45 protein-coding genes and 4 pseudogenes (1 of these 49 running past the window's edge) are annotated in these 57,671 nt (G+C 67.0%); 16 read left to right on the top strand and 33 right to left on the bottom strand.

Annotated features, from left to right (window positions below):
• From NS4_RS00730 to NS4_RS33075, 7 genes are all read right to left on the bottom strand, one after another.
• Nucleotides 1–153 carry the beginning of an FAD-binding oxidoreductase gene (locus NS4_RS00730; RefSeq protein ID WP_218020274.1) on the bottom strand. It extends 1,239 nt beyond the left edge of the window, so only the first 153 of its 1,392 coding nucleotides appear in the window; the start codon lies at nucleotides 151–153; its stop codon lies off the left edge, out of view.
• 439 nt (nucleotides 154–592) lie between these two features.
• Entirely contained in the window at nucleotides 593–1,771 is a 1,179-nt protein-coding gene (locus tag NS4_RS00725) for a cytochrome P450 (protein WP_157105820.1), read from the bottom strand.
• Between the two features lie 366 nt (nucleotides 1,772–2,137).
• The gene (locus tag NS4_RS00720) at nucleotides 2,138–2,722 is read right to left on the bottom strand and encodes a GNAT family N-acetyltransferase (protein WP_063057506.1); all 585 of its coding nucleotides are present in this window, start codon (nucleotides 2,720–2,722) and stop codon (nucleotides 2,138–2,140) included.
• 85 nt (nucleotides 2,723–2,807) lie between these two features.
• Nucleotides 2,808–3,035: a hypothetical protein gene (locus NS4_RS31945; RefSeq protein ID WP_157105819.1), complete on the bottom strand. Its 228-nt coding sequence runs from the start codon at nucleotides 3,033–3,035 to the stop codon at nucleotides 2,808–2,810.
• 126 nt (nucleotides 3,036–3,161) lie between these two features.
• Nucleotides 3,162–4,499, bottom strand: a complete 1,338-nt coding sequence (locus NS4_RS00710) for a family 1 glycosylhydrolase (protein ID WP_063057504.1) — start codon at nucleotides 4,497–4,499, stop codon at nucleotides 3,162–3,164.
• A 168-nt stretch (nucleotides 4,500–4,667) separates the two neighbouring features.
• On the bottom strand, nucleotides 4,668–5,630 hold the full coding sequence (locus NS4_RS00705; protein ID WP_245664927.1) for a PucR family transcriptional regulator: 963 nt from the start codon (nucleotides 5,628–5,630) through the stop codon (nucleotides 4,668–4,670).
• Nucleotides 5,631–5,726: 96 nt separating this feature from the next.
• Entirely contained in the window at nucleotides 5,727–5,951 is a 225-nt protein-coding gene (locus tag NS4_RS33075; protein ID WP_245664925.1) for a hypothetical protein, read from the bottom strand.
• Between the two features lie 373 nt (nucleotides 5,952–6,324).
• On the opposite strand from NS4_RS33075, the pseudogene NS4_RS33775 reads away from it, so the two are divergent.
• A pseudogene (locus tag NS4_RS33775) lies at nucleotides 6,325–6,636 on the top strand (YdcF family protein); the annotation flags it as partial.
• A gap of 101 nt (nucleotides 6,637–6,737) precedes the next feature.
• Here the strand turns inward: NS4_RS33775 and NS4_RS00700 are convergent.
• The 3 genes from NS4_RS00700 to NS4_RS00690 all read right to left on the bottom strand — a co-directional run bounded on the left by NS4_RS00700 (nucleotide 6,738) and on the right by NS4_RS00690 (nucleotide 10,625).
• Complete coding sequence (locus tag NS4_RS00700; protein WP_063057503.1) at nucleotides 6,738–7,955, bottom strand: cytochrome P450; 1,218 nt, start codon at nucleotides 7,953–7,955, stop codon at nucleotides 6,738–6,740.
• A 27-nt stretch (nucleotides 7,956–7,982) separates the two neighbouring features.
• Entirely contained in the window at nucleotides 7,983–9,008 is a 1,026-nt protein-coding gene (locus NS4_RS00695) for a radical SAM family protein (protein ID WP_063057502.1), read from the bottom strand.
• A gap of 492 nt (nucleotides 9,009–9,500) precedes the next feature.
• Nucleotides 9,501–10,625: a cytochrome P450 family protein gene (locus NS4_RS00690; protein WP_369690191.1), complete on the bottom strand. Its 1,125-nt coding sequence runs from the start codon at nucleotides 10,623–10,625 to the stop codon at nucleotides 9,501–9,503.
• A 930-nt stretch (nucleotides 10,626–11,555) separates the two neighbouring features.
• Here NS4_RS00690 and NS4_RS00685 point away from each other — a divergent pair.
• Together NS4_RS00685 and NS4_RS00680 are read left to right on the top strand one after the other, a co-directional pair.
• Nucleotides 11,556–12,995, top strand: coding sequence for an ABC1 kinase family protein (locus tag NS4_RS00685; RefSeq protein WP_084486426.1), 1,440 nt, complete (start codon nucleotides 11,556–11,558; stop codon nucleotides 12,993–12,995).
• 38 nt (nucleotides 12,996–13,033) lie between these two features.
• Nucleotides 13,034–13,693 (top strand): TetR/AcrR family transcriptional regulator, encoded by a 660-nt coding sequence (locus NS4_RS00680; protein WP_063057501.1) that lies wholly within the window; start codon nucleotides 13,034–13,036, stop codon nucleotides 13,691–13,693.
• Between the two features lie 44 nt (nucleotides 13,694–13,737).
• On the opposite strand, the pseudogene NS4_RS32875 reads toward NS4_RS00680, so the two are convergent.
• The 5 genes and pseudogenes from NS4_RS32875 to NS4_RS00660 all read right to left on the bottom strand — a co-directional run.
• Nucleotides 13,738–13,908: pseudogene (locus NS4_RS32875) on the bottom strand (pirin family protein); the annotation flags it as partial.
• Nucleotides 13,905–14,378 carry a carboxymuconolactone decarboxylase family protein gene (locus tag NS4_RS00675; RefSeq protein WP_063057500.1) on the bottom strand — a complete coding sequence of 158 codons (474 nt, stop codon included), beginning with the start codon at nucleotides 14,376–14,378 and terminating at the stop codon, nucleotides 13,905–13,907. The pseudogene NS4_RS32875 and the gene NS4_RS00675, both read right to left, overlap by 4 nt.
• 239 nt (nucleotides 14,379–14,617) lie before the next feature.
• Nucleotides 14,618–15,904: a glutaminase gene (locus tag NS4_RS00670; RefSeq protein ID WP_063057499.1), complete on the bottom strand. Its 1,287-nt coding sequence runs from the start codon at nucleotides 15,902–15,904 to the stop codon at nucleotides 14,618–14,620.
• Between the two features lie 119 nt (nucleotides 15,905–16,023).
• A complete protein-coding gene (locus NS4_RS00665; protein WP_063057498.1) occupies nucleotides 16,024–16,239 on the bottom strand; it encodes a hypothetical protein in 216 nt (71 codons plus the stop codon).
• 240 nt (nucleotides 16,240–16,479) lie between these two features.
• Nucleotides 16,480–17,115 (bottom strand): TetR/AcrR family transcriptional regulator C-terminal domain-containing protein, encoded by a 636-nt coding sequence (locus tag NS4_RS00660; protein ID WP_063057497.1) that lies wholly within the window; start codon nucleotides 17,113–17,115, stop codon nucleotides 16,480–16,482.
• 69 nt (nucleotides 17,116–17,184) lie between these two features.
• Here NS4_RS00660 and NS4_RS00655 point away from each other — a divergent pair, with 69 nt between their 5' ends.
• Nucleotides 17,185–18,144 (top strand): zinc-binding alcohol dehydrogenase family protein, encoded by a 960-nt coding sequence (locus tag NS4_RS00655; RefSeq protein WP_063057496.1) that lies wholly within the window; start codon nucleotides 17,185–17,187, stop codon nucleotides 18,142–18,144.
• A 530-nt stretch (nucleotides 18,145–18,674) separates the two neighbouring features.
• Here NS4_RS00655 and NS4_RS00650 read toward each other — a convergent pair.
• The 5 genes from NS4_RS00650 to NS4_RS00630 form a co-directional block, all read right to left on the bottom strand.
• Complete coding sequence (locus tag NS4_RS00650) at nucleotides 18,675–20,138, bottom strand: DUF4153 domain-containing protein (RefSeq protein WP_169811710.1); 1,464 nt, start codon at nucleotides 20,136–20,138, stop codon at nucleotides 18,675–18,677.
• Between the two features lie 586 nt (nucleotides 20,139–20,724).
• Nucleotides 20,725–21,672 carry a HAMP domain-containing sensor histidine kinase gene (locus NS4_RS00645; protein WP_439955749.1) on the bottom strand — a complete coding sequence of 316 codons (948 nt, stop codon included), beginning with the start codon at nucleotides 21,670–21,672 and terminating at the stop codon, nucleotides 20,725–20,727.
• A 137-nt stretch (nucleotides 21,673–21,809) separates the two neighbouring features.
• Nucleotides 21,810–22,511 carry a response regulator gene (locus tag NS4_RS00640; RefSeq protein ID WP_084486417.1) on the bottom strand — a complete coding sequence of 234 codons (702 nt, stop codon included), beginning with the start codon at nucleotides 22,509–22,511 and terminating at the stop codon, nucleotides 21,810–21,812.
• 239 nt (nucleotides 22,512–22,750) lie between these two features.
• On the bottom strand, nucleotides 22,751–23,680 hold the full coding sequence (locus tag NS4_RS00635; RefSeq protein WP_063057495.1) for a hypothetical protein: 930 nt from the start codon (nucleotides 23,678–23,680) through the stop codon (nucleotides 22,751–22,753).
• Entirely contained in the window at nucleotides 23,681–24,148 is a 468-nt protein-coding gene (locus NS4_RS00630) for a hypothetical protein (RefSeq protein ID WP_063057494.1), read from the bottom strand.
• A 67-nt stretch (nucleotides 24,149–24,215) separates the two neighbouring features.
• Here NS4_RS00630 and NS4_RS00625 point away from each other — a divergent pair, with 67 nt between their 5' ends.
• Nucleotides 24,216–27,749 (top strand): CHAT domain-containing protein, encoded by a 3,534-nt coding sequence (locus NS4_RS00625; protein ID WP_063057493.1) that lies wholly within the window; start codon nucleotides 24,216–24,218, stop codon nucleotides 27,747–27,749.
• Between the two features lie 160 nt (nucleotides 27,750–27,909).
• On the opposite strand, the gene NS4_RS33765 is transcribed toward NS4_RS00625, so the two are convergent.
• From NS4_RS33765 to NS4_RS00610, 4 genes and pseudogenes are all read right to left on the bottom strand, one after another.
• Nucleotides 27,910–28,200 carry a protease inhibitor I42 family protein gene (locus NS4_RS33765; RefSeq protein ID WP_084486414.1) on the bottom strand — a complete coding sequence of 97 codons (291 nt, stop codon included), beginning with the start codon at nucleotides 28,198–28,200 and terminating at the stop codon, nucleotides 27,910–27,912.
• A 39-nt stretch (nucleotides 28,201–28,239) separates the two neighbouring features.
• The gene (locus NS4_RS33065; RefSeq protein WP_063057575.1) at nucleotides 28,240–29,091 is read right to left on the bottom strand and encodes a DUF8189 domain-containing protein; all 852 of its coding nucleotides are present in this window, start codon (nucleotides 29,089–29,091) and stop codon (nucleotides 28,240–28,242) included.
• 57 nt (nucleotides 29,092–29,148) lie between these two features.
• Nucleotides 29,149–29,880, bottom strand: a pseudogene (locus NS4_RS33060) (C1 family peptidase); the annotation flags it as partial.
• A gap of 620 nt (nucleotides 29,881–30,500) precedes the next feature.
• Nucleotides 30,501–33,083: a helix-turn-helix transcriptional regulator gene (locus tag NS4_RS00610; protein ID WP_063057491.1), complete on the bottom strand. Its 2,583-nt coding sequence runs from the start codon at nucleotides 33,081–33,083 to the stop codon at nucleotides 30,501–30,503.
• A 345-nt stretch (nucleotides 33,084–33,428) separates the two neighbouring features.
• Here NS4_RS00610 and NS4_RS00605 point away from each other — a divergent pair, with 345 nt between their 5' ends.
• Nucleotides 33,429–33,632, top strand: coding sequence for a hypothetical protein (locus NS4_RS00605; protein WP_157105818.1), 204 nt, complete (start codon nucleotides 33,429–33,431; stop codon nucleotides 33,630–33,632).
• A 12-nt stretch (nucleotides 33,633–33,644) separates the two neighbouring features.
• On the opposite strand, the gene NS4_RS00600 is transcribed toward NS4_RS00605, so the two are convergent.
• The gene (locus NS4_RS00600) at nucleotides 33,645–36,488 is read right to left on the bottom strand and encodes a patatin-like phospholipase domain-containing protein (RefSeq protein ID WP_063057489.1); all 2,844 of its coding nucleotides are present in this window, start codon (nucleotides 36,486–36,488) and stop codon (nucleotides 33,645–33,647) included.
• Between the two features lie 427 nt (nucleotides 36,489–36,915).
• On the opposite strand from NS4_RS00600, the gene NS4_RS00595 reads away from it, so the two are divergent.
• Genes NS4_RS00595 through NS4_RS34015 form a run of 4 tightly spaced genes read left to right on the top strand, consistent with a single transcriptional unit; the run spans nucleotide 36,916 to nucleotide 39,484 of the window.
• Nucleotides 36,916–37,881 carry an intradiol ring-cleavage dioxygenase gene (locus NS4_RS00595; RefSeq protein ID WP_063057488.1) on the top strand — a complete coding sequence of 322 codons (966 nt, stop codon included), beginning with the start codon at nucleotides 36,916–36,918 and terminating at the stop codon, nucleotides 37,879–37,881.
• 34 nt (nucleotides 37,882–37,915) lie between these two features.
• Nucleotides 37,916–38,158 (top strand): Sec-independent protein translocase subunit TatA/TatB, encoded by a 243-nt coding sequence (locus NS4_RS00590; protein WP_063057487.1) that lies wholly within the window; start codon nucleotides 37,916–37,918, stop codon nucleotides 38,156–38,158.
• The gene (gene tatC, locus NS4_RS00585; RefSeq protein ID WP_245664923.1) at nucleotides 38,155–38,937 is read left to right on the top strand and encodes a twin-arginine translocase subunit TatC; all 783 of its coding nucleotides are present in this window, start codon (nucleotides 38,155–38,157) and stop codon (nucleotides 38,935–38,937) included. Before NS4_RS00590 ends, tatC begins: the two co-directional genes overlap by 4 nt.
• A 16-nt stretch (nucleotides 38,938–38,953) precedes the next feature.
• Nucleotides 38,954–39,484, top strand: a complete 531-nt coding sequence (locus NS4_RS34015; protein WP_501193438.1) for a twin-arginine translocase TatA/TatE family subunit — start codon at nucleotides 38,954–38,956, stop codon at nucleotides 39,482–39,484.
• A 78-nt stretch (nucleotides 39,485–39,562) separates the two neighbouring features.
• Here NS4_RS34015 and NS4_RS00575 read toward each other — a convergent pair.
• The 6 genes and pseudogenes from NS4_RS00575 to NS4_RS00550 form a co-directional block, all read right to left on the bottom strand.
• Nucleotides 39,563–40,648, bottom strand: a pseudogene (locus NS4_RS00575) (M3 family metallopeptidase); the annotation flags it as partial.
• A gap of 375 nt (nucleotides 40,649–41,023) precedes the next feature.
• Nucleotides 41,024–41,587: an MFS transporter gene (locus NS4_RS31925; RefSeq protein ID WP_157105816.1), complete on the bottom strand. Its 564-nt coding sequence runs from the start codon at nucleotides 41,585–41,587 to the stop codon at nucleotides 41,024–41,026.
• Nucleotides 41,588–41,661: 74 nt separating this feature from the next.
• Nucleotides 41,662–42,228 carry an MFS transporter gene (locus NS4_RS31920; protein ID WP_063057484.1) on the bottom strand — a complete coding sequence of 189 codons (567 nt, stop codon included), beginning with the start codon at nucleotides 42,226–42,228 and terminating at the stop codon, nucleotides 41,662–41,664.
• A gap of 42 nt (nucleotides 42,229–42,270) precedes the next feature.
• Nucleotides 42,271–42,765, bottom strand: a complete 495-nt coding sequence (locus NS4_RS00560) for a hypothetical protein (RefSeq protein ID WP_218020273.1) — start codon at nucleotides 42,763–42,765, stop codon at nucleotides 42,271–42,273.
• Nucleotides 42,766–43,164: 399 nt separating this feature from the next.
• A complete protein-coding gene (locus NS4_RS00555) occupies nucleotides 43,165–44,760 on the bottom strand; it encodes a GMC oxidoreductase (protein WP_063057482.1) in 1,596 nt (531 codons plus the stop codon).
• 187 nt (nucleotides 44,761–44,947) lie between these two features.
• Nucleotides 44,948–46,231, bottom strand: a complete 1,284-nt coding sequence (locus NS4_RS00550; protein ID WP_439955748.1) for a lipase family protein — start codon at nucleotides 46,229–46,231, stop codon at nucleotides 44,948–44,950.
• Between the two features lie 309 nt (nucleotides 46,232–46,540).
• Between NS4_RS00550 and NS4_RS00545 the strand changes: the two genes are divergently transcribed.
• A complete protein-coding gene (locus NS4_RS00545) occupies nucleotides 46,541–47,194 on the top strand; it encodes a TetR/AcrR family transcriptional regulator (RefSeq protein WP_063057480.1) in 654 nt (217 codons plus the stop codon).
• A gap of 310 nt (nucleotides 47,195–47,504) precedes the next feature.
• Here the strand turns inward: NS4_RS00545 and NS4_RS00540 are convergent, their stop codons facing one another.
• A complete protein-coding gene (locus NS4_RS00540; RefSeq protein ID WP_063057479.1) occupies nucleotides 47,505–47,924 on the bottom strand; it encodes a hypothetical protein in 420 nt (139 codons plus the stop codon).
• A 378-nt stretch (nucleotides 47,925–48,302) separates the two neighbouring features.
• On the opposite strand from NS4_RS00540, the gene NS4_RS00535 reads away from it, so the two are divergent.
• From NS4_RS00535 to NS4_RS00525, 3 genes are all read left to right on the top strand, one after another.
• Nucleotides 48,303–49,724, top strand: coding sequence for a cytochrome ubiquinol oxidase subunit I (locus NS4_RS00535; protein ID WP_063057478.1), 1,422 nt, complete (start codon nucleotides 48,303–48,305; stop codon nucleotides 49,722–49,724).
• A gap of 3 nt (nucleotides 49,725–49,727) precedes the next feature.
• A complete protein-coding gene (locus NS4_RS00530; protein WP_063057477.1) occupies nucleotides 49,728–50,762 on the top strand; it encodes a cytochrome d ubiquinol oxidase subunit II in 1,035 nt (344 codons plus the stop codon).
• Between the two features lie 434 nt (nucleotides 50,763–51,196).
• Nucleotides 51,197–52,849 (top strand): TlrC/CarA/OleB/SrmB family ABC-F type ribosomal protection protein, encoded by a 1,653-nt coding sequence (locus tag NS4_RS00525; protein WP_063057476.1) that lies wholly within the window; start codon nucleotides 51,197–51,199, stop codon nucleotides 52,847–52,849.
• A gap of 329 nt (nucleotides 52,850–53,178) precedes the next feature.
• Here the strand turns inward: NS4_RS00525 and NS4_RS00520 are convergent, their stop codons facing one another.
• Entirely contained in the window at nucleotides 53,179–53,994 is an 816-nt protein-coding gene (locus tag NS4_RS00520) for a flavin reductase family protein (protein ID WP_439955747.1), read from the bottom strand.
• Between the two features lie 306 nt (nucleotides 53,995–54,300).
• On the opposite strand from NS4_RS00520, the gene NS4_RS00510 reads away from it, so the two are divergent.
• Together NS4_RS00510 and NS4_RS00505 are read left to right on the top strand one after the other, a co-directional pair.
• Nucleotides 54,301–54,615: a hypothetical protein gene (locus NS4_RS00510; protein WP_063057474.1), complete on the top strand. Its 315-nt coding sequence runs from the start codon at nucleotides 54,301–54,303 to the stop codon at nucleotides 54,613–54,615.
• A gap of 599 nt (nucleotides 54,616–55,214) precedes the next feature.
• Nucleotides 55,215–57,671, top strand: a 2,457-nt coding sequence (locus NS4_RS00505; protein ID WP_157105813.1) for a helix-turn-helix transcriptional regulator, incomplete at its 3' end; no start/stop codon positions are given.

Genomic DNA, 57,671 nt, shown 5'->3' with positions numbered 1-57,671 from the left:
GGTTTCCTGCGCGAAGACGATGACCAGCGGATAGTGAGAGAAGAGCTGGTCCCAGCCGAGTCGCGCCTCGGTGTACGACGGGTCACCGGGGCGGACGATGTGGCCGGTCAGCGTCGCGGGCGGGCATCCCGGACTCTGACCAGGGGGGCCCACGGCCACAACTCCCGGGCCGCTCGTAGTCGCAGTGTCCGGTGTGTCGGCAGCCGTGAGGCCCGGAACTACGATCGCTCCGACGCCGGCGGCGGCCGACGTCCTGAGCAGGTCACGGCGAGAGAATACGCTCAAGTCCAGATCCTCTCGATCGGGCTACGCAGTGCCCGGCTGCCGAGGAAACCGCCGGGGACTGCCCCGGGGGCCTGGGCGCTCACCCTTACCTACTACGCCGGCCAGAAGTGTCGGCAATGGCGGTGCGCCAGGACCGGTGGCGTCAGATCGCAATGGATCACTGACCGGGTGGCTCTCATACCTTTGCTCGCGGTGTTCGAGCCATCCAGCCGGTGGCAGAATCATCCGTTCCCACCGGATCATCCGTATTCGGCGGGGTTCCAGGAACGGGTCGGCTTGTTGGTGAGGATGAACCGCAAGGCCTTGATCATGATGTCACCTCCTTCCTGGGGCTCGGTCGGGCGCGGACAGGGTTGGTGGCGGTACGCCGCAGGGTGAACGGCCTGGGGATCGCGGCATTGGTCACGATCGGGCGGGTGTCACCGCCGCCGATGACGCGCAGAGCGGTGTTCTCGGTGAGGGTGGTGGCCGCATCGGTGACCAGATCATGGGCGACCGCGGCGCCGGCGCAGGTGAAGGGGCCGGAACTGAAGGGCACATACGGGCCGTGACCGCTCGGTCGTGTCCAGCGGTCGGGCTCGAATGCCCCCGGTCTGGTCCAGTGTTCTTTGTCGTGATGGATCAGGTAGGGGCTGACGGACAGCATGTCGCCGGTCTGGAAGGCGATCCCACCGAACTCGGCGGGACAGGGGACGGGACGGCTGACCATCCAGGAGACCGGCCGGTGCCGCAGGGCCTCACGTACCACCCGGTCGACGGGCCAGGGCCAGGGTGAGCCGGGAGAGTGGAGACTGCCCAGTAGCAACGACCACGCGAGGGAGTAGCCCAGCGGTCCCACAATGGATCGGAACATCAGCACATACAGCTCCGCCACCGTTGCCTCGGCGACGCCGTCGGGACAGGCACCGAGCACGGCATCGAGCAGATCCCGTGGTTCGGCTCCCGCGGCGTGGCCGGCGGCACTGCGCCGTTCCCGGATCTCCTCGTCCAGAGCGGTCGACAGCTTGGCGCGTAGCAGCTGCGCCCGCGCCCGCTGCGCCATTCGGGCCGGGCGAAGCGCGCCCACGCGGGCATTTCGCTCCAGTAACCGCCGCAACTCGGGAGAGCCGTCGGGGTGCAGCAACACGTCCGCTGTGCACCGGTACACCAGCTCTACCCCGGCCGCAGGCCAGCGGGTGACCGAGGGCATTTCGAGCACCGCCGCCGCCAGGGACTCGCGAAACTCGGGCGTACGCGTCCGCAGAATCGCACGCGCCGCGCGGCCGAAGCCGACCTGAGCCGACCGCGAAGGCAACATAGAGCCGAAGAACCCGGACATTCCCGCATTGAAAGCGCGGTCACTCAATACCGTCAGCGCCAGACCCGTATCGCCGACACACCACCCGCCCCACGGCAGCCCGAACACCTCTACCGGGCTGGTCCGTCGCAGATTCTCGAGAAAATCCAACGGATCACTCCGGAACCGGCGCATCTCCGCAAAACCCATCGGATGGTCCTCTCAGAGAGAGGGTGAGCGATTCATCGGATGTTTTCGAGCCGGATCTATTCATCGGCTGCGCATGCAGACGCAGATCGACCATATTCTCGGCTATCTTACAATCGGGGCCCGTGCAGGTCGACCACGAGGCGAGTGCCCCGGTACCGCCGGGGCCTATCGGGCATCGTGCCGGGGGCCTCGCCGGCATTGTTGACCACGACGGTGGGCGCGCCGAGTTCTCCTGCCAGCCGCTCCACCGCGGCGTTTGTCGGACATCGTGCCGGCGGCGATAACGATTCACGATCGGCCGCGACCGCCGGCAACCGGTTCCGATGTGCCGTGGCACACGCACGAACGCCGAACATTCATCGCTGTCTAATCGCTACCAGGCCGATCCGCCTCGGCGGGGATTCCCGTCGCCAGGCGCGCGTACATGAACATGTCGCGGCGTCGATTGCCGACCTTCTGCCACGACCTGAGTAGCCCTTCGCATTCGAAACCGGCCCTCTCCGCGGTGCGCATCGAAGCGCGGTTCCAAGGTTCCACATAGAGCTCGAGCCGTGGAATATGCAGCTCTTCCAGCGCCCAGGTAGCCATTGCCGACAGCGCGTCCGCGGCGACGCCGTGGCCGCGGGCAGAGCGGACCACCCAGTAGCTCAGCGACGCGCGGCCTTCGTCGATGTCCTTCAACCACAGACCGATACTTCCCACTGGTGTGTTGTCTCGTCGTCGGACGATCACCATCGGGTATCCGGTGCGATCGGCTCCTCGTCGCCGCTGGCGTTCGACAAACCGTGTCGCAGCCTCGCGCGAGAAGGTCGCCGGCATCGTGTTCACAGGAATCAGCTCGTCGGCAGACGCTTCCTGAACGAGCTCGAGATCTGCCGCAGATAACGACCACGGGCGCAGTTCCAAGTCTGTGGTGGCTCTCAAATGCGGTATTCGCACAGGATTGTCCATGGTCGGCCTCTCCACAACATGCACAGAATATCGGCCCGATGTCACCATTACCACTTCCGATTCCGGACTGGGCACACTCACCGCGTCACAGCGAGCACTGGCCGATTTCCGGCGCCTCGATGGCGACCTGGTTGCGATCGCGGCGCGGCCCCCACCACTGGAACAGGCGACCGGCGACCCCGATGAACTCGTCGCCTGGACAACCCGCCTGCCGGTCACTCGGAAAGACTCGCTTCTCACCCGGGTCGCGGCGGGTCGGGCCATACGGGTGCGGATGGACCTGCAGCGTCGCTTCCGGTACCCGATCGAACATGCGCGGGCCGAACGTCTGGACGCCGGGCGGACGGTGATACTGCCCGCGCGGTTCGAACCGGGGCCTGATCGGCGATTCCGTCTCGGTCCGTATGCCGCCACCGAGATTACCTGCGACCGTAGCCCTTCAGGGTGCGGCGACGGGGCGTAGGCAGCTGGCCGGGGGGTCGATGTAAAAGCAGGGCGCCAGGCCGCGGCTGGGTCGATAGTCGCCGGGCACACCACCTTCGGCGATGGTCCGGGTGTACGTGGCGACAGCGTCGGTCGGGCGGCGAGTCAGGCTCGGGTCGGTGGTGGTGTCGACGGTGTAGAGGCCGAACCGGGGACGGAAGCTGCCCCATTCGTAGTTGTCGGTGATACTCCAGTAGTTGTAGCCCATCACGTTGATACCGTCGGCCTCGGCGCGCTGGATCCAGTAGACGGTGTCCTGGAGATGGGTACTGCGGGTGAAGCCGTCGGCGCGTGGATGCCCGTTGTCGGTGGCCATACCGTTTTCGACGATGTAGAGGGGTTTACCCGGGAAGCGGTCGGCGTAGTGCCGGAGGGCGAAGTAGATCCCTTCCGGACGGATCGGGAGCTCCCAGATCGGCGGCCCGGGCGGGGTCGCGGATCCGACAGCGCCGCCGAAATATTCGATGACCGTCCGCGCCGGGTCGTAAGCCCAGTAGTAGTCGATTCCGACGTAGTCGAGGCGGGCGGCGATACGGTCGACGAGGGCGCCGTTGATCCGGTCCTCCGCGCCGGCGACGTAGCCGACATTGCTGGTCACCTGAGCGTTCGGCCGGACGTGGTGGATATGGTCGTAGATACTGTTGTGCGCCTGTGCGATCCGGTCCAGCATCTGGGCGGCGTCGGCGTTGGCGCGGCCGGTCTCGTGGGCGATGTAGGCGACGGGTTCGTTCACGGTGACCCACAGCGGGTCGTGGGCGGCGTAACGGTCGACGACAGGGCGCATATTCGCCAGCCAGTCCTCGACGATGGTGGGGCTGCGCCAGCCGCCCCGGTCGGCGATCCAACCCGGATACACCCAGTGGTCGAGGGTGATCATGGGTCGCATACCGGCCCGGGCAATGCTCGCGATCACCGAGTCGTAGAAGCGGAAGGCCTGCTCGTCCCAGACCCCCGGCGCCGGCTGCAGGCGTGCCCATTCGACCCCGATCCGGAACACCCGGACGCCCAGGTCCGCAGCGAGGCGGATATCGGATTCGTAGCGGTTGTAGAAATCCACCGAATTCCCGAGTCGGTCATAGGCGGGGTTTTCCACGATATACCGAGTCCAGTTGCTATCGGGCGCATGGCCTTCGGCCTGGAACCCCGAGGATGCCACGCCCCAGAGAAACCCGCCGTCCAATCGCGGTAGCCCGGCGGTGGGTTGTGGTGCGGCAGCGGAGTGCGAGCAGAACAATACGGTCGAAACGAGAACCGCGAGCGAGACAACACAGTACCGACGGAGCCGTGGACGCATCGCCTCAGGGTAATGCCGGCGAGCACCGGCTCGGCATAGAAACGCCGATTCTGCGGCCCCCGGGCGGCGACCGGCCTCTCGATATGAGTGTGGCCGGCACACGCGGCGCACCGGGCCTGCGACTTCCGACACTCGATCACGGGGAAGTCGTGGACGCGGACAGGGGTGTCAGGCCGGGAGGGCGCGCCGGGGGATTGCTGGGTGCGGTCGGTGATTTCGCGGTGTCGGTAGGCCCCGGCGGGGTGCGTCGGCGGCGGCGCGCGTGAGCAGGGCTGCGTTGAGGTACCACCAGGTTCTGGTATCGGAGATGTCGAGGCCGATGAGTTCGCTGATGCGTTGCAATCGATAATCGATGGTGTTGGGGTGGACGGAAAGGCTCCGAGCCGTACGTTGACGGTTCAGTCCGGTATCGATGTAGATCCGCAGGGTGCGCAATAGTTCGGGGTGTTCGTCCAACGGACCGAGCCGCTGGACGAGTACCGTACGTCCGGTCCCGGGGCGGGTGATCTGATACTCCATGGCCAGGTCGGAGAGCCGGTGCAGGCCGGGGCCGCGCCCGAGTTGTTCGACGGTGTCGAGGAGTTCGTGGGCGTGTCGGGTCGCGGCCGGTATCTTCCCGGTTTCCGCGAAGATGACGGTCGCGGTGATCGGGACCTGCGCGGCGGTGGACAGGGCCGCCACGAGGTTCTCGATCTCGACGTCTGTACACAGGTGGGCAGGTACCAGGATTGTGCCTCCGTCGACCGAGAGCAGGGAGAGTACCTGGTTGCCGGAGAGGCCTGCCAGAGCCGATTGGAGCCGCCGCAGTTTGCGCCGGGCGACGACGCGGCGGTCGAGCTGTGGGTTGCGCTCGTCGGAATGGGCCGGGACAGCTACGGCGAGCACGTGATAGTGGGCGGCAACCCGAATTGCCGATTCCCGGGCTGTTGTGGAGGTGGTGTGACCGGCCAGCAGCGCCGACGTGAGCGTATGAACGCCGGTGTGGTGGTCGGCGGCGAGGCTTTTCAGCTCGCGGACATAGATTTTGCTGATTGTGGAGGTCATCAGGTTCAGCAGCTGCACCACTGTGGCGATCCCGACCACGATATCGAAGCCGGGACCGGGCTTCCCCTTCGGAAACAGCAGGTCCACTCCTATTTCCAGCCCTTGATGGACAGTGTGCAGTACGGTGCCGATCGGGACACCGTGGCGAGCCCAGGAGGCCGCGGCCGACTCCAGCCGGTCGATTCACTCGGGCACCATCTCGCCGTTCAGCCGCCGGACCGTCCAGCCCAGGCACGACCTCGCCACTACGGCAAGGTCGTTACCCAGCGTGTCCCCGGGCGATGCGGCGCATGGGGCGCCCGCCCGCGCGAGGTATGCCACGACTTCTCGCGCCATGCGGGCCAGGTCGGGGGTGGGCGGGCGATCCAGCATCTCGGATCCGCGAACAGCGAAATTCTCGATCATCACCTGTGACCTCCTTGTCACTCGCAGTGCCCGACACGGCCCGCGCAGCAGTGCCGCGGGGATCCGGGCGGTCACCGTGGTCACCCCGCGGTGCCGCCGGGCACTCGCTCATACACCCACGGTATTTTGAGCGGTGACTCAGCTTCTACTCCGCTTTCGGGACCGTCTCCCGGCCGGAGAGATCACCCTGAACTGCGCTGATGCCGACCTACCCGACCGGCGATCGCTGAACTCGGGCAGTGACCGGAAGGAGTGCTCACTTTTGTTCCGCGCTGTGCCGCGGGATGGGCAAGCGGGCAAGGAGGAGCTCGGTCGGGTTGGGTTGGTGGCGGTCTCGTGCCCGCGATCCAGGTACCGGTTGCTGCCGGACAGCAGCATGGGCTCCGAACTCGTGAACCGCCTCCAAGCGGGCTACCTCCAGGCGCTGGTCGCACCTCACTCCCCGGTGATCGTCGCCGGCGGCAACCCCCGCGACGGGATCACCGAGGCGGCGCCGATGACCGCTCGGCCGCTCCGGCGGGGGTTCCCATCACACCGCGTGTATCAGGAAACCACCGCGTTCGACACCGTCGGGAACGCCGAACGCAGCGCCACGCTCCTCCATTGCCTCGGCGCCCGCGACGCCGTGGTGGTGACTTCGCCGAACCATATCGCCCGCACGGTCCGCGGCTTCCTCACCGCAGCAGTGCCGGTGGCCGCACACTCCCCCGCAACAGATTCCGACCCGTGGGGATGGGTGGGCAACGGTGTGCGCCACGTCGGCTTTCCCGATCGAGCAACCCCTGACCGTCACGCGTCGAGCACGACGGGCAGCCGACGCAACCCATGGAGTGCGCGGGAACGCAGCGGCGCCACCTTCCCGGCGATGTGCGCGTTCGGATACCGTTCGAAGAAGCGTCGCACAGCGATAGCCGCTTCCGCACGAGCCAGCGCGGCGCCGATACAGAAGTGGATCCCCGCACCGAAGGTGAGGTGGCGATGAGGTTCTGGGCGTAGTGGATCGAATACGTGTGGGTCGGTGAAAACCTGCGGATCACGATTCGCCGCGGCCAGGAGCACGACGATCGGCGTTCCCGCGTCGATGGCACGACCGGCGAGCCGGGTATCGGTCTTGGCGACCCGGACCACGTACTGCACGGGGGTGTCGTAGCGCAGGGATTCTTCGATCACCGCCGTGTAATCGCCATCGGCCGGGCGCAGGTGCGGCTGCCGCAGCAGCGTGTGCAGGGTGTTTCCGAGAAGGTGCGTAGTGGTGCCGAAGCCGCCGACCAGCAGCATGCCGCACGTGGCGATGGCCTCGCGCAGGCTCAGATGCTCCGGACATTGCTGCGCCATACCGGCGATGAGCCCGGGACCCTCCGGGTCGGCGTGGCTCAGGCGATCCTTGAAGTACGCTGTCATCTCGCCGACGAGGGCCCGGGAACGCTGCCGTTCCTCTGCTGTTCTGGCGCCGTCCAGCAACGAGGCGAGCATATTTCCCCAGGCGGCGAAGCGCGGGGCCTCGGTATCGGGCAAGCCGAGGATATGCGAGATCATCGCCATGGGAACGGCTTCGGCATAGTTCGTGATCAGATCGGTGACCCCGTCACGAGGGAGCTCGTTCAGACAGTGCCCGACGATCTTTTCGATCCGGGGCCCGAGGTCGGTGAGTTCGCGTCGGTGGAACACGGGAGCGACCAGGGATCGCAGCTCCGTGTGCCGCGGCGGTTCCAGCTTCAGAAAGGAGTCGTCGACCGGATGCACCAGCGTCACATCACCGGTTGCGTTACGGCGCCGGGCCGACGCCCCGATGGGCGCCGGGCCGAAGTCGCTGCCGGTGAGTACCTGCTGGCCCGAGCCGTGGGATGCGGTGAACAGTAGACCGCGACGGCTGGTGGCCAGAACACCTCGGGCGCGGACCTTCTCGTAGTGTCGATGCCGGTCGGATCCAGGCCGGGCCCAGAGGATCCGGGCGCCCGGGTCACCACGGAGGACGTCCGAGAACAGCCGCGCCTTCTCCAGAGACATTGTCGCCATGGTCGGGTCGCGCCTTCCCTAGGCACCGACCGCCGATTCGGCGGCTGCCTGCCGGGCGGGGTGGTAGCTGGACCAGTAGTACTGGCGGTAGAAATTCTCCGCCAACGTCACCCAGGTGTTCAGCTGATCGCGATCGCCGAGGAAGCGGTGCATATTGACCAGCAGCCAACTCCACACGGCCTGACTGTCCCGGCAGTTGTCGCAGTCTCCGGTGGTGGCGCAGTACTGCACACTGTGGTCGGTCCGGTAGGCGTTGAAGCGGCCCACGATCGGGTGACCCTCGGTCAGTCGCCGGGCATGCGCCGGATGATCGTTGCTGATGCTGGGGCAGGTCTCCGCGCCGAAGGTACCCCAATGCGTGCGGCCGGTCACCAGTGTGCGGAAGTAGTAGGGATCACCGATAACGGTGTCGGGGTAGGTCTCGCGCATGCGAGTCATCTCTTCGATAGCCCGCTCTTCATTGCGCAGTCGCGCAGTGGGATCGGTGCCGTTGTCGCTGTAGTAACCGAAATTGATCTGATTGCCGTTGTCGGCGATCGCCTCGACGGTTCGTTCGAGATACGGCATCCCGGCCTCGCTGAGCGTGTAGACCCAGGTGGCCCGCGGGTCGCCGGCATAGGTGCGCAGCGCCTTGCCGAACAACCCGCTGATCCGCCGGCCGTTGGGCCCGTGACCACGTAACTCGTCGTCTACCGGACCACCGCCCCACAGGGAGACCGCGATGGCGAGATCTTCGAGCCCGTCGTAGGGTATCGGTCGCGTCCCGTTCGTCACCACGGTCACATTGCGAATCGTCTCCGCGAACACACGGACCCGATCCAGGACCAGCGCCGGCTCGCCGCCGATCAGTAGTGTGCTGGTGATCTTCTTGGTATCGCGCAGGTCTTCGGCGAACGCGCGGATCGTGCCCAGGTCACGAATCTCGACACTCTGCTTGTCCATATCGTGTTCGAAGAACCAGCACCCCTTGCAGCGCAGATTACAGGCGTCGGTAACCCAGACCTCCACCGTTCGAATACCCCGCGCCACTTCGTTCACGCGCATCAGACGCTCCGCCAACGCCGGATCATCTTGCGCGAGCTCGAATGCTCTGGTTACAATGCGTTCCTTACTTGGCCTGACATCCAAGAAAACGGGCTGAGACACGACATCCTCCTCGGTGCGATACGGCAAGGTTTGCGCACTGCTGAATGTCATCGGCAAGTCGTACCTGACGAAAGTCGACAGGGCTCCCGATGCGCGGCCGAACAGTGGATCGGCAGGTGGTTGGCGAGAATGCGGATACGGAGCGGGTTTACGGTTCTCTGGGCTCGTTAGCGCTACGAATGATTCTAGGACAAACCCTGATACAGCGTGGGCATTACCCGCCATCCCTGACACTCTTAGCGATCCGCAGATGCGTCGCCGGACTTCTTACGGCGCAATGGTTTTAGGAGCAGAGGATATACACGATCCGGCAGGGAGTCGGAGACACGGCAAGCCGGCGCCAGCTCGAATCGTCGCGGTGCAGCCGGGAGTGGCTGCACCGCGACGACATCACAGACCGAGCGGTGGAGCGGGGGGAAACTGCACGGGCATCGCGTAGAGTGCCCGATGGAAAGGTCCCGGCCGCCAGCGCAGTTCGTCGACCGAGCAGGCGAGCCGCATTTCGGGGAGCGCGTCGAGCAACTGATCGATCGCGTTCTGGGCGACCATATACGCGATCGACTTGGCGGGGCAGGCATGCGGGCCCGCGCCCCATGCCAGGTGAGCGTTGTTGTCGGTGTACTGGCCGGAGTGGATCGCCGGATCGTTGTTGCACGCCGACATGCCGATGACGACCGGCTGATCCGCGGGCAGCCAGACTCCGTCCCGCATCATCGGCTGCCTCGGATAGCTGAGGCAGTAGTTCGCCATCGGTGGATCGGTATACAGCAGCTCGTTCAGCGCGTCCCGGGTCGTAGGGGCCGTGCCCGGTGACGATGTGCCGGTGAACCGCGGGTCGGTGATCATGAGAAGCAGGGTGTTGACCGTCAGATTGGTCAGCGGCTCTATCCCGGCCCCGTAGAGCACGGCCAATTGGTGCACCATCTCCGCATCCCCGAGCCCTGCCGGGTGGCCGACCAGACGAGAGGTGACGTCGCGGCCGGGTTCGGCGCGCTTGAGTGCGACCAACTCCAGGAGTGCTTCGTTGATCCTCGCGTCCGCGTCGGTGGCGGCGGCGCCGCCTTCGAACATATCTGCCATCCCGGCGGCGATGCGCTGCCCCAGATCCAGGGGGCAACCCAGCATGGCGTTGAGTACCTGGAAGGTCAGCGGGAAGGCGTACTGACCGATCACCTCGGCTCGGCCGTCCATACAGAAGTCGTTGATCAGCGGCACGGCAACCTCTTCGACGTTCTGGTGCATGGAGAACAGATCGACCCCGTCCAGAGCGGCGGTGATCGCCTGCCGGTACCGGGCATGCTCCCGTCCAGTGCTGCGCATCACATTGGGACGCCATGCCATCATGGGCATGAGCGGGTGGTCAGGAGGGACGGTCTTCTCCCACGACCGCGCGTCGGCCGGAAAATGATCGGGGTCGTTGAAGATATCGATCGCGGTGTGGTATCCGAGCACCAACGTGGCCGGAATGCCAGGGGCCAGCTCCACCGGCGCGAGATTGCCGTACCGAGCACGCATCTGGGCGAAAACACGATGCGGATCGGCGGCATACTCCTCGGTATACAGAGCAACGCGGGGTGGCGCACTGGTCGGTTCTTGAACGGAGTACGGGCACCCGGCGGTACCGGTTTCGGACGACGGTAGAGACTTGGTCAATGCCGGGAACTCCAATGAAAGCAACAACAACAGATCCGAGGGATTGTCCCGTATAGGACATCTCCTGTGTCGGAACAGTATTGGTGTGCTGGACCGACCGCAAGCGAGAGGCCGGTGCGATCGGCCACTCCACCTCGCACCTGCATCCGGCCGGGGCGGTCGGGCAGCGGCCCAGGAGCCCTCGAAAGCGCAGGCCTGGCCCGTGCACTGTGGTGCGTTCCCAAATCCTTTCCAAATCAACATGTCCCGTGTTCGAGTGTCTGCGATGACGGAGATCCGGCACCATCCGCTCACTCGCCCGAGCGGTTCGACCTCGGGTACGCGAAGCAGTGGACCGTCGATGACGTCTTTTATATGTCACATTTCCGCCGAATTTCGCGGCCGAGAATTTCGGACAAGCGGTCATCGCGACCCGACGCCGACGAACACCCCTAGGCAGTGCCGAAGTATGCAGGGTCATGGTCTTGCAGACCCGTGTGGTGCAGCTGCCGCGTATCTCGTTCCAGTACGCAGCCCGCACCGGGGAGCAGTCGAGACTGCCCGGCGCGCGCCCATGGTTACAACGCGCGATGAACGGCCCGACAACCGTTGTGATGGGTGGTGTAGGCCAAGGAACCCGGCGAAAGATTGTGATAGCGAACGGGTCGGCCGATCACGGTGTGGCGACGAGGGGCCCGGCGCTATGTTCGGAGCACTGGACACCACAGCAGGTGCGCCTTCGACGTCACCGTGGTGGGTACCGCCGCACGAATCCCAGGGCGACGGCCGGTACGTAGCCGCGGCGAGGAAACGATGGAGACTGTGGGTCGTGTTCCCGAAGGCCGCCTGACACGGGGCGGCATGCTGGGGCGTCTCGGCGCCGGGCAGCTGGTACGAGGTGCGCGTACCCGGCTGTCGATGGTCGGCCGCACCGACGAAGCCCGGCGCATACTCGCCGAACGCTCCACCCTGCAAGCTGCTCAGCAACTCGTCGCGGTCCTCGGAAGTATGAAAGGCGCGGCGATGAAGATCGGCCAGATGCTTTCGGTGCTCGACCTCGACCTCGTTCCCGAGTCCCACCGCGAACTGTTCCGGAACACACTGTCCGAACTACAGGACAGGGCGCCGGAGGTGTCCTTCGCGCAGATGCGCGGTGTGGTCGAGGACGATCTCGGGCCCCTCGCCCGGGTGTTCTCGGATTTCGACGAAACACCGCTCGCTTCCGCGTCGATCGGTCAGGTCTATCGAGCCGAATTGCGCGACGGCCGTTCCGTCGCGGTGAAGGTCCAGTACCCGGGCGCCGGTGCGGCGGTCGAAGCGGACCTGCGTAACCTGGCGTTCTTCGCCTCCCTCTGGAAGTCGCTACTGCCCAGCGCCGCCGATTCCGCGGTCCTCGAGGAGATCACCACCACCATCGCGCGGGAACTGGACTACCCACGCGAAGCTCGCGCGCAGCACCGTGTCGCGCACCGTTACCGGCACCACCCGCTCATCGCGGTGCCGGACAGCATCGGCGAACTCTGCACACCTCACGTCCTGGTCACCGAACTCGTCGCCGGAGGCCCTTTCCAGCGCATGCGGGACCTGCCCCAGCAGGACCGTGATCGGATCGGGGAACTGATCTACCGCTTCTACATCACTTCCCTCTACCGCGACCACGAATTCTGCGGTGACCCCCACCCCGGCAACATCCTGCTCGCCACCGACGGCCGCGTGAGTTTCATCGACTTCGGCTTGTACAAGCAGATGAACCCGGCCGACACCGACTTCGAACGCGCCTGCCTGTGTGCCGCCGGGGAGCTACGTGCCGACGACCTGCACCGGGCATGGGCCGGCCGCGGCATCGTCGACCCGGACCGGGTAACAGCCGGTGAATGCCTGGAATACGTGTGGGCAGCCGCGGGCTGGCACCTGCTCGACGAGCCGATCACCGCCACCCCCGAGCTCGCCACCGGCGCGGTCGTGCACGCTGTCGACCCGCGCGACACCCGGTTCCGGACCGTGCGTGGCCAGAACCTTCCGGCCGAGCACGTGTTCTCCCGGCGCGCAGATTTGTTCGCCTTCGCCACCCTCGGACAGCTCGGGGCCGGGAACAACTGGCATCGCATCGCCCGCGAATGGCTGTACAACGAACCGGCCACCACCGAAATCGGCATGGTGGAGGCGCGATGGCGGGCGGAAACGCACCGCTGGAACCGAGCTCGCCCGATTGCCGCGCGCAGCCGGCCGTGGGACACACACGGACTACCATGAGTTCCCCGAACGCGGCGACCAGAAGTCAGGAGTGCGCGATGCCGTCGACAGCGGGCGGCCCCCGGCGGCGCCCGAGGCAGGAACGAGCCAAAGCGACCCGGGAGCACATACTCGACACCGCGGCACGGCTGTTCGGTGAACGCGGTATCGCCGATACCTCCACCAACCGTATCGCCGCGGAGGCCGGGCTGAGCATCGGCACCGTCTACCGCTATTTCGCCGACCGCTCCGTCATTGTCGACGAACTGCTCCAGCGGCTGCACGACACCATCGAACGGCGCCTTACGCAGCAGGTTTCCGACCTGAGCCACAAACAGATCCGGCCGCTGTTGGCCGAGATCCTGCACGCCGTCACCGACGAACTCGCCGCCCACGCCGATCTGGTCCGTGCACTCGTCGACGGCGTCCAGTTCTACAGCAGCGGACTGCCCGAGTTCGAGCCACGCCTGCGCCTGCTCATCAAGGTGATGCTCATCCAGATCCTGGGTCCCGGGGACGACCGCAAATACGATGTCATGACCTTCGTCGTCATCAATACCGGCTTCGCCGCGGCGCTGCGCGCGTCGGCGGTCGAAATCGACACCGGCATGCGCCACCAAGCGATCGAAACGACCGCGCAGATGATCGGGACCTGGCTGGAAGCGGAGGTCGCGGCAACCGGCGGCTCCACGATCGGGGCCGCGCCGGAAAGTGAGTAGGTGCTACCCACAGCACCCGAGGTGGCGTCGCTGGAAAGGCGCCAAAAGCACCACGCCCCCACCAGCGACCTCTGCCGCTGCGGGAGGGTCCGGTAGACGGTCATTCCCCGCACGCCACCGAGGGGCACGAGACGCGGTTGGAGGATCTCCACCGCCGTGCACGGCTGCCCGTGATCCAGGACTTCCAGCTCGGGGCGTGTCTCGAGGTTGGTCATCGAATGATTTTCCCTTCGGTATCGCGGGGACGCACCGAATGCCCGCTGAGGATCGAGATCCGGTTGAACGCGTTGATCGTGACCGCCACCCACTCGGCCGCAACGAATGCCTCCTCGCCGAGAACCGACCGGGCGCCCGCGAGGTCGGCATCGGACTCGTCGGTGGTGGGCAGCGATGTGGCGGCTTCGGCCACCGCGAGCACCGCCCTTTGCCGATCATCGAACAATCCGGCCTCCCGCCATACCGGCAGCAGATCCAGCTTCTGCTGGGTGATCCCGGCCCTTCTCGCCTCGCGCGAATGCAGATCCACGCAGAAGGCGCACACGTTGATCTGCGATACACGCAGCTTGATGAATTCGGATTCCTGGACCGAGAGTCCGCGGTGCAACGCCGCAACTCGGATTGCCGACGCGAAGGCGTTCGCAGCCTTCCATGCCTCGGGCATCACCTTGTCCAAGGACGGACGCATCGTTTCTCCTTTTCCGCGGCGACAGCGCACACCCGCCGTCCGCTTTCGTCCGGCGCTCCGCGCTGTGCCCGTACAGCGGGTGTCCATGGATGAGGACGACCGGTCGACCCGGCCACTGGTCCTCGTAATACAGCTCGACCGGCGTTCTGCTCTCATTCCCGGTGGCGTATCCCACGCTCTCCCCTCGTGCCGGCCGGCCCGACGCTGAATTCCGGGTGACGCCGGCTTACCGGCCTCCCTCACCGTGCGCGCGCATTCACGGCTTGTTCAACGTCTTCTACGACGGTGACTCGGCCACCATCGCCGGGATCGGGATCGGGCATGACCGATTCCGGATCGACGAGGTAGACCTCGTGACCATCCAGCGTGAGCCGGCGCGCGACCTCCAGCAGCATGCGCCGTGCCACGTCGTCGATCGAATAGACCATGGTGAGGTCCAGCGCCACCCCGGCTTCCGGGGGCGCCGTGTCCAAGGTTTCCCGGACAATTCTCTCGGCCCCGGCGAAGCCGATTCCACCTTGCAGCGCGATCACCCGGATCGCGTCCGGTCCGCGGCCGGCGACGTGGTTGGATCGCACGACCGCCCGCGCAGCGGCAGGGACCTCCATCACATGCATACCCATATCGGAGGAGAATCGTTCGAACAACGACACCCCGCGAACGCTGTTGCCGTGGGAGTCCAGTCGTGGTGAGAACGTGGCGATGCCTATCTGGCCGGGCAGTGCGCCGATCAGGCCCCCGGCCACACCGCTCTTCGCCGGAATGCCGACCTGGGTCGCCCAGTCCCCTGCCGCGTCATACATTCCGCAGGTGAACATGACACTCAGCACCTGACGCACTACCGGTTCGCGTACCACTTGCTCACCGGTAAGAGGATTCACCCCGCGGTTGGCCAGCGTCGCGGCCATCATGGCCAGATCGCGCGCGGTGACCAGCACAGAACACTGGCGGGTGTAACCGTCGACGACGGCCCGCGGGTCCTCGGTGAGGATGTTGTGACTGCGGAGCATATATGCGATGGCGAGGTTGCGGTGCGCGTGCTCCATCTCCGAAGCGCACACAGCCTCATCTATCTTCAGCCGACGACCGGCGAACGCCGAAAGGCCCTGGACCACGCGCTCCACGCGCTCTGCCGGGTTCAGTTCCGCCACGCCTGCCAGCGAGTGTGCGGTGATCGCACCGGCGTTGATCATGGGGTTGAGGGGGCGCCCGGTCTCGCTTTCGAGGGAGATCTGGTTGAACGCCTCTCCCGACGGCTCCACACCGACCTTGGCGAGCACCGGGCCGAAGCCACGATCGGCCAGTGCCAGCGCGTAGGTGAACGGTTTGGAGATCGATTGGATGGTGAATTCGGTATCGATGTCGCCGGCACCGTAAACCTGGCCGTCAACGGTGGCGAAGACCGCGCCGAGGCGTTCGGGGTCCGCTGCTGCGAGCTCGGGAATGTAGCCCGCCGTCTCCCCGGAGGTGTCCGGCGCTACATCCGCGAGTGCCTCGGTCAGGTAGTCGGGAATGATCGACCGCATTCGTCCTCTTCCATGCAGATGTGCGACTTCTGCGCTGGGGTCAGCGCTGAGGTCGTCGTGGTGGTCTGCCCTCGTGACGCCTCACCGGATCACCACGTCGACGCGTGAACCACCGGCTCTCATGCCCCGCTCCGGGTAGCGTGTGTGACCAGCTGTTCGGCCAGGAGCTCGCGGACCCGGGGAATGACCTGGCTACCGTACAGCTCGACCGAGCGTAGCCGGGCGGTGGCGGAAACAGTGCCGGCGGCGGAGTAGATCATGTCGAACCGGCCCACATCCAGCGCCCGGATCGCCTGGGCGATCTTTTTCGCGACCGTCTCGACCGTGCTACGCAACCCCCTTACGTAGTGCGCAATGCGGCGGCCCGGGCCCGATTATGAGATCGATCTCCTCGCGGTGGAGGTGCCGGCGTTCCCTGAGGCCTAGGGCATCTGCTGGTGACAGTACTCCCGCGGCGCGGTGTGGCCTGGAGTCTTTGTGCCCGGATGTCGTCTGGGATCAGCGTCTCCGATCTGCGGGTGCTGCGAGATCGGATCGAGTTTTCGCTCCGAACGGACGGTGAACCGGCCGAGCCGTCAGCGCAGCCGGGCAGCGAGCCCGTCGAGGAGAATACCGAGCTGCCGTTCGAACCGCCGGTCACCGTCGTCGCGAAGATGCCCGGCGGCCTTGACCAGTTCGGCGCCCTCGCCGAGCCACGCGTCACGTCCGGAGAGCGAGTACCGCGCGGGGTCGCTGCCGGTCGGCCGGCTGCGCTCCTGCTCCTCGATGACGAAGCCGACCACGAAGGCGGTGACCAGATCGAGGGCGTCATCTGCTTCGGCCAGGGAGAAACCGGTCGTGGTCAAGCTCTCGAGCCAGGGTTCTTTGGCTCTCACGACTGCGGGATCGGCGAGGCGCGTACCGCTGAAGATGCGCGCCCCGTCCCGGTGCAGCAGGTACTCCGACCGTAGGACATGCGCGAAGGCGGCTACGGCGGCCCGCCAGTCGCCGCCGCGCGGGATCGCCGCCAGGGAGTCGGTGACGCGGCGCATGACGAATGTGGCCATCTCGTCGAGCAGTTCCTGTTTGTTGCGGACGTGCCAGTACAGGGCGGGGGCCTTCACGTCGAGCCGGGACGCGAGCGCACGGACGGTGAGGGCGTCCATGCCCTGCTCGTTCAGCAGTTCGAGGGCCGCCGCCACGATCTGCTCCCGGGTGATTCCCTTGGCCACGGTTGACACCTTAACAAAGTTCAGGAACAGTGGGCGGCAGCGGAATTTAACTTAGTTAAGGAGTGCGCCATGCGTGCTGCAGTCGTCGAAGCCCCTGACACCACACCTGTCTGCGCCGACTTCCCGGATCCCGAACAGCGGCCCGGCCGGGCGCCGCTGAGGCTCGTGGGCGCGGGTTTGCACCACGTCGTCCGTGGGATGGCCGCCGGTCACCACTACGGCAGCGGCCGGGTATATCCCCTTGTGCCGGGCGTCGACGCGGTGGCCCGGAGCGGGGACGCGCGACTGGTCTACACGGGCTTCGCCCGGTCGCCCTGGGGAACCATGGCAGAATGGCTGGTCACGCCGTTCGAGGTGGAGCTGCCCGCCGGGGCCGATCCGCTCGCGGTCGCCGCCGGGATGAATCCCGCCCTCTCGGGCTGGATGCCGCTGGTCGCCCGGCGCGAGGCGGCGGTCGAACTCGGCACCGTGCTGGTGCTCGGTGCGACCGGCATGTCGGGCGGTCTGGCGGTGCGGGCGGCGCTGTCCCTCGGCGCGAAACAGGTGATTGCGGCCGGGCGCGACCACGACGCACTGGAGCAGCTGCGCTGCCCGGGCGTGGTCACCGTCGCGCTCGCACCCGACGCACCCGGCGCCTGGGCGTCCGCCCTCGCCGCAGCCGTCGCCGAGGCACAGCCCGCCCTCGTCCTGGACTACGTGTGGGGCCCCGTCGCCGAGGCCGCGTTCGCGGCTTTGGGGAGGTCCGGCCCGGACGACAACGGCGTGGCGGTCGACTACGTGCAGATCGGCTCGCTCGCCGGAGCCGAGGCGGTGCTGCCCGCGGCACTACTGCGCAGCCGACGGATCCGGGTCAGCGGCAGTGGCAAGGGCTCGGTCTCGAAGGAACAGATGATCGCCGAGCTTCCCGGCATCCTCGCCCGGTTCGCCGACGGCACCTTCGACGCGCCGTACACCGCGTACCCCCTCAGCCGCGTCGGCGAAGCCTGGGCGCATCAGGGGCGAACCCGGGCCGTCGTCGTCCCGGACTGACCTGGATCGAAGTCGGCAGAAAGGAAGACGGCAATGTGCGCCAGACGCGCACTGGCCGTCGGGCCCGGAATCGCCGGTGTGGCCGCAGCCATCGAGCTGCGGCCGTCCCGGCCGGCAGCAGATTCGGTTTCCCTGGCCGAACAGGAGTGCTACGGCACCTACCTGTGGATTCTCGAACAGGCCACCACGCGAGGTCGAGGAAGCTCCCCGTCGTATAGGAGGCGGCGTCGGAGATCAGTCAGGCGATGGCCTCGGCGACCTCGTCGGGATGGCCCCCACGACCCATCGGCAGGCCGGGCGCGATCCGGTCGACCCGGTCCGGGTCGCCGCCGAACGGCGGTCACGGTCACCCCGGTTGCCGCCGACCGTGCCCGCCATGGCAAACATGTCCAGAGACTTGGTCCTCACGAACCTGCGGAGCATCACAAGGGCATGCACAGAACCGATGCTGGACGGTAGGGGCATGCGATCGGATACGAGCAGAAGCTTTCCGATCCCGCTCGTCTCCCCGGCGACTTGGACTTCACGGCTCAGCGTGCCCGGGTACGGGCCAGGTTCCAGCTGTTCCAGGCGTCGTCGTCGAGCTGGTTGTCGAGCCGGTCGAGCAGGTCGTCGCGGATCGGGGCGGGCAGCCGGTCGAGGGCGGGGACGATATCGACGGACAGACCGGCCAGGTAGTCGACGTCGAGATCTTTGCCGCTTTCCCAGCGGTCGATGTTCTCGGCGGCGACCAGGCCCTCGGGATTCAGTGCGGCAAGGGCCAGTAGTGCGGCGGTCCCCGCCGCGATCGCACTGCGTGGCAGCCACGCCGTCTCCAGGCGCAGAACAGCGATGATCACCAGCACGTAGACGATGCCGAGCCAGAGTTCGCAAGTGCCGACCAGCAACCGCAGCACGGTGAATCCGTACGCGTGCTGGTAAGTCCACATACGCCCGAGCGCGGAGGCGATCATCACCAGCGTGAGCCCGCTCAACGCGCACAAGAGGCCGCGCAACCACAGCCGGTCCACGGCAGTGTCCCGGGCGGCGCGGTGCAGGACGGGCAGGATGACGGCGAGCGTCAGCACGGTGACCGCGGAGAGCTGCCAGAATCCGCCCCGGGCGTACTCGGCGTAGGTCAGGCCGGCGGTGCGCTGCACATAATCGTCCCCACCGAACAGGGCCACCAACTGTGCCCCGAGGAACAGCGCGAACACCGCTGTCAGGGCGCCTACCGGCAGACTCCATTCGGGCCGCGCCAGCGTCCGATTCGCGACTTTCGGCTTCCTGTCGTCCGGGAGCGGGGGTCCGGCGAGCAGGTACAGGGCTCCCAGAGTCCCGATACCCGCTGCTACGAACACCACAACCCATCGAGTCAGTGTGTCACTGTCCATTCGCGGTACCAGACCGTCGATCAGGGCGGCGAACGTGGCGTCGGCGCCGGCCAGTAGCGGTACGAAAACCGCGAGTAATGCCGCCGTGACGGCGGCGGATACCCCGAGCCGCCGATTACGCGTCCCGGCACCGTCGGGCCGCTTTCCCAATGCGGTGTACACCCAGGCGACGGCGCCGACAGACGCCAGCGGAACAGCCAGCGCCTCCCGGAATATCCCGCGCTCGGAACGCCGCCCCACCACCGCAAGCGACCCGGCCACGGCAGCCGCCGCCACGCACAGGACGAACAACCACCCCGCGGCCCGGAAAGTGCCGACCGCCAACAACACCAGCGCCGTGATCGTCCACCACAGGCGTTCCCGGTTCCAGGTCTGTCCATGGTCGGGCCCCGCGATACGACGTGCCCGGCTATGGACCGCACCGACCGCGGCCGCAGCCGCGGAGCCCGCGAGCAACCAGCCGATTCCGGGCCGATCGAGCGGGACGGCCGCCGCCGCGACCAGACCCGCGATTCCCGCCGCGGGCAGGACACCCGCCGGGTAGGCGACCAGGTGCCGGCGTGGTGGAACGGCCGGCGGATTCGGGTGCTCCAGTGCACCTCGAGCGCTCGGTTGCTGCATTTGTATCCGGCTGCCCGGCCCCGAGAGTGCAGCCTCGGGAGTCGGATTCGCGGCGGTGTCCTTCCGCGCGGAGGGCCCCGGGGTTTGAGTGACCGCGACCGGTGCCCCGTATGTGGAGGCACTCGAATTTCCCGCTCTCGCGGCAGGTGGCAGGGCTCCGGCCCGGGCTGTGGTGCCGGCCGGTTCGACTTCTTCGACTGCCACGATCACGTCCGCCGGACTTGCCCCGGTCACCGGACCCGCTGCTTCCGGCTCCCCCGGCTTCGCCGCCTCGGTTGCGGCCTCGGGCTCGCCCGGTTCCGCCGATCGGGTTGTCGTGCCCGACTTCCCCGGGCCGGTCGGTTCGGCAGGGGCTGCCGCTTCGACGCTCTCGGTCGTTTCTTCGGTTTCCGTTGTTCCCGCCGGCTGCGCTGCGTTCTCGGTGGCCGGCGAGGTGCCGAGTTCGGCAGAATCCGTCGATGTCCCCAGGGTCGTCCGTTCCATGTTGTCGTCGTTCGGTTTCGTTCGTCTGGGCATGGAGCTCCTCCTGAAGGCGTGCGTTATCGCCCCGGGGCCGATCGGCGGCCGGGTTGTGCAGTGGGAAAGGTCAGTGGTCGGGGGGCTCGGTGGCCGGCAGGATCACGCGGATCCGGGAGCCGGGGTCGGTGACGGCGATGGCGCCGCGGTGCAGATCGATCACCCAGCGCGCGATGGCGAGTCCGAGCCCGGTGCCGCCGCCGTCGGTACGGCCGCCGCGAGTGAAACGGTCGAAGATGCGCTCGCGCTGGGCAGGCGGTATGCCGGGACCGTCGTCCTCGACATCGATGACGAGGTCGTCGGCCACGATATGGGCGCGGAGGCGGACCTCCCCACCGGCCGGACCGTGCCGGGCGGCGTTGTCCAGGAGGTTCAACACAACCTGGTGGAGGCGAGCGCGGTCGGCGTACACGGTCGCGGTCACCGGCTCGACCTCGCTGCGGAAGCGGATCCCGCGGCCGGACGCGGCCGTCATGACCTCCACCTCGGCCACCACTTCCGCGAAGAGCGGTGCGATGGCGAATTCGCCGCGGTCGAGCGGGACGGCGCCCGCCTCGATACTCGAGATGTCGAGCAGTTCGGAGACGAGCCGCCCGAGCCGTTCGGTCTGCGCGAGAGCCGTTGCGAGTGTTTTCGGATCGGGCTTCGATACCCCGTCCACCAGGTTCTCCAGGATGGCGCCCAGCGCGGTGACGGGGGTCCGCAACTCGTGCGAAACATTGGCTATCAGGTCACGGCGCTGCTGGTCGGCTGCGGCGAGGTCGTCGGCCATCCGGTTGAACGCTTCGGCCAGCTGGCCCACTTCGTCGCGGGAAGAGGCGCGCACGCGGCTCGTGTAGTCCCCGCGCGCCATACGCTGGGCGGCGGCGGTCATCTCCCGCAGCGGCATGGTGATGCCGTGCGCCAGGAACTGCGAGGACACCAGCGCGATCGCCATCGCGGCCAGCGTGGTCATCGGTGGCAGCCAGCCGATCTGCAGGCGGAAATAGCCGAAGGCGAGTCCGCCCGCAAAGGTCATCAGGACGGCCAATTTGAGTTTGATGGAGCGGACCCGATCCAGCGGCCGCGGCAATACCGCCGCCACTCGGTCGGATACCCGCCGCAACCCGCGCACGACCCGGCCCCCGGTGTCGGCGCCGGCGACCGTGTGCCCGCTCATCTGCACTCCAGCGCGTACCCGACACCGTGGACGGTCCGGATCAGATCGGCGCCGAGTTTGCGGCGTAAAGCTTTGATATGGCTGTCGACCGCCCGGGTGCCCGCGGCATCGGCCCAGTCCCATACCTCCTCGAGGAGACGTTCGCGAGCCAGCACCGCGCGGGGCCGCTGCGCCAGCCGGGCCAGTAGATCGAACTCCAGCGGCGTCAATTGGGCTTCGACCCCGCCGCGCCAGACCCGGCGCTGATCGGCGTCGATTCGCAGATCGCCGACCACGGTGATCGTGCCGGGCAGCGCTGCGGCGCGTTCGACCCGGCGCAGCAACGCGTGCACCCGGGCGGTGAGGACTCGCAGGGAGAACGGTTTGGTGAGGTAGTCATCGGCGCCGACGCCGAGACCGATGAGCTGATCGGTCTCATCGGTTCGCGCGGTGAGCATCAGTACCGGCACCGAGCGTTCGGCCTGGATCCGCCGACAGACTTCCAGTCCGTCGAAGCCGGGCAGCATGACGTCGAGGACGACGAGATCGGGTTCGAAAGTGCTCGCGGCGGCTACCGCGGCGGGTCCGTCGTGGGCCAGCGCCACCGTGAACTCCTCGGCCCGCAACCGCGCCGCCACCGATTCCGCAATGGTGAGTTCGTCGTCCACCACCAGGATCCGCCGCGCCACCGCTCCCCCTGCCGGTGCGTTCTGTTCCATGGTCGGGAAGCCTAGCCACCCTGTGTGGAGAGAACAGGCGTCGAATGTGGAGATTCTGTGTGGTCGGGGGCATACCGTCGCGTGGTGTATCTCGCGGCACGACGCCTGCAGCACTCGCTGTTGTGATTCCACAGTCCGTCCGGGGACCGATCCGTGCCGACATCGTAGGTGGTCCGGCGAACGCGACCTCGATTCCGGCCCGTGGTGCCGCCGCCTCCTACGGGGCGGTGCCGGTTCACTCAGTCGGTGGGCGGGCGCGGGCTGCCGAGGTGGCGGGTGAGAACGTGGCCGAGTTGCGGCGTGAGCGGGCCCGCGTGCTCGATACCGAGTTGGGTCGCGAGAGAAACGGCATGCAAGCGGGTCGCGGATTCCAGGAGAGTGGCATAGGCATCTGTTGCGGTGCGGATTCGATACCGGGCCGTTGCCGCGGTGACGACGCCGATCAGAGCCGCGGGCCACCACCAGACCGTCAGCACCGAATACAGGACCGACCAGGCGAGCAGCGTGGTCGCCCGCGCCAAAGCGGTCCGTGCCTCCCCGATCTGGTCTCGGGTGGAATCCGGAAGGATCAGCCAGACCGACGACCATACCGTGGCGAGGTCGAGGTGGTGGTCGCGGTCGAGGCGAACAGCCGCGGCATGTACTCGATCACCGCTCCAGGTGGGCCGTTCCGGCCGTTCCGTCGAGATCCGGTTGCGGGTACGGGCCGCGCGATGCCGGAGCGCTGGATCCGGCCGGTCCGCGGGGTCGGGAGCCAGCGTCTTGCTGAGCTCCCGGCGGTAGACGTCCTCGGCGGTGTCCCAGCGACGTTTGCGCCGGGCAACCGCCCAGCTCGCCGGATGCCGGACCGGCGACGGCCAGGCGGTCCACTCCGTGGCCAGCGCGATGTGTTCGGCAAAGGTTCCGAGGGCCTGCGCGACGAGCCCGACCGCGGCGGCACCGGCCGAGATCGCCACCAGAAGCAGGATTCCCGCGCCCGTGGCGGCAATCGCCGGGTTTTCGGCGTAGGAGGTGATCGTGCGTGCGAGCAGACCCACATCCAGCGCACGACCGTGCCCGAGCACGATTGCGGCACCTGCGACCGCGAGATAGAGGGCACCCGGCAGAACCAGCAGCGACAGCCACTTCTCGGCGAGCTTCTTCGTCAGTTCGCCCCACAACCCGCCCATTCAGGAAAGCCGCTCTCGCAACAACTCCCGCCCGGTGAGGGCGCACCGTGGCGGGTCGTCGTGGACCTCGTCGGCGGTACGGCCCATGCAACGTGCCAGCGGACAGCGGTAGACGACTTCGAGGTGGCGTACACCGATCGGTGTGGCGCTGCGGTGATGTCCGTACAACCCGCGCGCGTCACCGCGGGCCTGTAGTGCGGTGTGGACGGCCTCGAGCGCGACACCGAAACCGGTGGCGCTGCCGGAGCGCACGACGGCGAGCAGACGGTTGAGCGGCGATCCCGGATCGGCTCCGTCATCGCCGAGTACGCTGCGAATATCCTCCAGATGCCCACACAGATAAGCCAATCCGGCGGCGACCCGCCCGGCATCTTGTGACGACGGCAGCAAACAACCCCCTGGGACGACGAGAAATCCGGCAGACGCCACGTGCACGGCCTCGGCGGTGCAGCGCGGCGGTTCGATCATATCGTCGAAGACGTTGTGCTTCAGGCCGTCGGATGACTAGCGTCGATACACATCCGGGGAGGGCAGTATGACAGATCGTGAGCACGACGGTGGCACCGGCGGATCCGGTTTCTTCACCGCCGCCAAGAGTCTCTGGCAGCAGCTGGGCGCGCTGGCCGCCGTCGGTCGAAGCGGCCCCTTCGGCCCACTGGACGCTTTTCGCAACCGTCTGAATCGAGCGAAGACCGTCGCCGAACTGGACGACGCGATCCGCGTGGGCCGACAGCTCGTCGCCGACACCCCGGCCGGCCACCCCGCATTTCCCGGCGTTCGATACCACCTGGCCCGGGCATTGGTATTCCGGTTCGGCCGGACGAATGCGGCAGCCGATCTGGACGAGGCCATCCGGCTCGGTCGCCGGACACTGGATGTCGTCCCGGCCGATGTTCCCTTCCGTACCGTCGTGCTGATAGCCGTCGGGAGCAGCTTGGATACCCGGTTCGAGAACACGGGAGACCTCGCCGACCTGGACGACGCGGTCCTGCTGATGCGGGAAGCGGTCGCCCGCACAGCCGACGGCGATCCCGAGCTCGCCGACAGGACCGACCGACTCGGTGCTGTGCTACTGAGCCGAGTCGCGCGGACCGGGCAACTCGCCGACCTCGACGAAGCGATCGCGCTGGGGCACCGGGCGGTGGCGGCGACGGCCGCGGACGATCCGCTGCTCTGCGTGCGGCTGGTGCATCTCGCCGCGGCACACGCGGACAGGTACGCGCGGACGGGGGCGGCGGCCGATCTGGACGAGGCCATCCGGCTCGGCGAGCAGACCATATCGGCCATGCCCGCGACGCTTCCCGACAGCCTGCGGACCGAAATGCGCCACGTCCTGGGACAGAGCGTGCGGTCCCGTTTCGAGCGGACCGGCGACCGTACCGATGCCGACGAAGCCATTCGGCTCGTACGACAGGCGGTGACCGGCACCCCCGCCGGCGATCCGGGCCGCGCCGACTCCCTGGACACCCTCCGCGGGGCGCTGCTGGGCCGGTTCGAGCGGACCGGGACGATATCGGATCTGAACGAGGCGGTCGAAGCGGGACGACAGGCCGTGGCGGCGAGCCCGGCCGGTCATCCCGATCGGGCCCGGGACCTGTTCGGTCTGGGGTTCACACTGCGCATCCGCTTCGAGCGAACCGGGAACCCGGCCGATCTGGACGAGGCCATCCGAATCGGCCGGGAAGCGGTCGCGGCCACTGTCACCGAGGACCCCGACTACTCCGACCGGGCGAGCAGCCTCGGCCGCGCACTGGTCGATCGGTTCCATCGAACCGGTTCCATGACGGATCTGGACGAAGCCATCCGGATGGCTCGACGAGCTGTTGTCGGCACAGCGGGAGGCAGCACTACCCGAGCAGGCAGACTGACGACTCTGGGGACAGCCCTTCGGAGTCGATACGAACGCAGCGGCAGACGATCGGATCTGGATGAGGCCATCACCAGTCTGCGCGCCGCCGTGGACTCGGCTCCGGCCGGTTACCGCACAATGAACATTCTGCTGGTGAATCTCGGAAACGCCCTGTCGGACCGGTTCGAGCAGACGACCGAAACAGCCGATCTGGAAGCGGCGATCGACTTGTTCCGGCAGTCCGTCGCCGCGACGCCCGCCGATCACCCCGACCTGCCGGCCATGCTCAGCAACCTCGGGTTCGCCATCCGGACCCGCTTCGAACAGACGAGAACTCCGACAGATCTCGACGAGGCCATCGATACCCTGCGGCGAGCCGCGAATATCACACCCGCCGATCACCCCGCGCACGCCCAACGGCTGACCGGGCTCGGGGCCGCCCTGATGATGCGGTACTGGCGAACGGACGCCACGCGCGACCGATACGAGGCCACCACAGCCTTTCTGGACGCACAGCGGTCCACTGTGGCACCGCCGTCGACCCGAATCCTGGCGGCCCGCGCTGCCGCCGACCTGGTCGCGGCCACGCAACCGGACCGTGCGGCCGAGTTGATCGAGCACGCGGTCCGACTGCTTCCCGAGATCGCACCACGGCAGTTGGAACGGTCCGATCAGCAGTACGCCATCGGTCGATGGGGCGGATTCGCCGCCGACGCCGCGGCGCTGACCTTACGGAATCCGGCTGTACCCGAGAGCGATCGGGCGGATCTGGCACTGCGCCTGCTCGAGGCCGGCCGGGCCGTACTGCTGAACCGGACGGTCCAGGTCCGTACAGATACCGCCGAGCTCATGGACCGGCATCCGGATCTCGGTGGCGACTTCGTCCGGCTGCGTGAGCAGCTCGATCGGCCCGACCCCACCCCCTTTCCGGCCGGTTCCGACGACCCGGCGCCGGATCGGCACCGACTGGCACGCGAGTTCGAGGAGGTACTCACCCGCATCCGGGCCCAACCCGGATTCGAAACATTCGCTCTACCACCGTCGACCGGGCAATTGGTCGCGCAGGCCGGCCACGGGCCGGTCGTGGCCTTCGGCATCGGCCGGTACGGTAGCGACGCGCTTCTGCTCACCGCCGATGGAATCTCCTGGCTGCCGCTGCCTGCCCTGTCCGCAGCGGCGGTGCGCGACCGAGCCCGCGCCTTCCGCGAGGCGCTGAACACCGCCGCGCACGGCACCACCGGATCCGAACGGCAAGCCGCGCAACGACAGTTGAGCGCCACCCTGGAATGGCTGTGGGACAACGCAACCGGTCCCGTGCTCGAAGCGCTGGGCTTTCATCGGCCGATTGCGCCCGACCGGTCCGGACCGCGGGTGTGGTGGGCGCCCGGCGGACTGCTGGGCCAACTACCGATCCACGCGGCCGGCTATCACACTCACCCGGCCCGATCCGACCCAGCGACGGTGATGGACCGTGTCGTCTCTTCCTATACGCCCACTGTCGCCGCTCTCGAATACGCGCGTCGCCGGCGCTCGTCCACCGCAGACCTGAACACGCCCGGGCCGGCCCTTGTCGTGGCCATGCCCACGACTCCCGGGATCGACGGCCGGCTGCATTACGTGCTCGACGAAGCCCGGCTGGTCGCCACGCATCTGCCGGGAGCCACTGTCCTCACCGAGCCCGACGATGTAAACGATCTCGGCTCTCTTGCGAGTCCGTCTGCCGCGCAGACAGCCCCGATGACGGCCACTGTGCTGGATCTGCTGCCGGAACGCGCCATCGTGCACTTCGCCTGTCACGCAGCCACCGACCCCGATGACCCCTCGCGCAGTCGGCTGCTGCTACACGATCACGCCACGACCCCGTTCACCGTCGCCGCACTCGCCCCGATCCATCTCGACCGGGCACGGTTGGCGTATCTATCGGCCTGCGATACCGCTATCAGCACCGACACTCAATTGGTCGACGAGTCCATCCACCTCGCATCCGCTTTCCAGCTCGCCGGATATTCCCACGTCATCGGCACTCTGTGGACAATCGACGACGATATCGCGATCCGCATCGCCGACGCCTTCTATACGGCCTTGCGTACCGGGCCCGATACGACTGTGGTCGATATCGGCCGCGCGCCCCACGCACTGCACCACGCTGTCCGTGCAGCGCGCGACACCTTTCCGGCCACCCCATCGCTGTGGGCCGCTCACCTCCACACCGGAGCATGAACCGCCCCGGCGACACCCTGGCCGGCCCACAGTCGTCGGATGGGCAGGTGAACCTGGCCGGGTGGAGACCAGCGCCAGAACGCGAGCACCGGCGAGATCGACCCCGCCCGGTTTGCCGGGCTTTCACATCTTCAGGGGTCGGTGACCAGTCATCCGGGCGTCATCTCGGGTGAATGATGACGCGTCTCCTCTCGATGGCCGACTGCTCCCACGGACGTCGCAGCGCGAAAGTCGCTTCTACCGCCTGTGGTCCGTCGAGAGCCAACTCGAAAACGTGAATTCCGTTTCCTCCCGCTATGCCGGTCTCCAGCCCTTCATAGCGGTCATGAACGAGCCGGAGACCACGGGGGGGATCTGTCAGCGCCCACTCGTATCCACTCGTGGGGATCTCGGGCAGACGCACGGAGGCGATCCCGTGGACAGCGACGACTTCTTCGAGAGGATCGCTCATGGCATACAGATCCCAGCGGACACGGCTTTCTCCATTCGCTCATGCATACCACTTGTGCCAGAGGTGGCTGTCCATCCCTTTGACGAAGCAGTCAATACGCAGGGGCCCCCACGACACAGCTCCGGGTGCGTCGTCGATTACCCCGCCGAGGTTTTCCCAGCCACCCCAGGCTTTGCCGTTCCACCAGAGGTGCCACATGGCATTATCGGTGCCCTTGACGAACACATCGAGCCGGTCTTTGTCCCAGGACGACACGGCCGGGTCGGAGAGCAGAACCCCGCCGAGGTTTTCCCATCCACCCCAGGCATGACCATCCCACCACTTGTGCCAGAGGTGGTTGTCCGTGCCCCGCACAAAGGTGTCAATGCGGTTCGAACCCCAGGACACTGCCGCGGGAGCGCCCGCCAGGCCGCCTCCGAGGTTCTCCCAGCCTTTCCATGTCGTGCCGTTCCACCAGAGGTGCCACATGGCATTATCGGTGCCCTTGACGAACACATCGAGCCGGTCTTTCGCCCATGAGGCGACGGCAGGACCGGATGTGAGGGCTCCTCCGAGACTCTCCCACCCGCGCCAAGCTCTGCCGTCCCACCACTTGTGCCAAAGCTGGTTATCCGTCCCCCGCGCGAAGGTGTCGATCCGATTCGGACCCCAGGAGACCGCTGCCGGTGCACCGACGATCATGCCGGCCAAATCTTCCCATCCCCCCCAGGCTCTGCCGTTCCACGCCACGTGATGCATGTGGCTGTCGACGCCTTTCGTAAAGATATCCAGCCGATCAACCGCCCAGGATGCCACTGCGGGGCCCTCGGTGAGGATCCCCCCGAGGTTCTCCCACCCGGACCACTTCCGCTTGCTGGATGCCGGAAGGACGACGCCCTCGACACCCCACATCGGGAAGCGATTGAGTTCACCGTCCGCGTCTCGGTCGTCGCTCGTAGCGTCGATGCCGCATTCGCCGTACCCGATACGGAAGAAGCCCTTGTGCCCCCAACTGGTCCCCCAAGAATTCTTGGCGATCCAGCATTGCTGTGCGTCGTCGTAGCCGATGATCTGGACGCAGTGGTATCCCCGAGATGCTCCCGAAACATGTCGGTACACACCAGTTCCGACCATGGAGAAGTCGGCATAGACCTGGAAACATGCGGAGACCGGCCCGCGGGTGGAGATCCAGGCTTTACGCTCGGCCATCGTGACCAGTTACGTGTACCCGGTGATCTTGTACGCCCTATCGTCGCGGTCGGTACATGCCTTGCATGACGGCTTGGGCGGCTTACTCGCATCGAATGCGGTGAAGTAGGGGAAACAGGCGTCATCAGCCACGCCGCGACTCTTGACCGCTTCCAGAGCTTTCGACGGCCACCAACCACCGCAATTCGCACCATGACTCGAGCAGAAGTGCAGGTCGGCCTCCGACAGATCCACGATCGTCCCGGGATTTTTGATCGCCACGGCCGATTCCACGCACGCACAGGCGCCGAAGGACACGCACGAACCGCAGTCGCGTTGGTCCTTCACCGATGTCACGAAATTCCGTCCACCGACATTGCGCCAGTCGAAAGCTGGAGGGGCACCTACCCCGATGTCGGCAACCCTCTCCCTGGCCTCCGCATTGGCGGCCTCGACGTCCGCGCGGTCGACCACTACGCCGAGCAGGTTGCTGAAATCGCCCTCGCTCAACATGCTGACGGTGGTGGGAACCGCTTTCCACCCGGCCCCTCTCCGTTCGATCTCTCTGTTCAGTTCGGCAAAGTCGATGTTCGGCATATCGGTTTCTCCTCACCGGGTGAAGGACAGGCCGCCCGCGACGGCCGCCGGAACCAGAAGCGGACGAGCCGAGACAGAGCCTGCAGTCCCGCGTGCCGTATAGACGCCCGAGAAATGCACCTACGCCTATGAAGCCGAATTCCGGCGCGGCTGCGAATCGACGCGCTACAACGACCTCGATGCTAGAAGCGAATGCACCCGGACCGAACGCGTAGCGTACTACCTGTTCCGCCGACACCGGCCGAGGATCGGGCCGGCTGCCTCGTCTTCGTGATGATCGGCGGGCGATATCGACGAGTGGCACCTGTCATGGCCTCGACGTCCCGCGGGATGTAGTGCCGATCCCTGCATGGACCGTGTCGTCGGCGGAGGTCGTAGTACCCGGCGCGGCGTCGGACCACACCCGCTGACTATCGGAAGCATCCAGGTTTCCGGCCTCCGGCTTATACACTATTCGAACGGCCGGCTAGTCAACCGGGGACGCACCGCGCCGCCGTCGCATGTGGTCTCGGACGGCCGGTGTGCTCATCGGCTACTCAGATCAGCTCGGCGAGTTGGTCGCGATCGGCGGCATCGAGTTTGATGCAGGCTCGGTAGATATGGCCTTCGATCGTGCGGACCGAGACGCACAGTCGCTCCGCGATCGCACGGTTGGACAGTCCTCGGCCGATGAGCGCGGCGATCTCACGTTCGCGTTCGGTGATCGGTAGCGGGCGGGCAGCGGCCGTGATCGCGGGCGACCCCGCACCGCCGCACTGAGCGGCCAGTGCCATGGCGCGGGAGACAGCGCGGGCGCTGGGCCGACGTTGTCCGGCGTGGTCGTAGATCAGAACCGCCTGCGCCGCCGCGTCGGCGGCGGCCAGCAGGAAGCCTGCGGACTCGAACTCCCGGCTGACCGCGGCAAGTGCGCAGGGGTCCGAATTCGCCAGGGCGGCGGCATGGCGGGCGTAGGTCGCCGCCGCCCGGCCCTGTACCCGGTCGGCGATGGCCGCGAGCCGGGCGGCAATGGTGCGATCGCCGAATCGGGTGGCATGATGGAGCGCTTCTGCTTCCAGCGCGTACTGGCCTGCGGCGTGCGCCATATCGGCGGCTTCGCGAGCCAATTCCACCGCCGAATGCGGCCGCTGTTCGGCAGCGGCGAGCCAGGCCCGGGCGATCACGCGCTGCGGTTCGTGCAGGGCCATATGGGGTCCGCTGTGTTCGTCGGCGTCGGCGAGAACCCGTTCCGCGTGCTCGACCTCGCCCAATGCGGCGTAGGCGCGAGTCAGCAGCAGTCGCGCCGGCAGTTTCCAGGGTAGTGACGTTTCCGCGTTGAGTGCTGCCAGCGCTTGCTCGAAGGCGGTGATCGCAGCACGGAATCTGCAGCGGTACGTGGCCACGGCACCGACCGCGATGCGCGCGATCGCCCAGCCGACGAACTGACCGGCCGAGGAGAACTCCCGGTATTCGGCCGCGCGCTGCTCTGCCAGGTCGAAATCGCCGAGGATGGTCAGGGCGAACACATCACCGTAGCCGACCATCGCCCGGATGATGCCGTCGGTGGACTTCCGCTGGGTCCGGCAGCGCGCCCCGATCGGCGCGAAGTCGGCGCCACGCCCGACGACCGGCAGCGCCAGACCGAGGGTGAACGCGGCAAAATCGACGGCCTGGCGCGGTGAATTCGAATCGGCGAGAACCCGTTCAGCGGCTTGGATGCCGGCGTCGACACGGTTCTCGTGCACCGCCATCGCCGCCGCCACCGCGTCGACCGTCAGGCGCAGGGCCGGACGCGCGACCCGCGCGCGGAGTACCTCCACCAGTTCGCGGGCGTGTTCGATATCGCCCAGTGACCAGAACTGCAGACTCGCCCGCACCATGCCCCACTGCACAAGTTGCAACGGATCGAGACGGTCAGGGTCGAAGCGGGCCAGGATCTCGTCGGCCTGCTGTGGTCTGCCCTGCCACAGCAGCGCCCGGGAGAGCAGTTCGGCTGCGCGCAGGCCACCGCCGCGTTCGCACGCCGCACGCGCGAGCGTTTCACCCAACGGCAGGTTGGACAGGGACACGGCATCTTTGGCGGCGTCGATCAGTAATGCGATATCGATCGGACGATCGCTGTCGACGCACAGCCGCGCCAACCGGATCCGGTGCGCGGGGGTGCCGAGATCTCGGTTGCGCAATGTCTCGACGAGCCGTCCGCGCCGGGCGCGCGCGGCGGCAGCGCCGACCCGACGGCGTACCACTTCACCGAGCAGTGAATGACTGAACCGGATGTCGACGGCCCCATTGCGCCGGCCGACCCGGATCAGCCCGGTGGTCTCGGCGGCCGCCACCGCATCCTGACCGACCAGCTCGCCGAGGATGTCGAGGTCGAGCGGCTCGTACACGGCCAACGTCTCGAGCACTTCCCGCACCGGCCCGCCCGCTCTGGTCAACCGTTCGTCGAGCAGGGCGACGAGTCCCGAGGGCACCGCCGTCGGGCCCCGCAGTTGCCAGACGCCGTTGACATCGGTCAAGGTGCGTGCCTCGACGGCACCCTCGACCAAATTGCGCAGAAACAGCGGATTGCCCCCGGAGGATTCCCACATCACATCGGCGCTGAGCCCCTCCAACACCCCGCCCAGGACGGTCTCGACGAGTTGCGTGCACTGCCGTTCGGTGAACGGCCCCAGTTCGATGCGTTCGAGGTAGCCGTCCTTCCACAGGGAGGTGACCGCGGCGGGCACGGGTTCCCCGGCACGAACGGTCGCCACGATGCGCGCGCCGCGGTCGACGGCGATCTGGTGTACCAGCGTCGCGGAGAGCCTGTCGAGCAGGTGCGCGTCGTCGACGCCGAGCACCGTATCGGGCCCGGTGAGCATATTCTCCCGTGCGGAACGCAGGAGCGCGAGCGGGTCGCGTGATGCCGCGGTGACGACCCAGGGTGCGAACGCACCCAGTGGGATGGCCTGTGACGAGGCGGTGCAGGCCGCCCACCGCACCGGTTCGTCCAGCGCGGAGGTGACCAGGCGCGCCAGCGTGGTTTTGCCGACGCCCGCAGCACCGACCAATACCGCACCGCCGGTGTCGCCGTTCGTCAATGCCGCATGAACGGCATGGTATTCGGCGGGGCGCTCGAGCAGCTGCCAGAGTCCGCCCATGCAAACAAAGTGTAGTTCTCGTCCGGCCTCGTCACAACGAGCCGATCATGATACTCCAACGGTGCCGCTGCAGTCGCGGGCGGAACCTGCTACAGCGCCCAGCGCTTCGTGTCGACTGTGCTTTTCGGCGCTGTCGGCGGACGTCGCCCGCGATTCGAACACACGACCCGATCACGTATCGCACTACCCGCGCGCAACAGCGGGCCAGGGGCGAAGCTGATCATCAGGGCGTCTGTACACGGCGGTACGCACGTGTCAAGACGACAGGAAGGTCTCGGGTGAGCACGCCGATCCACATCAGGGTGAACCTGGACAGAGAGGGCGCGGGCGCACTGGACCCGCTCGGTGGCACCAACCTTGCTGGTGTCACTGCGGGTCACTCCTGCCGACGGCGAATCATCGGCGGATCTGCTCATGCGCGCGCTCGAAGCGCAACGCGAACTGGAGGAGGCCTTGCGTACCTGCGGCTTGCGGCAGACAGCCGGCCGGTCCAGGACCGAACAGGTACTGACCGCTCTGGTGGCCGCACGCTCCGGGCACGGCGCGTAGACCCTGTGCCGACTATCCCACCGTCCTGGACGGCCTACCGGATTCGCCGTCGGAGCCCGGGCCCGCGCCTCGCGGGGCTCGGCCGGACTCACCGTCGGCTCCCAGGCCCGTTCCGCTCGGCACCCTGCTGCATTCACCGTCGGTGCCCCTGTTCGCGAGCGAGCGGGCCGCCGCGGGACGGCTTCTGAATTTTTGCGGAATCCCGGCGAACTCCGGGTCCTCCAACGCACGCTCGGTCAGTTCGTGCCCGAGTGCTCGGTATGCCTCGAAGTCCCATTCGCTGTACAGCTGGTCGCTGGTGGAGGTGAACGGGAAGTCCGGGTGCGCCCGACTGTAGTTCTCCAGGTCCCAGGTCAGGTCGGCGACCAGCTGAGATCTGAGGTAGTAGAGGTCGGTGGTCGCGCCGTCGAGGTGCCGGACGATCCCGTACGCCCATGCTCGCGAGGCCCGCTGCTCGTCGACAGGAAGCATCGGTTTCAGATCCAAGGAGATCTCGGTGCAGTGGTCCATCCTGGCTGTCGCGATGGCTTCGGCGAGCGCACAGAAGCGGTCGTCGGAATTACCGCTGGCATCGAGAACGAACACGGCGGCCGGCCGTCTGCGCAGCGCCTCGGCCAGCCCGAGGTTGTCGTAGTGCCCACCGTCGGTGACGTAGAGCCATCGGTCGTAGAGCGACGGGTGACCGAACGCCTCGCGCAGGAGGCGATACGGTCCAGGCTTGTCCGCCCAGCTCTGCAGCGCCGGGAATGCCGTGCTGATCCTGCCCTGCGGCGGCGGCTGCCAGTACGGGTTCGGCAGCCATACCCCCAGGCGTGCGTTGAGCAGGGCCAGCAGAATCCGCACCGGCCGCGTGCGTGCGCTCTCCCGGCCGGTCAGCGGGCTGAACGCAGCGCCACTGATCGCCATCGCGGCAGGCACGGTCACGTCCCGCCACCGGTGGTCGGCCTGCTGTTCGTAGGCCGCCGTGGGTCGACGTCCGTCCTGGGTGAGCGCCCGGTCACCGACGACACCGGTGGAATCGGAGTCGAAGATGAACGGTACGCAGCCCCGGCCCGCCGGGACGAAGGCGACGTCGTCGGCATTGGCGGAAGCCGCGATGACGAGCCGGGGCCCGTCGCGGACCGCTCGGCCGTATTCGGAGTACCGGAGCGCCGTGCTGTACGGCAGCGGCACCGCCTGCCCGGATCGTTCGTCTTCATCGGCCAGGAACGCTTGCGACAGCGCCTCCCGGTAGTAGGTGTGCAGCGAGGTGCGGTTGGCGTCGGTGAACACTTTGATCGCGGCCGCAATGACGATCACCCCCCACGCCAGCGACCAGTCCGAGCGCGCGTTCGGCGTGGTCGCAAAGTAGGTCGTCCACCGCAACAGCAGGATCGCCACCACCGCGATGATGAGCGCGCTGCCCAGCCACGGGGCGATCTGTTTGCGGACCACCCGTAGGACCAGCCCAGACCATCCGGTGGCCTTGGATTGGGTGTGCAGCCCTTTCCAGGCCGATCGTCCCAGGCCCAGCAGGGCCACCAGCGTCGCGCCGAAGGCCAGCACCCCGGTGCCATCGGGGTGGACGAGTCCGGCCAGCAGTGCCAGCAGTGTTCCGTTCTGCTGCGCCGACACCATATCCAGCAAGTACAGTGCTATCGGAACACCGGCTAGCAGCACAACCGAGGGCACCCCGACGACGAGCAGCAGCCGCGACGCCTTCGCGAAGATATTGCGCATCGTGTCCGGTACCGATCCCAGCCGATCCCATGCTTTCTCGACGAAGAACACCGCCGCCGTCAAGGCGAACGGACCGAGCGCAACCGCTGGGTACCAGTACCCACCGGCAGGTACGAGCTGCAGTTCCAGACGATCACCGGTGCGCAGGAGCACCTCGAGGTCGGCGAACAGCCAGCCCAGCCACCAGGCCACCGCGAGCAGGGCAATACCCACCAAGGCGGCGTTCACAGCGATTCCGTAGAGCAAGGAGAACACGGCACGGAATTTGTCGGTGCCGTGCGGCATGAGATAGCGGGTCCGTCGGCGCAGGTAGGCCAGCTCCGACGATTCGAGGGCAAACGGATTGCCGGAGGTTTGGTGCAGGTCGACGTTGCGTTGCAGGATGTGCATGGCCGCGGCGATATAGCCGCCGCCGCTCACCCCGACCACCGCCTCGGCCGCCCGGTACTGGCCGTGTCCGCGCAGCACCTGCAATGCCCCGAGGCAGAACGAGGCCGACCGTATCCCACCGCCGGAGCAGCAGAGGATCAGTCCCTCCGGTCGCTTGGGGTCAATGACCGTCCGCGCATAATGGGGTTGAGGTTCGCCACCGCCCGCGAGCCGGCTCCTGAGGCCCCTGTACCAGATGGATGCGGTCACCCCCATAGCCAGCAGAAGACCGATGATGTGCGTGAGCGCCTGCAACTCCAACAGCGTCGAGGTGGTGCCGCCACAGGACGGCGGTTCGGCCGCCAGCCGCTGTGCGAGGTATATAACGATCCCGATATCGAGGACCACCAGCAGGAACGTGATCTTGAAGACCCGGTGCGCAGCCCGCTCGTGGTCGTGCGGGCCGTCCCGGTCCAGTTTCAGCGCGCATATGTAGGCGTAGTACCGGTAGGCCGCGATCGGCGCGGCGACGGCCATCATGGCGGCGACGAACAACCCGAGCGATCCCGCCGTGTGACATTGCTGCGGTTCACGGTGCCCCATCGGTAGTGCCATCGTGGCCTGCACCACGACGAGGAACACCACGAGACCTGCGGTGTAGGCGAAGACCTTTCCACGGCCGACCTGTTCGATCGTCGCCAACCCCGAGGTGACGTAGTCTCCACTCGCCCGGACTGCCGGCGGGTGGGGCTGCCCGTCGGTACTCATACACCGACACTAAGTACGCCTGCGATGCGTCGACACGAGTAGTCCGCTACCTCATTCCGGAGCGCCGTGCCGACCTCGTGCGATACCCGATCGCGTGCGCGTAACAAGGGGACGCGGCGAAGAAAACAAGCCGAAAGGCGCCCGCGACTCGGCCGCCGGGAAAAGCCGACCTGCTCGGGCAAGCGAGATGCGCAGTGGCCGGCCTCCCAGCCGACCGTGGTCGGAGGTCATCACGGTGACCGCGTTCGCTGCCCGCCGAATCGCCCGCCGTCGACAGCGAACGCGCCGGTATGGCTGGAAGGTAGCTTCTCGATCTCTCCGCGCGGTTCCCAGAAACCTTACAGCCGAGGTCCAGCATCCTCACTGGATCGACATCGAGTATCGGCAGTAATGAACCACCGAGTGTCACTTCGAGGGAGGAACAGTAATGGCCCGCATACCCGAACCCACCAATACTTCCGCCGGACCGACATATGAAGGGCGCCTGCTCGACCGCCCTGCCGAAGATATTGTCGATCAGGGTGCAGGCTTCGATATCGCCACCCTCGTCACCCGCCGCCGGGTTCTGAGTGTCGTCGGTGCCGGAGCCGGCGCATTAGCGCTGGCCGCCTGCTCGAACACGGACAACGCCGGAAATTCGACCGCATCGGTGACCGCCGCGAGCGAGATCCCCGAAGAGACGAACGGCCCGTATCCGGCAGACGGCACGAACGGAGTGAACATACTCGAGGAATCGGGAATCGTCCGGAGCGACATCACCTCAAGCCTCGACGGCGGCACCACAGTCGCCGGGGTCCCGCTCTCGCTCACCTTCACCGTTACCGATATCGCCGCCGACAACAGTCCCTTCGAGGGTGCTGCCGTGTACGCCTGGCAATGCGACGCGGTGGGCCGGTACTCGATGTACTCCGACGGTGTCGAGGACGAGACGTATCTCCGCGGGATTCAAGTCGCCGATCCCCAGGGCAAGGCGACCTTTCGGACCATCGTCCCCGGCTGTTATCCCGGCCGCTGGACCCACATCCACTTCGAGGTCTATCCCGACGTCGATTCGGCGACCAACGCCGAGAATGCGATCGCGACATCGCAGGTCGCATTCCCCCAGGGCATGCTCGAGGAGATCTACCAGCTCGATACCTACACGGGATCTGCGCAGAACCTGTTCCAGATCGGCAGCGTAGACAACGACGGCATCTTCGGTGACGGCTACGACCTGCAGATGGCGACCTACTCCGGCGATGCCGTCTCCGGCTACGCCGGATCGCTGGCCGTCGCGGTCGACACCACCACCGAGCCCGCGGTCAGCGCTCCCGGCGGCGGACAACCCCCGATGGGCAACGGCGGTCCCCCCGCGGGCGGACCGCCGGAAGCCGGCTCGACAAGCGCGAACTGACCATTTTTCATCCCCACCGCACAAGGGAGACATCATGCTGCACAACCTGACCGGCTGGCACGCCCTCATCGTCCTCGCGATCATCCTCCTCGTTTTCGGTTCGACCAAACTTCCTTCCCTCGCCAAGGGCGTCGGCCAGTCCCTGCGCATCCTCAAAGACGAGGTGCGTGAGGAGACACCGTCATCACCGCGAGACCGCGTCTCGACGCTTGGCACGACAGCGGCGAACATCGCCGAGGACGCGCACGCCGCGGTGCCGTACCGACACGCGTCGTGACAGCGACCACCGCCGCGCGAGGCACGATGCCGCTGGCCGGGCATGTACGCGAGGCACGGCGGCGCGCGCTGCGCGCGGCGGTGTCGCTGCTGGTGGGTATGGTGGTCGGCTTCGTTCTCTCCGATCAGATCCTCGATGTCCTGCGTACACCCGTCGAAGAACTCGCTCGCTCCCGGCAGGCGAGTCTGAACTACGACACCGTCACCGGCGCGTTCGACCTCGAACTGAAGATCGCCCTGTTCACCGGGGTGATCGTGTCGAGTCCGGTGTGGCTGCGCGAGCTCTTCGCCTACGTCACCCCCGGCCTGACCCGACGCGAGAAAAAGTACGTCCTCGGCTTCTCCGCTGCGGCTGCGCCGCTCTTCGCCGCCGGGTGTGTGTTCGGATTCCTCATCTTCCCCCGCATGGTCAGCGTCCTCGCCGGCTTCTCCTCCGACCAGGACAGCACGATCCTCAACGCCTCCTACTACGTGGACTTCGTCATGAAGATCGTGTTGGCAACCGGGATCGCCTTCGTCCTTCCCGCGCTGCTGGTGATGCTGAACTGCCTCGGAATCCTTTCCGCGCACACACTGCGCGGCAGCTGGCGTGTCATCGTCGTCGTCATCGCACTGTTCAGCGCCCTGGTGACCCCTGCCGCCGACGTATTGTCCATGTTCTCGGTCGCGTTGCCGATGTCGGCGCTGTTCGGTGCCGCCCTGGCGATCACCGCTCTGCACGACAGGCGGGCGGCCCGACGCGCACCCTCCGATCGCGTTGACTTGTTCCCTACCTCCTGAAAAGCGGAGCCACACCATGTTCGGTTTGACGTTCGAAAAAATGTTCCTGGTCGCTGTCATCGCCGGGTTCGTACTCGGTCCTCAGCGCCTGCCCGGATACGCTCACCAGCTCTCCCGAACCGTCCGAACGCTGCGCCAGTTCATCGAAACAACGCGCAGCGCGGCGGAACGAGAAATGGGAGTCCCACTGCAACGCACCGATTGGCAACTGTTGAACCTGCGGCAGTACGACCCCCGCCGAATCGTCAGCGATGCACTCCACGACACCACCGCCTCCACCCCCACAACGACCCCGAACACAGCGACAACGGACGACATCACCGAGCAGGCCGATCGAGTGCGGCCCGGTCAGAAGTACCTGGTGACCGGGACGTCATCGCATCCACGCCGAATCCTCATCGACTCACTCGCATATGACGACCCACGACGCATCGCAGCCCGAGCACACTCGGCCGCACACATCGCTCCACACGATCCGCTATCGACAGAACGCGAACCAGTGGACTCGGCCCACCAGGTCGGTAGCCCGCGGACGATGGATGGGTGACTCTGGCCGCGCCGGAGATTCTTACCGAACGTCCTCGCCCGGCGCTGGCCGATTCCCGGCACGGGTCACAGGGCACGATCAGACGGTCAGCCCCCGCCTGATCAGTATGGCCTCGATCTCGGGAGCGCGGCCTCGGAATGCTTCGAAGGCTTCGAGTGGATCCACCGAACCGCCTCGGGACAGCAGTTCGCGGCGGAAGAGCCGACCCTTCTCACGGATCGGTGCGGCGCCATCGATGAACCATTGCGCGGTGTCCGCATCGAGCACCTCGCTCCAGATATACGAGTAGTAGCTCGCCTCATAACCACCCGAGAAAATGTGCGCGAAGTATCCAGTGCGGTAGCGCGGTGGTATCGCGGCGATAGCGATGCCCGCCCTTTGAAGCGCAACTTCCTCGAAAACCTCGGCATCCGAGCCGTCCGGGTCGAAGACGCCGGACTGCACATCGGTGGCGGGGATGCGGTGCCATGCCCAGTCCAGGAGGGCCGCGGCAAGGTATTCGACGGTGCGGAAGCCCTCGCCGAACCGTTCGGTAGCGGCCATGTGCTCGACCAGTTCGGCGGGCATCGGTTCGCCGGTCTCGAAGTGTCTGGCGTAGTTGGCCAAAATTTCCGGCCTGGACATCCACATCTCGTTCACCTGTGACGGGAATTCGACGGAATCGCGCGGCACCTCGGTACCGGAGAAGAACGGGTAGCACACATCCGAGAACAGCCCGTGCAGAGCATGGCCGAACTCATGGAACAACGTCCTGACGTTGTCCCGAGTCAGTAGGGCCACTTCGCCCTCGGGCGGTTTCGGGATATTGAGATTGTTCACCACTACCGGCTTCTGATCCAACAGCCGTGACTGACTGATCAATTCGTTCATCCAGGCACCACCGCGTTTCGACGGGCGGGTGAAGAAGTCACCGAGGAAAAGCCCCAGGGGCTCGCTGTCAGCATCGAACACCTCGAAAACACGGGCCTCCGGGTGGTAACCGATCAGATCGCTGCGCTCCCGGACGGTGATCCCGTAGACCTGCCCCGCTGCGTAGAACACCCCGTCCCACAACACCCGTTCGAGCTCGAAGTAGGGACGCAGGGCTTCTTCGTTGACCGAAAACCGTTCGGCACGTAGTTTCTCCGACCAGAACTGCCAATCCCACGAGCGTAGCTCGACATCACCCGCTTCAGCAGCGCACCCGAACGTTCCAACGCCACGATAACGTTGGCGAAGGTGGGCGCCTCTACCTCTGACGTGATGGCATCGATCTCGACCAGCTGCTCCGCCATCCCGCGTTCGAACGCGGGCAGATAATCCTTGTCATCGATCTTTGCGAACTCCGGAAGCTCGTACGGAAGCGGGCTCCGGGTGAAGAAAGGGTTGTCCGTCATCGTGGAAACCTATTCTGCCGCGCCAGAGCCGTCGCCTGCCATGGTGACGGGAACTGTCGCGGGCGTCGTGATGTGGTGATGCCCGAGGAGTTCAGGTCGGACGCCAGGGGTCTGTCGACGATCCGAATCAGGCGGAGCCGGATCAATACCTGCACCCACCCATTCAACTCGGTACTTCCCGTGCCCGGTGGTCGACCTGGTCTCCGGTGGCGGGCCTCGGGAGCAAGCCCACAGACCACGGCCGGCACACCACGAGAGCGGCAATCGCAAGGCTCGCACTCGCCGCGAACACCGCCTTGTCCGTCACGACTGTGGACACGGCGCCGGCAATCAGCGCGCCCAGCGGGGCGGCGCCGATTCCGAGGAGCTGGAAAGATGCATTCACGCGGCCGGCCAGATCCGGGGTAATCATGCGCTGGCGCATCGAGATCAGGTTTACGCCGAACAGCGGTGCGAGCAGGCTACCGAGCACGGACACAATTCCCAGCTGGATCATGCTCGTCCCGATGACGGGCGAGACCAGGCCCAAGGCAATGCCCAGTGCACCGATCACGACCGCGGCCCGGAATCCGAGACGCGCGGACAGACGCGCGGCGATCAGGCTGCCGACACTGGAACCGACGCCGGTCGCGGACAACAGCATTCCGGTCTCGGCGGCCGATGCACCCAGCGACCGGCTCGTGTATACGACCAGGACCGCCATCGTCGCGGACGACGCCAGGTTCATCACGCCGACCACTGCGGCGGTGCGCCCCAGCCAGGAGCTGTGAAGAATGGTCTGCAACCCGATCCCGGTGTCGGTCAGGATCGAACCGGACAGATGCTCGCGCGCCGGCCCGGCACCCGCGCCGCGTGGTCCTTCACAAGAAGCACCGCAACCGAGCTCACGATGCCCAGCGTCGACAGCGCCAGCCAGGCCGGAGCCGCGACGAGCAGACCGCCGATCGCCGGGGCGGCCAGCACCCCGAGGACGGTCTGCACCGACGCCATCTTCCCGTAGGCATCCGTGCGTGCTGGTTCCTCGACGAGATCGGCCACCATACTCTGCGCACAGATGTCGCCGACCATATCGACGGTGCCGATCACGACCGCCAGTCCCAGCAACACTGCCAGTTGACCGGGGAACAGGAAGGCGGCCGCCGCGGCGACGCCGAGACCGGCGGCTCGCGTCAGGTTCATGGCGCGCAGAATCGCGAAACGGTCCCTGCGGTCGATCATCGCCCCGGCAAACAGGCTGCCCACCGCCCACGGGAGCAGTGCTGCGAAGAAGATCCAAGCGACCGCGGCCTGACTGGCTTCCCATGCGATGGCCAGCAGCGGAAGGTAGATCCGAGCACCACCATCCACCAAATTGGTAATACCCGCCATTGCCAACAGCCGGCCGAATCTTCCTTGCAGCACGCCCGCTCCTCAGATCAGTTCAATATCGAGAACTCTGGACACTCGCTCGACCTCGGCCGTGTGAGCCTTCGAGAGGCCGGTCAGAGCCTTCCGCGTCGCCGCTCGGACGTCGGTCCCCTCGAGATGATCCTCGACCTGAATCACCAACCCGTCCGGTGTTTCCGCGCTCGGTGCGGAGGCCACTACCGTCAGAGCAATCGCTTCGCGGGTACCGACTGTGGGCGATTTACGGAGGGTCTCCGATATGTAATTGCTCGCGTGATAGCGGCGGGCCGCATCAAGTATTTCCCATGATGCCGGGCCTCCGAGATCAAGAAAAACTGGGATCAGATCAGCATTCCGTTCCCGGAACAGAATATCCATCAGCTTGGCGAAGGTGAGCAGATTCTCGTTTGCGTCCTGTCGAGAAATCGTCCTGATGAAGCACTCACGAAAATCGTCCGGCTGAGCACGATCCAACAGCCGCAGGATTTTCAGATTGGTACGGAATCCGTTATCGACCACTGTGTAGTCGGCACGGCACCCTGGGGGGAAATAATTGTGCTGAGTCGAATACTCCGGCCGCGGGTGCGTGCGGATCAGCAAGCTGACGGTGGGCTCGTCGAGGTGGTAGACGATATGCGGTTCGGTATCACCGGGAAGTACGACCGACGTAGAGCCCGGTTCCCACAATTTGACCGCGCCGAAATCACGTGTTGTCCTTGGAGGTCCAGTTCCCCAGAGACCTCTGGCGCTCCGGGGCCCGCTATGTGGTCGATGACGTGGACGAGCCCGAGCGCGGCTTCTTCTACCGAGTCCGCGGCGACCTCCGACAGCTGATCCGACCTCCGGCCGGACTGCACCGCAGCAATGGCTCTATCGTTCGCCACCGGTCTTCGGACCACTCACGTTTCCGGAGACGGCTCAGATGAGTGTGCCGACGTCCTGCGCGACAAGGTTGTCCAGGGCCCGTTCGGCGACCGCGGCGATGGTCATCGAGGGGTTGCACGCGGCGGTGTTACCGGGCATCAGGGCGCCGTCGAGAACATAGAGGCCCCGCTGGTCGTGCACACGCCCGTCCAGGTCGCACACGGTACCCATGCTCGCGCCGCCCAGTGGATGCCAGGTCGAGGGGAACAATGCGTTGGTGTCCAGCAATGCGCCGTCGGGGCCCGCGATTCTGTGCACGGCCGGCCCGATGTGCCCGTTCTGGATGAAACCGTCGCCCTCGTGCGGCCACCGCAGAACCGCGTCCTCGCGCGCGGCGTCGTAGGCGAACACCCCGCGGCCGTCGCTGACGCCGTAACCGACCATCACCGTGCTGCGCGGGTCCAGCGCGAGGGGCGGTATTGATGCCTGGATGACGGTGTGCGCGGTGTGCGGGTCGTCCCAGTTCAGGCTGCCGTAGACGACCGGTCCACCCTGTGGCGCACCGAATTCCGCGGAAGGGTCGGTCCAGACGTAGATACGGTCGGCATTGGTACCCCAGCCGGTGCCGAGGCCATCCGGCAGATCGGGAATCAGACCCTTGGCGGCCGCGCGCACCAGCAAACGAGTGGTGTTGACGCTGCCGGCTGCCAAGATCAGCGCACCGGTGGTGAGCACCTTGCGCTCCACCACCGCGCCGGTGGTGTCCAGACGCTGTACCCGCACGATCCAGCGGCCATCGGGTGCGCGCTCGATATCGGTCACCTCGTGCAGGGTCTGCACACGCACCAGGCCGGTGGCTTCCGCGGCGGCGATATAGGTGACATCCACGGAGTGCTTGCCGCCGTTGTTGACACCCATCGCGCCGTCACCGTTGGTGTAGGAGGGTTTCATCTCTCCGCGCAACTCGGCCAGCGCGAACTCCCAGTCGATCGGCATCGGAATCTTCGACAGCGGCATCCCCGCGCGACGCACCCGATCGGCGAACACCCGGGCCGCACGGTAGTTCTCGGATTCGACCAGTTCGTCGGGCGCCTCGGCGAGTCCCAGCATCGTCGCCACCCGCGGGTAATGGACCCGGTTCATCAACTGCCAGTCCAGCTCCTGCGGAAAATGGGTGTTGAACACCGATTCCGCCGGTTGCAGCGACATTCCCTGATAGACCAGCGAACCGCCGCCGACACCGGCCGCGCAGAGGGCGGTCATGTTCTCCCCCGCTACCGCTTCCACCAGACCCGTGTAGGGCTCGAACATCAGCGGCCGGCCGAACAGACTCGGGCTGGACCGGCACCACAACAATCGCTTGTCCGGCGCGGTCGCACGGGGAAAGGTCTCGGAGTTCGGTCCGGTGGGCCAGCGCAGTCCCCGTTCGAGCACTGTCACCGGCACACCTGCCTGAGCCAGACGAAGAGCGCTGACACCACCACCGAACCCGGAACCGATCACCACCACCCGGTGCTCTTCATAGTTCAGGGGCACGTTGCCCACCTGAGCGGCGGCCGGCGCGGGCGACCCGATCGCGCGTGCCCCCACGAGGGTGGCACCTGCGGCGGCTGCGCCGGTCAACAGTGATCGGCGCGTGATTGCCTTCATCACTCAATTCCTTTGTCGTCTTGTGTCATCGGAGACGAAGTCCCCCTGTGGAAAGGCGGCACGAGGCGTGGCTGAAGCGCACACCGCGGATGGTGGTGTGCGTGATACGGGACAACCCGATGCGCCGCGGTGTCGGGACCCGCACGGCACTTCTCGTGCAGGCGCTACATATCTCGGCGTCGGCCGGTCAGTTGATCGTGCACCCGGATACCGGCTTGTCGGCCAGGCGATCCAGCAGGTAGGTGATCGCGTTGTCGGGTCCGAACCCGTCGATCATCTCGGGCCCGAAATGGTTGGGGATGGTGGTTCCGGGCAGCAGTGGCGGTAACTCGTTGGTGCGGAAGGTGACCGTCGCGCCCTTGGCGCACCAGTCGTCAGCGAGCCGGCGGGCCTGGTTGTATGGGACCGTGTCATCGTTGCGGCCGCTGGTGACCAGCACCGGTGAGGCGGGGGTGAGGGTGCCGACCCGGAGGTCGGCCAGGGCCGGGGCGGCCTCCGGGATGGCTTGCAGGTGGGTGCTGAGCGGGCGGCCGTCGCGGGTGAGCGAACTGGTCTTCAGGAACGGGTAATGGGTGATGACATCGCCGATGCAGGCGTCGCTCAACGCCGCCAGGGTGTCGCGGCCGTGCTGGTTGGTCACCCGGTCGACCGCTTTCCCCAGGTCGGGATAGCGGGCGAGGAGCCCGTTGATGGCGAAACCGATCGCACCGCCGATCAGGGCACCGTCGATCCGTTCGAGGATCGCGGCGAGGTCGGCCACCGGGCCGCCGGCCCATGTTCCTTTGAGGTTCAGTTCCGGTGCGTAGGCCGACTGCATTTCCGCGGCCGCCGCGACCGCGCCGCCGCCCTGGGAATAACCCCACAACACCAGCGGGGTCTCGGCACCGGTACCCGCCAGGTTGTTGGCCGCCCGCGCACCGTCGAGGACGGCGTGCGCCTCCTCGATCCGGTTGGCGTAGGTGTGGATTCCGGGGGTGCCCAGTCCGATGTAGTCGGTCACCAGGACGCGGGCACCGAGTCGGCTCCACACCGCCGAGGACGGCAGCTCCTGATTCGCCGACAGCGACGGCGACGGATCGGTGGTGATGGTGATACCCGTCGAGAACGCCTTCGACATGGCGCACCGGTCACCCTGTCCCGAGGTACCGGGCCCGATCACCACGGTCGGCCGCGGACCCGCACCCAGCCACGGCCCCGCGGCGTCGATATAGGTTCCGGTCACCGCGATCGGTGAACCGTCCTGCAACCGGGAGGTGTACATGATGTGCTCGGCCCTACCCGGCCACCCCTGATCCGAAGGCAAAGTGGCCAGCAGCGACATCGGCTGCGTCCGGATCACCGTGCCGGGCTCGGCCGGGATGCGCTCGGGCGGGGTGTAGAACGCCTCGGGAGCAGCCGCGGCCCGCGGCTGTTCTGCCGCCACCACCGCGACACCGGCCGCACAGACCAGGGCCACCATGACCGCAGTCATCCGAACGGCCTGTCGCGTCGCCCTCCGGCAAGAGCTCTGCCCACGCTGCCGATACATCGTCACCTCTCCATCGACCTCGACGGGACCCCCTCGCTCGAGCGTCCCGAATGACGCAGCGTGGCCGGATGAAGCCCGTCACAGCTGCGAACTACCGAACAGTAACACAGTTACCGAAAAAGGCGACCGGCCCCGGCAGGCCGCTCGGGACTCGCACACTGCACCGTTCGACACATCGCGGCATCAGCTCCTGACCGCTCAGAACGACACACTGATCTGCCTGCGCCTGCGCACGATCGCTACCGTGGGCCCGTGGGCCGGAAACCGAAACCAGCGCCGACCGGGCAGATCATCGACGTTGTCCTCGACCTGCTGGAGTCGGAAGGATACGAAGGCGTCAACCTCAGAGAGGTGGCGCGGCGCGCGCGCATATCTCTCGCCACCGTGTACAAGCACTTCGCCGATCGCGACGAATTGATCGTCACCGCTGTCCAACACTGGATGTCGACCCACAGCTTCACTGCCATGGAACGGCCGAAGCCGGGGGAAACGCTGCACGATGGCTTGATGCGCGTCCTCGGCTACGTCTTCGAACCGTGGGAACGTAACCCCCGGATGCTCGAGGCCTACCACCGGGCCCGCACCGTTCCGAGCGGACAGCGGCTGGACGCCCAGGGCATCAACGCGATGCAGCCGATCATCGCCGCCCTCTTCCGAAATGCAGATCCGACCTATGTGGAAGACATCGCGCTGGTCCTGGCGAACATGACCTACGCGCTGATCGGACGATTCGCCGACCGCAACCTCGAGATCACCGAGATCCTGCCCATCCTCGAGCGCGCGGTCTACCGGCTGACCCATGACAACCACGCCGACGCGGTCGCCGCGGTATCGACAGACGCCGAGCAGGACCGGACACCCCGCTCGGAGGTGATCGCCTCGCTCGCAGGCCCTTTTCAAGCCTGAGACCTACCACGGGATCAGCAAGCGTCGTACCAGCTGTTCGCCGCGCCGAACCGACCGTTGGCCAGCACCACCGGTCTCGTCACAGTCCGGCGTCGACCCCATCGCCCGCGACCGGCAATTCCCATAGAGAACTCGCACTGAAGCAGTCGATGCGTCGCCGCAGCGAAGGTGGTGTAGCCGAATGCACGACCCGGTAGGACACCAGAGTTCCGGTGTCAGGACAGACATCCGAACACCCGGCGGCCGTAGTTCCCGGAACCTTCGACCGAGTCGAGAGGAGGCCCGAGGATCTCTTTCGCGGCAGGAGCGGCTATCGAGCGTCCTGTATGCGGCCCAGCGCCCCGATAACCGTCGTGAGGTGCACGCTGTGGCGTGGGTCGCTCGACCGCAGCTCCAGGAACTCGCGATTCACGCCCGCACCATACAGCCGGGTCAGCCACGTGACCAGCACAGCAATGCCCTCGGGAGTCGGGACGAAAACGGTCTGGCCGAACGTCGGGTCCGCGAGCTGTGCGGTGTCTCCGGTGAGGATCTCGGCGAGCGCCAGGGCGGTCACGTCGTACAGGTACTCGTCCGCGGCGGGATCGTCGCCGAGCAACCCCTCCGAGCGGACGGCGTTCACGAGTTCATCGGCCGTGACCTCGGCCCGGCCGTAGGAGACCTCCCCGACCAGAGCCACCACTTCCAGACCCTCGTCGCTCTCCAGCGCCTTGACGCCCCACGCACCCACGCCCCTCACTGTAGCGACGGCCTCGCAGAGTCATCGCCCTCTCACACCGCCGGCGCTCGGTATCGCTGCGCGGAATTCTGCCCGTCGCCGGCCTCCGGGCGTAGATCCTTATCTTCCGCGTGGGCGAGCGCGGGGTGACGAATCGCCCGCCTGGCCGACGGACACAAAGGTCTCGTCGGTGAGCCGGCCGGGCCGCGCGGGCCCGTGTCACAGAGCAACGCTCGACCGCGCATCGCTCCGAGGCTCTGCTCGCCGGGCGGGTATCGGCGCGGTGGGGACGCCGCACCGTAGGAAACGGTTAGCGTTGCGCGCGAGGGTCGACCGGGCAGGGGCCGAGCGGGTCGACCGATCTGTTCGCCGGTGACGGAAGGGGCTGTGATGGTGTCGAGCACAGTGGTCGCGCTCCTCGGGGCGAGTGGCGAGAGCCCACCGGGGTTGTTGCCCGCTCGTCAGCAGATGGCGTTCTCGCTGGGCTGGCATATCGTGCTGGCCTGTTTCGGTGTCGCATTCCCCGCCATGATCTATGTCGTCCATCGACGCGGCCTGACCCGCGAGGACACCGTCGCGCTGGGGCTGGCCCGGCGATGGGCGACTGTCTCAGCGATCCTGTTCGCCATCGGCGCTGTCTCCGGGACGGTGCTCAGCTTCGAAATGGGACTGCTGTGGCCGGGGTTGATGGGGCGCTACGGCGACGTACTGGGTCTGCCGTTCGCCTTCGAAGGACTGTCGTTCTTCATCGAGGCGATCTTCCTCGGGATCTATCTGTACGGCTGGGGACGTATGCCGCCGCGACGCCATCTCGCGATGCTCGTCCCGATGGGGGTGGCGGGCGTGGTGGGCACATTCTGTGTCGTCAGCGTCAATGCGTGGATGAACAACCCGACCGGTTTCCGGATCGTCGACGGCGAGGTCACCGACGTCGACCCGTGGCGGGCGATGTTCAACGGCGGGGCCTTCTTGCAATTCGCCCACATGTGGGTCGGGGCGTTCATGGTGGTCGGTTTCGTGGTGTCGGGCGTCTATGCCGCCGGCCTGCTGCGCGGCCGCCACGATACCCACCACCGGCTGGGCTTCACAGTGCCCTTCGTCTTCGCGACCGTCGCCGCGCTGCTACAGCCTGTCGTCGGGCACATTCTCGGGATGCGGGTGCACGATACGCAGCCGGCGAAGTTGGCCGCGTTCGAATTGGCCACCACCACCGAGGGTCCGGCGCCGCTGCGTATGGGCGGAGTGCTGGTGGACGGCGAGGTCCGCTGGGCGCTCGATATCCCGCGCTTGGGTTCGATCATCGCCCGCAACTCGTTGACCGCGCCCGTTCCCGGTCTCGACTCGGTCCCGGTGGGAGATCGGCCGCCGGTCAATATCACCCACCTGGCGTTCCAGACCATGGTCGGCATCGGCACCCTGCTGGCGCTCGGGGTGACTGTGTTCTGGCTGATGCGGTGGCGACGGCGTGATCTGCTGGGTCACCGGTGGTTTCTGCGGGCAGCCGTCGTCGCGGGACCGCTGGCGGTACTCGCGCTCGAATGCGGCTGGATCGCCACCGAAGTCGGCCGGCAACCGTGGACCGTGTGGCAGGTGCTGCGCACCGACGATGCCGCCAGCACGAGTACCGGACTGTGGTGGAGCTACACCGGTGTGCTGCTGGTCTACCTCGGTATGACGGCGGGGGCGGTAGTCGTGTTGCGTTCGATGACCCGGCGCTGGCGCGCCGGCAGCGAGACGATCGCGGCTCCCTACGGTCCCGGAGCCTCACCCGTCGACCAGGCGCAACGGGCACAAGATGCTGGAGGGCGGTGACCGATGGACCTGTCGGATGTGGTCGCGACCGCGATGTTCACCGGGGTGGTGTTGTACGCGCTGTTCGCCGGGGCGGACTTCGGCTCCGGGTTCTGGGACCTGACCGCCGGCGGACCGCGCCGCGGCGGCCGCCTGCGGGTGCTGATCGACCACAGCATCGGGCCGGTCTGGGAGGCCAACCACGTGTGGCTGATCTACATACTGGTCTTCCTGTGGACCGCCTATCCCACGGCCTTCGCCGCCATCATGACGACTCTGTTCATTCCGATGAGCCTCGCCCTCCTGGGAATCGTCCTTCGCGGGGCGAACTTCGCGTTCCGTAAGTACTCCGCGACGATGACCCAGGCTCGCCTGTTCGGCGCCTTGTTCGCCGGAGCGTCCCTGATCGCCCCGTTCTTCTTCGGCACCGTCGTCGGCGCGATCGCCTCGGGCCGCGTTCCGGCGCAAGGATACGGCGACCGGGTGAACTCCTGGGTGAATCCGACCTCACTGCTCGGCGGCACCCTGGCGGTGGGCACCTCGGCGTTTCTGGCCGGAGTGTTCCTCACCGCCGACGCCGCCCGGTCCGGCGACCGCCGGCTGGCGGAATATCTGCGGCCTCGCACCCTGGTGGTCGGTGGCGTGACCGGTGTGATCGCGATCGCGGCGATAGCGCCGATCCGGCGCGACGCGCCGACGCTCGGTGGCGAACTGCTCGGGCGGGCGCTGCCCTTGATCGCGCTGTCCGCGGCAGCCGGTGCGCTCACTCTGGTTCTGGTGTTCCGCCGCAGGTTCGGATGGGCAAGAGTCTCCGCGCTGGCCGCGGTGGCGGCGATCGTCATCGGGTGGGCCGTGGCCCAGACGCCGTGGATGCTGGTCGACGAGATGCTGATCGCCGACGCCGCGGGCGCGCGCGCCACACTCCTCGCCCTACTCGCAGTCGTCGCTATCGCGGCGGTCACGGTGCTACCCGCACTTGCCTATCTCTTCTGGCTCACCCAATCCGACGCCTGGGTTCGTGACGAAACCACCGCTGCCCGCGAGACCCGCAGACCGTAATGGGTTCGTCCGTCGCTCTGCCGGGTGCCCGGCGTGCCTACAGCGCGGGTCTCTACTCGCGTCGTCGCCGTCTCTCGGTGGGCCCGCCAGAGGGCATTTCGCGGCTATGGCCGGGGGTATGGCGAGCGCGGAGGAGGTAGCCATGCGAGACGCCGACTGAACAGCCGGCGGGGTTCGGGCTCGTCGGACCGGCGGGCTTCAGCGCAAAGTGCGCCGATACAGGGGTTGACAGTTCACTTCAGCGCCGATATTGTCAAGCGCCTCATGGGTACTTTGTTGTTCTTCCTGTAATCACACCCCGACGCGTCGAGCGCTGCTCCTCGGGCGAGCATGCCTCCGCGTTCTCCACCCACGACGTCCTCCGGTCGCGACCGGCTCGTCCGGCGTGTGGGTTCCCGTGATCACGGCCGCGTGCCGGAAACAGGAGGATATTCATGCTTACCGCTGCTCGACTCACCCTCTCCGACATCGGCAAACGCTACGGCGACCGCACCGTGTTGGACCGCGTCTCACTTTCGATCCGGCCCGGCGAAACCGTCGGGGTCGTCGGCGACAACGGGTCCGGCAAATCGACACTGCTGAGGCTGCTCTCCGGCCAGGAACTGCCGGACAACGGTGAGATCTGCGTGTCGGCGCCCGGCGGGATCGGCTACCTACCGCAATCACTGGAGCTGCCGGGCACCGCGACCGTCGCCGACGCGATCGATCTGGCACTGGCCGATATCCGCGAACTGGAGAGCCGCCTGCGCAGTGCGGAAACCGAACTGGGCGGCGAAGAACCACTCGAACCGGCGCTGATCTGCTACGCGGAGTTGCTGGCCCAGTTCGAGGCGCGCGGCGGGTACCAGGCCGATCAGCGCGTCGACACCGCGCTGGCCGGACTCGGACTCCCGGGCCTCGCCCGGGACCGCCTGCTGGGCACACTGTCCGGCGGGCAGCGGTCCCGGCTCGCGCTGGCGGCCACGCTGGCGGCCGCCCCCGAGGTACTGCTGCTCGACGAACCCACCAACGATCTCGACGATGCCGCGGTGGACTGGCTCGAACGGTATCTCCGCGGCCACCGCGGCACCATCGTCGCCGTAACGCACGACCGGGTGTTCTTGGAGCAGATCACGAATGTGGTGCTCGAGGTGGCCGATGGGCAGGTGGCCCGTTTCGGTGACGGGTACGACGGCTACCTGCGCGCCAAGGCGGCGCAGCGACGGCGAATGGTGGAGGAACATCAGCGATGGAAGGAGGATCTTGCCCGCAGTCGTCGCATGGCGGAGTCGAATAGTGCACGGCTGGAGTCGATCCCGCGGAAGCTGCCGCTGGCGGTATTCGCGGCCGGACCGTTTCGGGCGCGCGGCCGCGACCACGGTGCCCGGGCGCGAATCCGCAACGCCAAGGAACGCCTCGAGCGGCTCACCGGCAACCCGGTCGCCGCACCGCCGGATCCGTTGAGTTTCACGCCGGACTTGGCCGAGTACACGCCGACTCCGGAAATGCCGGTGGCCGAGCTGATGGGTGTGCGGGTGACCGGACGGCTCGAGGTCGGCGAGATATCGCTGGCCGCGGGCCGGCGAGTATTGGTCACCGGCCCCAACGGCGCCGGTAAGACCACCCTGCTGCGTGTGCTGGCCGGAGAACTGGAGCCTCACAGCGGTTCGGTGCGGATACACGGCCGCGTGGGCCATCTACGGCAGGAGGGGGTTCCGTGGCCGGCGGAGATGACGGTGCTGCAGGCCTTCGCCCACGGCCGCCCGTGGTATCCGGAGGAGTACGCCGACGAACTGCTGCGGTTGGGGCTGTTCCGCCCCGGCGACCTGGATTTGCGGGTCGGCCACCTGTCCTATGGGCAGCGACGGCGGATCGAACTGGCGCGTCTGGTCAGCGATCCGGTCGACCTGCTGCTGCTCGACGAACCGACCAACCACCTGTCACCGGCGCTGGTGGAAGACCTGGAGGAGGCATTGACCGGATATCGCGGCGCGGTGGTGATGGTCACCCACGACCGGCGCATCCGCGAGCGCTTCCGCGGCACTCGGCTCGAGATCCGCGACGGAGTGTGCTCGCACACGGGCACGGCACTCGCGCAGCCGGCATGACAGCGGCGGCCCGGCGGAAGTCCCCGGCCGGCTCCGTCCGGGTCGATGGACTCCGGGCCGTGCCCGGGAGTTTTGGTCGGCTCTGGTTTTGAAGCCTTGTCATAGGTGATCGACTCGGTGTCCGGCGAGATATTGTAGCTGCGCCCACGGCCCGCCACAGGAGGAAGCGGCCTCGAGAGATCGTGCGCAAGCATCGTTCTTCACGCTGTTCAGGGGCGGACGGGCACCACCGTCACCACCGCATACGGGCGTGCGGTCTCACCTGTCCGACCGCGAGGAGATCCAGGCCGCGCAGCGCGGGCGGTACCGAGCCGCCGCGCGCCGAAGCCTCAGTTTTCCTGATCGGGACGGCCCGGCCACTGCGCGTAGGGGATGCGGACGATATCCAATACCTCACCGATCGTCGACCACTCGTTGCGACCCAGACGCGCCAGTGGACGCAGCCGATCGATCGCGGGAAGGCTGTTGCCACGGGCATCCGTACGCACTACCTCGGCATCGACCGCGGCATGCAGAACCCGGCCGATCACCACGGTCGAGTCACCGAGCTCCAAGCTGTGTTCGAGTCGGCACTCCAGTGCGACCGGCGACTCCGCGACCCGCGGTGGCGCCACGGTTACGCTTGGCTCCGGTGTCAGCCCGACCTCGGTGAACTCCGACAGTTCGGCGGGGAAATCCGTGCCGGTGGCATTCACCTGCTCGAACATCGACTCGGTGGCAAGGCAGACGACGAACTCGCCCGTCTCGAGCACATTGCGCAACGAATCCTTCCTGCCCACCGATGTGAACTGCACCATCGGCGGCGCGACACACGAGACCGTGAAGAAGGAGTGCGGGGCGAGGTTGTCGACTCCCGTGCCGGACCGGGTCGACACCCATGCGATCGGCCGGGGAACGACAACACTGGTCAACACCTTGTAGAAGTCGCCGTATCCCACCACGTCGGGATCGATACCCGTGCGCATATGGCCACTTCCTTCCAGCGGGTTCGCCGCACGGCCGTCCAGGTAACTTCCGGAGCCGGGACGGCTGTGCGCAACATGCTCCACCGTATACGGGGCTCCACCTGCCGTAACGATGTAGTGCTTGCCCGAGCCCGCCTCCGCGGAGCACCCGGCGTCGACCACCGGCGCGATGCCCGTCATGGTCCTCGTGGTACCCGTGGCCGCCAACGAACTGCCGATGTGTCCTTTCTACCTATCCGGCGATCCTCGACTCGTCGGTGATCGGCGGCTACGCCGCAGCGGGATCGAGGGGTTCTCGCCGAGCGCGGTCGCGAACCGCACCACGGAACGCGTGGTGAACCGGCGAGAACGGCCGGCCGCCCCGGCCGGGACTCGGGAGATCGAAGGCCGGCCTCCGCGCTGTAGGGAGATCGGTGGAAAGGGTTGCCGTCGGCCGAGGCAGAAGCATTTCCGAGCCGGCCGGCACGAACAGAAATGGTGTCTGCGATGACCGAAGTACTGCCACTTGCCTACGGGTACCTGCGCGACGATCTGCTCAGCGAACGCGGCTCGGCGGACGGCATGCTACAAGCCGCTGCGAACGCGCTCGGCTACGAACTGGGCACAGTGTTCCACGAGCCGCGGCCGTGGAGCGCGGGGCTTCCCCCCGCGTTCGCCGATCTGCTCATGGAATGCCGACGGGCTGCCGCGAACGCGGTGATCACCCCACACGGCCATCTGTCCGAAACGGTATCCCGAACCGTCCTGCAGACGGCCCTGGTAGCGCATGGCGAATTGGTCGTGCACGAGGTCGGTTCCTGATGCCGGCCGCCCGCAATGGCCGAGTCCCGGGTCCCCCCGGCTGCGCACGCGTTCTGGCCGGTCGGTCATGCTGTGACGTTGCTGAGAGATCCGCCGGCATTTCTGTCGACTCTGGCGAATGACGGCAGTGAGCTCGTGAAAATCCGCATCGGTCCCGGAGCCGCTGTCATCGTCTCCGACCCGGACCTCACCGATCGAGTCCTTCGTGATGATCGCACATTCGACGAGGGCGGCCCGCTGTTGGGCACTCGACGTCGAGCGCTACACAGTCGGCGGTCGAACCGTGGCCGACTGTTTCACCATTAACGACTCCCCTACCGATACGTCACCCGATCCGCCGGGGATCTCGTCGATCAACTGGTGGTGGCAGGTATGACGCACGTCGCCCGCAGCCGCGGGTTCCGCAGCGGTCACGAGAAGTGACAACGGCTCGCGGCGTGTACTGCGGGACCGTCGACCACGGCGTTCTTTCGGTCATGCCCGGGATCTTGCTCCGCTAGGCTACCTGTGTGTCGGCAGGTCGAACGTCTGTCAGTGGATTGCCGCCCGCGGCTGCCAGCGATTTCGTGGGCCGCGATCGGGAGCTGGAAAGAATCGGGATGGCGTTGCTGGGCAGCACTCGCCTGGTGACCTTGATCGGTGCGGGTGGCATCGGAAAAACCCGATTGGCGACCGAGGCCGTGCAGCGCTTCCAACGGGCACGGCGCGTCCCGGTGCACTGGGTGCGGCTGGCCGTACTGCCGCGGGGCGCGGAGGCGACCGCGGTGGAGGAACAGGTCGCGGGCTCGGTGATCGAGGCCGATTTCTCCGGGAGGTCGGCCTGGGACGCGGTACTGGACACGCTGCGCCGCCGCGACGCGGCCGGGCGGAACGCGCAGACGATCCTGGTCATGGACAACTGCGAACATGTGCTCGACGGTGCGGGTGCGGTGATCGCCGGTCTACTCGACGCGGCACCCGGGCTCACCGTGCTGGCCACCAGCCGCGAGGCGATCGGGTGGGTCGACGAACAGCTGGTGCCGGTGCCCGCGCTTTCGCACGAGCAGGCGCTGGCCTTGTTCCGTGCCCGCGCCGACCTCGTCGGACATACCCTCTCCGATGCGGATAGCGACCTGGCCGCCGCGATCTGCCGGCGTGTACACAATCACCCGCTCTATATCCGGCTGGCGGCCGCACGGCTGTCGCGTCAGCCGCTGCCGATGATCCTGCGTGACCTCAGCGGTGAGGCGGACGACCGGCGATTGCAGTGGCAGAACGGACCCAGAGTCGGCGCGGACGTCCGGCATCGGGGCATCCGCGATGTCATCGCCTGGTCCTACGATCTCTGCCGGGACAAAGAACAGCTGTTGTTCGACCGCCTGTCGGTGTTCGCGGCCGGGTACGACATCGGCACCGACAGCTCCGACGCGGCCGGACGGGACGTCGGCGCCGAACTGGAAGCCATCGAAGCGGTCTGCGCCGACGACGACACCGGCCGCGCGGACGGATTGGCCCGTGCCGAGATCGAAGGCCTGCTACTGCGGTTGGTGGATCAGTCCCTGGTGTCGATCCACCTGACCGAGACCACGGTGCGTTATTCGATGGCCGAAACAATTCGACTCTTCGCCCAGCAGCGCCTCCGGGACCGCGGTGCGGAGGCCGACCGGCTGGCGCGCAGGCACCGCCGCTACTACCGCGACAAGGTGGCCGCGGCCCGAGCCGGCTGGTTCGGGCCGGACGAGCAGGCGCTGCTCGATTGGGCGCGGGCGGCCGGGGACAATCTGCAGTCGGCCATGGAGAGCAGTATCGCCACACCGGGCGAGGCGGCAGTCGGACTCGAGATCGCCGCCGGGCTCATCGCCTTACGTATCCCGTTCCTGACCGGCTCATTGCGGGAACCACGCCGGTGGGCCGAGCGCGCACTCGCGGCAACCCGGGACCTCGACCCCGAGCCGGTGACGCTGCAGGTCGTGGCGATGTCACTGATCGCCTGGATCAGCATGTGCCAGGGGGTCCACCGCGAGGCCGAACGCATGCTCGACGAATGCGTCGCCCGCTGCGTGCCCGGCGCCGCGGACCGAGCGCGCTGGCGCGCGGAACCCGAGGTGGACTTCGGGCTCCCCGCCGCGGTCGAATACGCCCGTGGTGCCGAGCTGATGCTGATCCGCCGCGATCCGCGGGCGATCACCGTCCTGGCCCGGGCGCGGGCACGTTTCACCGCCGAGGGAGACCAGGGCGGTGCCGCGATGAGCGAACTGTTCGAAGCGCTGAGCGCCGGATTCTTCGGCACCGCCGAACAAGCACTGGAAACCTGCCGCACCCACCTCCGCAACTCCGAGCGCTCCGGCGCCCAGTGGGTGACCTGCTGGGCGCGGCTGGCATGGGCGATCGCGTCGAGTAAACACGGTGACGCGAACGAGGCGCTTGCCGTGTGCCGCGCGACACTGTCCGATCAGCTCGCGATGCGCGACCGGTGGGGGGCGGTGTGGGCCGTGCACATCCAGGCATGGACACTGGCCCGCCTGGTGGACGCCGCCGGCGATGAGCCCTCCACGGCCGTGACTGCCCGGGCACGCGATATCGCACGCCTGCTCGGCGGCGGGGCCACTCTCCGCGCGGGGCTCGGCGTGGATATCGCCCACCTCGGCCCGTTCGCCACCGAAACCGAATCGGCCGCGGACACCGCCCGCGCAATACTGAACGACGACGCCTTCGCGGAGGCGGAGCGGGAAGGTGCGCTGTTGCGGCCGGAGTTCGACGAAGTCGCGCAGCTGGCACTGGGCGACCTGTCCATGGACAGGTTGCCCGTGGAACATCCGGTCCGGCGCAGCCGCCCCTCACCGTGGCAGCAACTGTCGGCGGCCGAGCAGGAGGTCGCCGTACTCGCCGCGGCGGGGTGGACCAACACGGCCATCGCGGTCCGGCGCGGCAGCTCCTCCAAGACTGTCGACGCTCAAATGGCTTCCGTACTCCACAAGTTGATGATCGGCTCCCGAGCGGCTATCCGCTCCCTCGTACCTGCCGATCGACAAGATCAAGTGAACGACGAAGCCGCACGCAGGCCACAGCGCGGCCGG

Source organism: Nocardia sienata NBRC 100364 (assembly GCF_001613205.1).
Taxonomy (GTDB): domain Bacteria; phylum Actinomycetota; class Actinomycetes; order Mycobacteriales; family Mycobacteriaceae; genus Nocardia; species Nocardia sienata.
This window is presented reverse-complemented; position numbering and strand designations above follow the sequence as displayed.

What these genes read in the sequence shown, in the direction of transcription:
- NS4_RS00635 (WP_063057495.1), bottom strand. Translation starts at nt 23,680, where the DNA reads ATGGGCGGGTTGTGGGGCGAACTGACGAAGAAGCTCGCCGAGAAGTGG.
- NS4_RS34015 (WP_501193438.1), top strand. Translation starts at nt 38,954, where the DNA reads ATGTTCGGTTTGACGTTCGAAAAAATGTTCCTGGTCGCTGTCATCGCC.
- NS4_RS00645 (WP_439955749.1), bottom strand. Translation starts at nt 21,672, where the DNA reads ATGACCTTTGCGGGCGGACTCGCCTTCGGCTATTTCCGCCTGCAGATC.
- NS4_RS00550 (WP_439955748.1), bottom strand. Translation starts at nt 46,231, where the DNA reads ATGACTGCGGTCATGGTGGCCCTGGTCTGTGCGGCCGGTGTCGCGGTG.
- NS4_RS00675 (WP_063057500.1), bottom strand. Translation starts at nt 14,378, where the DNA reads ATGCGTCCGTCCTTGGACAAGGTGATGCCCGAGGCATGGAAGGCTGCG.
- NS4_RS00720 (WP_063057506.1), bottom strand. Translation starts at nt 2,722, where the DNA reads ATGGACAATCCTGTGCGAATACCGCATTTGAGAGCCACCACAGACTTG.
- NS4_RS00650 (WP_169811710.1), bottom strand. Translation starts at nt 20,138, where the DNA reads ATGCAGCAACCGAGCGCTCGAGGTGCACTGGAGCACCCGAATCCGCCG.
- NS4_RS00670 (WP_063057499.1), bottom strand. Translation starts at nt 15,904, where the DNA reads ATGCGGTCGATCATTCCCGACTACCTGACCGAGGCACTCGCGGATGTA.
- NS4_RS00530 (WP_063057477.1), top strand. Translation starts at nt 49,728, where the DNA reads ATGGACCTGTCGGATGTGGTCGCGACCGCGATGTTCACCGGGGTGGTG.
- NS4_RS00685 (WP_084486426.1), top strand. Translation starts at nt 11,556, where the DNA reads ATGGAGACTGTGGGTCGTGTTCCCGAAGGCCGCCTGACACGGGGCGGC.
- NS4_RS00640 (WP_084486417.1), bottom strand. Translation starts at nt 22,511, where the DNA reads ATGGAACAGAACGCACCGGCAGGGGGAGCGGTGGCGCGGCGGATCCTG.
- NS4_RS31920 (WP_063057484.1), bottom strand. Translation starts at nt 42,228, where the DNA reads ATGGCGGGTATTACCAATTTGGTGGATGGTGGTGCTCGGATCTACCTT.
- NS4_RS00695 (WP_063057502.1), bottom strand. Translation starts at nt 9,008, where the DNA reads ATGCGCGTGAACGAAGTGGCGCGGGGTATTCGAACGGTGGAGGTCTGG.
- NS4_RS00595 (WP_063057488.1), top strand. Translation starts at nt 36,916, where the DNA reads ATGGCCCGCATACCCGAACCCACCAATACTTCCGCCGGACCGACATAT.
- NS4_RS00725 (WP_157105820.1), bottom strand. Translation starts at nt 1,771, where the DNA reads ATGGGTTTTGCGGAGATGCGCCGGTTCCGGAGTGATCCGTTGGATTTT.
- NS4_RS00655 (WP_063057496.1), top strand. Translation starts at nt 17,185, where the DNA reads ATGCGTGCTGCAGTCGTCGAAGCCCCTGACACCACACCTGTCTGCGCC.
- NS4_RS00510 (WP_063057474.1), top strand. Translation starts at nt 54,301, where the DNA reads ATGACCGAAGTACTGCCACTTGCCTACGGGTACCTGCGCGACGATCTG.
- NS4_RS00710 (WP_063057504.1), bottom strand. Translation starts at nt 4,499, where the DNA reads ATGCGTCCACGGCTCCGTCGGTACTGTGTTGTCTCGCTCGCGGTTCTC.
- NS4_RS00630 (WP_063057494.1), bottom strand. Translation starts at nt 24,148, where the DNA reads ATGATCGAACCGCCGCGCTGCACCGCCGAGGCCGTGCACGTGGCGTCT.
- NS4_RS00590 (WP_063057487.1), top strand. Translation starts at nt 37,916, where the DNA reads ATGCTGCACAACCTGACCGGCTGGCACGCCCTCATCGTCCTCGCGATC.
- NS4_RS31925 (WP_157105816.1), bottom strand. Translation starts at nt 41,587, where the DNA reads ATGAACCTGGCGTCGTCCGCGACGATGGCGGTCCTGGTCGTATACACG.
- NS4_RS33065 (WP_063057575.1), bottom strand. Translation starts at nt 29,091, where the DNA reads ATGTGGGGTGTCGAGGGCGTCGTCCTTCCGGCATCCAGCAAGCGGAAG.
- NS4_RS00520 (WP_439955747.1), bottom strand. Translation starts at nt 53,994, where the DNA reads ATGACGGGCATCGCGCCGGTGGTCGACGCCGGGTGCTCCGCGGAGGCG.
- NS4_RS00610 (WP_063057491.1), bottom strand. Translation starts at nt 33,083, where the DNA reads ATGGGCGGACTCTGGCAGCTGCTCGAGCGCCCCGCCGAATACCATGCC.
- NS4_RS00700 (WP_063057503.1), bottom strand. Translation starts at nt 7,955, where the DNA reads ATGTCTCTGGAGAAGGCGCGGCTGTTCTCGGACGTCCTCCGTGGTGAC.
- NS4_RS00690 (WP_369690191.1), bottom strand. Translation starts at nt 10,625, where the DNA reads ATGCGTGCTCGGTACGGCAATCTCGCGCCGGTGGAGCTGGCCCCTGGC.
- NS4_RS33765 (WP_084486414.1), bottom strand. Translation starts at nt 28,200, where the DNA reads ATGAGCGATCCTCTCGAAGAAGTCGTCGCTGTCCACGGGATCGCCTCC.
- NS4_RS00535 (WP_063057478.1), top strand. Translation starts at nt 48,303, where the DNA reads ATGGTGTCGAGCACAGTGGTCGCGCTCCTCGGGGCGAGTGGCGAGAGC.
- NS4_RS00625 (WP_063057493.1), top strand. Translation starts at nt 24,216, where the DNA reads ATGACAGATCGTGAGCACGACGGTGGCACCGGCGGATCCGGTTTCTTC.
- NS4_RS31945 (WP_157105819.1), bottom strand. Translation starts at nt 3,035, where the DNA reads ATGTTCGATCGGGTACCGGAAGCGACGCTGCAGGTCCATCCGCACCCG.
- NS4_RS00555 (WP_063057482.1), bottom strand. Translation starts at nt 44,760, where the DNA reads ATGAAGGCAATCACGCGCCGATCACTGTTGACCGGCGCAGCCGCCGCA.
- NS4_RS00600 (WP_063057489.1), bottom strand. Translation starts at nt 36,488, where the DNA reads ATGAGTACCGACGGGCAGCCCCACCCGCCGGCAGTCCGGGCGAGTGGA.
- NS4_RS00680 (WP_063057501.1), top strand. Translation starts at nt 13,034, where the DNA reads ATGCCGTCGACAGCGGGCGGCCCCCGGCGGCGCCCGAGGCAGGAACGA.
- NS4_RS00525 (WP_063057476.1), top strand. Translation starts at nt 51,197, where the DNA reads ATGCTTACCGCTGCTCGACTCACCCTCTCCGACATCGGCAAACGCTAC.